Raw genomic sequence first — 54,016 nt, 5'->3', positions numbered from 1 at the left:
GGGGGGGGGGGGGCCCCCCCCCCCCCCCCCCCCCCCCCCCCCCCGCTACTGCCCATCAAAGCTTGGGCATCTGCCCGATCCGCGCCACCATTTCGCTCACCACCTGCAAGTCCAGCATGAACTGCTCCACGGTCTTGAACTCGTTGTCGTTGTGCCCGGTGTATTTCACGTCCGGCATAGCCAGGCCGAACTGAACGCCGTTGGGCAGGTCGTGGACCGACGTCGCACCGGCGGACGTGCCGAATTCATGCTTCATACCCAGGTTCTCGGTGGCCACCGCGAGCAGGGCCTTGACCCATTCGCCTTCGGGGTTGCGGTACATCGGCTCGTCCAGGCTGTAATCGAACGCCACCGAGGTGTTGCTTTGCCGGGTCCATTTGCCCAGTTTTTCGGTCAGTTCGTCCTTGATCGTGGCGATCGGCTTGCCCTTGGGAATGCGCAGATTCACCGCCAGTTTCAAGCCTTTGTCATCCACCCCGACAAAAGTCAGCGAGGTGGTCAGCGGGCCCATGAACGGGTCCTTGAAGGCCACGCCGAGCTTGTTGCCCAGGTAGTCCAGGCCCCAGTTGTCGGCGGCGTAGCGGGCCGCGTCGGTAAAGTGGTTGTGCTTGAGCGACACCTGCTGGCCGAGGCCATTGATGAAGTCGAGCATTCGCGCCACCGGGTTGATGCCGGATTCGGGCTCCGAAGAGTGTGCGGAAACACCGGTCACGGTGAGCAAGACTTGCTTGCCGTCGACCTTGGCGTCGATGCTGAAGTCGCTTCCATGCTGCTTCACATATCTGGTGCCGGCTTGCTGCAGGTGCTTGGCCAGCTGTGCCGGGTTGTCAGAAATCAGCGTTGCAACCGAAGTTGTCGGGATCTGGTTGGTGGCCAGGCCGCCGGTCAGGTTGACGATCTCGGCACCCTTGCCGCTGGCTGGGCGCTTGGTGAAGCTGGCCATGACCGTGCCGTAGCCTTTCTCGGCTATCACTACGGGATAGCTGCCGTCGAGGGCCAGGTTGTAATCGGGCGTAGGGTTGCGCTCAAAGTAGTAGGGGATGGCATCACCGCTGGTTTCTTCGGTGGTGTCGATCAGCAGCTTGAACTGCCGGGCGAGCGGCAGGTTCTCGTCCTTGGCCACTTTCAGCGCGTACATCGCCACCACGATGCCGTTCTTGTCATCCTCGGTGCCGCGACCGTACATGCGGTCCCCGACCAGGGTGACCTTGAACGGGTCCAGGCGCGTACCGTCGGCCAGCTTCCAGTTGTCCGGGTTGACCGGCACGACGTCAGCGTGAGCATGAAGGCCGATCACTTCCTTCCCGCTGCCCAGCGAGATCTCGTACACCCGGTTGTCAATGTTGCGGAAGGCGAGGCCGAAGCTGTCGGCCAAGGCCTTGATCTTGTCGGCGATCTTGAGGAATTCAGGGTTTTCGTGCTGCGGCGTACCCTCGACGTTGAAGGTGGGGATGGCTACCAGCTCACGCAGGGTTTCGGTAGCGGCCTTGCCATACTTGATGCGGGTATACAGGCCGAGCAGGCGGTTGATTTCGTCTTGTTGCCCGGCGGCCAATGGCTTGTTGGCCAGGAAGGCGTCGACGGTTGCCACAAGGTTGTCGACCTTGCCCTGGTCGCTGCCTTTGAGCTTGCCGAGGAATTGCCTGAAGTCGCTTGGGTCGCTGCCGTCGAAGGCTTTGACGATGGCTGCGGACTGCTGCTGGGTGAGGTTGGCTTGGGCCGGCAGGGTGAACAGGCCGATGCTGGCCAGCAGCAGGGTGGTGGCGGTGAGTTTTTTCAACTGCATGGTTGTGCGCATTCCTTCGCCAATCATTGTTTAGGGTGACCCGTTCGGAAAACGGGAAGACGCCCACGCTAACACCAATGACCCGTGGTACGGGAGTACCAGAAAGGTGACATGTCGCACAAACGAAAAAGCCCCGGGCTCAGGCCCAGGGCTTTCTTGATATGGCGCACTCGGCGGGATTCGAACCCACGACCCCTGCCTTCGGAGGGCAGTACTCTATCCAGCTGAGCTACGAGTGCAACGCGCACGCATGATACCCATCTGTGTCGTTGACGTCCATCGCCTTGATCTGTGGCCCTTTTCCTCTTTTGGCATAGGCGGCTTTTGCGGGCCACCGGGCTGCGCAAAGTTGTCTATTCATATGCGATATCAATATTTCCCACACCCTTCTTATGCCGTCTATCCTCTGGTCACAACTTGTTATAACAAGTCATCGATCAGCGAAGAGACCCCATGGCCGAACTGCTCCCCCTTTCCCCGGTACCGCTCTATACCCAGCTCAAGGCACTGCTGCGCGAGCGCATCCTCGACGGTACTTATCCACCGCATAGCCGCATGCCCTCGGAAAGCGAACTGGGCAAGGCCTTCGACGTCAGCCGTATCACCGTGCGCCAGGCGCTGGGCGACCTGCAGAAGGAAGGGCTGATCTTCAAGATCCACGGCAAAGGCACGTTCGTCGCCAAGCCCAAGGCGTTCCAGAACGTCAGTACCTTGCAGGGCCTGGGCGAGTCGATGACGCAGATGGGCTACGAAGTGATCAACCGCCTGCGCAGCTTTCGCCATGTGCCGGCCAACGCATTGGTTGCCGCCCGGCTGCAGGTCGAGGAGGGTAGCTTGGTCACCGAGATCCGCCGGGTGCGCCTGATCAACCGCGAGCCGGTGTCGCTGGAGCTGACCTGGCTGCCCAAGGCCGTCGGCGAAAAACTGGAGAAGGCCGACCTGGTCACCCGCGACATCTTCCTGCTGCTGGAAAACGACTGCGGCATCGCCCTTGGCCACGCCGACCTGGCCATCGATGCGGTACTGGCCGACAGCGACCTGACCCAGGCCCTGGAGGTTGAAGAAGGCTCGCCGATCATGCGCATCGAGCGCCTGACCCATGCTGCCGACGGCACGCCGCTGGACTTCGAACACCTTTACTACCGCGGCGATGCCTTCCAGTACCGCCTGCGCATTGATCGTCAGAAAGGGGGCAAGGCATGAGCATCCAGACCCAGGACTACGACATCATCATCATCGGTGGCGGCACGGCCGGGCCGATGGCGGCGATCAAGGCCAAGGAGCAGGACAAAAGCCTGCGCGTGCTGCTGCTGGACAAGGCCAATGTCAAGCGCAGCGGTGCCATTAGTATGGGCATGGACGGCTTGAACAACGCCATCATCCCCGGCCACGCCACCCCCGAGCAGTACACCAAGGAAATCACCGTGGCCAATGACGGCATCGTCAACCAGGCCACCGTGCATGCCTACGCAACCCACAGCTTTGAAACCATCGAGCAACTCGACCGCTGGGGCGTGAAGTTCGAGAAGGACGAGACCGGCGATTACGCGGTGAAGAAGGTTCACCACATGGGCGCCTACGTGCTGCCCATGCCCGAAGGCCACGACATCAAGAAGGTGTTGTACCGCCAGCTCAAGCGTGCCCGGGTGGAGATCAGCAACCGTCTGGTCTGCACCCGTGTGCTGCTCGATGGCGAAGGCGCCGCCGCGGGTGTACTGGGCTTTGACTGCCGCAGCGGCGAGTTTCGGGTGGTGCGGGCCAAGGCGGTGATCCTTGCCTGCGGCGCCGCCGGGCGCCTGGGCCTGCCGTCTTCGGGCTATTTGATGGGCACTTACGAGAACCCGACCAACGCCGGTGACGGCTACGCCATGGCCTACCACGCAGGCGCCGAGCTGGCCAACCTCGAGTGCTTCCAGATCAACCCGCTGATCAAGGACTACAACGGCCCGGCCTGTGCCTACGTCACCGGCCCGCTGGGTGGGTACACTGCCAACAGCAAAGGCGAGCGCTTCATCGAGTGCGACTACTGGAGCGGCCAGATGATGTGGGAGTTCCACCAGGAGCTCGAAGGCGGCAATGGCCCGGTGTTCCTCAAACTGGACCACTTGGCCGAAGAGACCATCCAGAACATCGAAGAGATCCTGCACAGCAACGAGCGCCCCAGCCGTGGCCAGTTTCACGCCGGGCGTGGCACCGACTACCGCCAGCACATGGTCGAGATGCATATCTCAGAGATCGGTTTCTGCTCCGGTCATTCGGCGTCGGGCGTGTGGGTCAATGAAAAGGCCGAGACCAGCGTCAAAGGGCTGTATGCCGCGGGCGACATGGCTGCGGTGCCGCACAACTACATGCTCGGCGCCTTTACCTATGGCTGGTTTGCCGGTGTGAACGCCGCGCATTACGTGGCCGGGCGCGAACTCGCCGAGGTCGATGCCGAGCAGGTCGAACGCGAACGCGCGCGGGTGTTTGCCCCGCTGCAGCGTGAGCATGGCCTGCCGCCAGCCCAGGTCGAGTACAAGCTCAGGCGCATGGTCAACGACTACCTGCAGCCGCCGAAGGTGACCAAGAAGATGGAAATCGGCCTGGCGCGCTTTGCCGAGATCGAGCGTGATCTGGAGCAGATGAAGGCCAGCAACCCTCATGAGCTGATGCGTGCGATGGAAGTGTCGGTGATTCGCGATTGCGCCGAGATGGCGGCGCGGGCCTCGCTGTTCCGCGAGGAAAGCCGCTGGGGCCTGTACCACCACCGGGTGGACTTCCCTGAGCGCAACGATGGCGAGTGGTTCTGCCATTGCCACCTGAAAAAGGGCGAGAACGGTGAAATGACCAGCTTCAAGAAGGCCGTCGAACCCTACCTGATCGCCCTGGACGCCGATGAGCAGACCGCCTATGACCGGCTGCGAGTGAAGGCTGATGCAGCGTGAATGGGGCCATCAGCCTCTGCAAAAAACAGAACGAGGGCCACCGGCCCCAAGGACTCCGTGAAATGGCCTACCAGCCGCAAGAAATCTTCTTCCGCAGCAGTGCCCCGGTCACCGTCGACGAAGACAAATGCATCGCCGAAAAAGGCTGCACCGTGTGCGTCGAGGTCTGCCCCATGGACCTGCTGGCGATCAACCCGGCTACGCAAAAGGCCTACATGGCTTTCGACGAATGCTGGTACTGCATGCCCTGCGAGAAGGACTGCCCCACCGGTGCGGTGAAGGTCGACATTCCGTACCTGCTGCGCTGATTCATCCCGCCATCCGGCGAACCACCGGACGCCCTCCTGCTGTGCCCCTCGTTTCCCACCACCCAAGCCGGGCGGCGGAGACGAAGCCAACTCTTATAACGATTCGAGGGGAAACACCCATGCGCCTTGTTGCAACCGTGGCCGGCCTCGCGCTGGCGCTCACTGGCCTGAACGCCAGCGCCGAAACCATACGCATCGCCATCGGCACCCAGGACACCACCATCAACTGCGCCACCGGTGGCCTGCTGATCCGTGAGCTGGGCCTGCTGGACAAGTACCTGCCGCACGATGGCAAGTACAAGGACGCCACCTACCAGGTCGAGTGGAAGAACTTCACCAGTGGTGCGCCGCTCACCAACGAAATGGTCGCCGGCAAGCTCGACTTCGGCGCCATGGCCGACTTCCCGGGGTCATTCAACGGCGTTGCCCACCTGGATGCCGGCAAGCGCAGCCTGTTCATCAGTGTGCTGTCTGGCAGCGTGCATGGCAGCGGTAACGGCATCGTCGTGCCCGCCGCCTCCAGCGTGCAGTCGCTGGCGGAGCTCAAGGGCAAGACCATTTCCGTGCCGTTCGCCTCCACTGCCCACGGCATGCTGTTGCGCGCCGTCGCCGCTCAGGGCTGGGACCCGCAGAAGGATGTGCGGATCATCGCCCAGGCGCCGGAAATCGCCGGCTCCGCCCTACGCAGCAACCGCATCGAAGCCCACGCCGATTTCGTGCCGTTCGCCGAGTTATTCCCCAACCGTGGCTTCGCCCGCAAGATCTACGATGGCGCCCAGGCCAACGCACCGACCTTCCATGGTGCCCTGGTCGATGCCGAGTACGCGAAGAAGTACCCGGAAGTGGTCACCGCCTACCTGCGCGCCAGCCTTGAAGCCGACCGCCTGATCGCTGCGCAGCCTGAGAAGTACAGCGAGTTGATCGAGAAGGTCACGGGTATCGAAGCCGAGGTCAATTACCTGTTCCACGGCCCGCTTGGCCTGCAGACCCGCGACCTGACCTGGAAGCCTGAATACCGCCAGGCAGTGGCTACATCCATCGATACGCTCAAGCTGCTGAAAAAGACCGACCGTGGCCTGGACACCGGCAAGTTCATCGACGACCAGTACATCCGTGCCGCCTTCAAAGAGGCAGGCCTTGACTACGACAAGGCGCTGAAAGACTACGACGTGCTGCCACTCAAGGCCAATGACGCGCTGACCGGCCAACCGATCACCGACTTCAGCCGCCTGGCGCAGATCTGGGTGCGCGGTGAAGACAAGGTCCGCCACTACACTTCGCCGGAGGCCGCCCTTGGTGCCTTGGCCCAACTGGAGCAGGAGGGCAAGGACATCCGCGCCATCTACGCCCAGGCCGCCGACAGTGGCATCAAGTTGCTCGCCAACCAGGCCTGGTTCGTGCGCAACGGTAAAGGCGAACTGGCGGCATTCCTGCTCAAGGACCAGGCCGAGCAGTATGCCAAGGCCCATGGTGGCGAGGCCCTGGACTTCGTCAGCGCCAACCAGAAGCTGGTCGCCCAGCGCTGACCGGGAGGCACCGACATGACCCGCAACCTCAAGCGCTGGCCGGTGCGCCTGGCGTCGCTGCTGGCCTGCCTGCTGTTCTGGCAAGTGGCGGCAAACGTGAAACTGGACCTTGGTCTGCTGACGTTCACCTATGTGCCCACACCCAAGGCGGTGCTGGACGCTGCCTGGCAGTTGCTGACCTCCAGCACCCTGCTGGCGCACCTGGGCAGCAGCCTGGCGCGGGTATTCGCCGGTTATGCCACTGCGGCACTGGTTGGCGTGGCCCTGGGGTTGCTGATCGGCCGCTCGAAATGGGCTGAAGATACCCTGCTGCCGCCGCTGGAAGTGCTGCGGCCGATTCCGGCGGTGGCGTGGATCCCGCTGGCGATCCTGATGTTCCCGTCGTCGGAACTGTCGATGGTGTTCATCACCTTCACCGGCGCGTTGTTCCCCATCCTGCTCAACACCGTGCATGGCGTCGAGGCCGTCGACCCGCGCCTGGTGGCATCGGCGCGCAGCCTCGGTGCCGGGCGCTGGGCGATCCTGCGTGAGGTGGTATTGCCTGGGGCGTTGCCGAGCATCGTCACGGGCCTTGCCATCGGCATGGGTACGTCATGGTTCTGCCTGGTCACTGCCGAGATGATTTCCGGGCAGTTCGGCATCGGCTACTACACCTGGGAGTCCTACACCTTGCAAAACTACCCGGACATCATCGTCGGCATGCTGCTGATCGGCGTGCTGGGCATGGGCAGCAGCGTCCTGGTCAAGCGCCTGGGGGCGCTGGCCACGCCGTGGTACCGCACGCGGAGGGCCAGTTGATGAACCATTATCAACAGGCGCCGGGGCGTATCGATGGTCGCGGCCTGTCGATTCGCCTGGGGCACGGCAGCGAAGCGTTCGAGGCGGTGCAGCGGCTGGACTTTGCCGTGGAGCCGGGCGAGTTCGTCTGCATCCTCGGCCCCTCTGGTTGTGGCAAGTCGACGTTGCTCGGCGCCCTGGCCGGCCACCTGGTGCCCAGCAGCGGCCAGCTGAATGTGGACGGCCAGCCCGTTGCCGGGCCGTCACCGCAGCGTGGCATGGTGTTCCAGCACCACACCTTGCTGCCCTGGCGTAGCGTGCTCGACAACGTGGCCTTCGGCCTGAAGATGCAGGGCCTGGAGCGCACCGAACGTCACCTGCAGGCTCGCGAAATGCTGCAACTGGTGGGGCTGGCCGACTTTGCCGGGCGCTGGCCCAACCAGCTGTCCGGCGGTATGCAGCAGCGGGCCGAAATTGCCAGGGTGCTGATCAACCGCCCACGGCTCTTGCTGATGGACGAACCTTTCGGCGCGCTGGATGCGCAAACCCGCGCCCGTATGCAGGAGCTGTTGCTCGATATCTGGGCCAGTATCCGCACCACCGTGCTGTTCGTCACCCACGATATCGACGAAGCGCTGTTCCTCGCCGACCGCATACTGGTGATGAGCCCGCGCCCCGGTCGCTTCATCGAAGACCTGCGCTTGGACTTTGCGCGCCCACGCCGCGCCAGCCTGCTGACCAGCCCTGAATTTACTCACCTCAAGCGTCACTGCCTGGCGTTGCTGCGCCACGAAGAAGGCCGCGAACTGCCGCGCCTGACTCCGCTGGGCCTGCCGGACACTGACCACCCACCGCTACGGATCGCGCTATGACTGACCGAACGACCGACAACCCCGACATTCTTGCCCTGTTGCCTCGCCTTGATGCCAGCGACGCTGGCGTGCGCCGCATCGCCCTGATCGAGCTGGCCGACCTGGAAGACGCGGATGGCTTGCCTTGGCTCACCGATGCCCTGCTGGCGGACGCCGCCGACGAGGTGCGTGCCGAGGCCGCGCGCCTGCTTGAGGCCTGGGAAGAACCCGAAGTTGTGCAAGCCCTGTGCGCTGCGCTGGCCGATGCCGCCGAGCCTGTACGTCTGGCCGCTGCACAGAGCCTCAGCGAACTTAAAAGCCTTGAAGCCGGCCAGCTGATCCTGCCATGGGTCAAGCACGCCGATGCCTTCGTCCGCGCCAGCGCCCTGCGTGCCTTGCGCGAGCTGCGCCTGGAGGATGCTGCCGACCCTGCGCTGCGGGCGCTGGCCGATGACGACGCCGCCGTACGGCGTGAGGCAGTGGGCATTCTCGGCTGGCTCAAGCACCAGCCGGCGTTGCTGGCGCTGGCAGCGCTAGCCGAGACCGAGCCGGACACAGAGGTGCGCCGCGCGGCCATCGGCGCGTTGGGCCTTGCCCGGGACAGCTCGGTGTTGCCTGCGTTGGTGGCGGCATTGACTGACCAGGCTTGGCAGGTGCGCGAGGAAGCCGCCACCACGTTAGGCAAAGTCGGCCAGGACCAAGCAGGCCCGGCGCTGGTGGATGCCCTTGCCGATGACTTCTGGCAGGTACGCCTGCGGGCAGCGCGCTCACTGGGTCGGCTGCGCTATGCCGCTGCACTGGATGCGCTTGGCGGCTTGCTTGGCCATGGCATCGCCAACCTGCGCAAGGAGGCGGCGCTGGCGCTGGGCGAGCTGGGCCAGGCGCGTGCTTTGTCGGTGCTGCAGGCCGCCGAGGCCGACAACGACCCCGAGGTGCGCAAGGCTGTGCGGATTGCCTTGGCGCAACTGCGCGGGGCTGCCTGATGAACGCCCCGCAAGCCATTCGCAATTTGCGCGGGGCAGGGCAACTGCTGCTGCAATGGGAAGACGGCGAGCACAGCCTCAGCCATACCCGTTTGCGGGGGGCTTGCCCTTGCTCACAATGCCGTGCGGCGCGCCTGTCCGGGGGGATCAGCCTGGTGCGCGACGATGTGCGCGTGGTGCAAATCGAGTCGCAAGGGTATGGCGTACAACTGGTGTTCAGCGATGGGCATGAGCGCGGGATCTACCCTTGGGCTTACTTGCGTGACCTGGTCAACAAGTGAAGCTGATCCCTTCAGTTGCCGGAAGGTGTGCAGAAGCAGGACGACCGCCTGGCCAACGAACTGGCCGAGGGTAACCTGCTCTTTGGCGACACCCCGGGTGTGGGTACAGGGCGCAACTGGGCAACGTGCCACCGATTACGACGCCGATGACAACAGCATCATCGTTTCAGCACGGAATCAGGGCGTGCTGAGCTGATCGACCTCGCCAAGGCGTTCTGAGTTATCCCCTCCGTGAGGGCCGTCGGTCCCCCCTTCACATTTCTTTCAGTTCATTCGTCTAACCTGTACTGGCCCTATCGCCGGCAAGCCAGCTCCCACAAGACAAAAAAGTGAAATTTCCGCCAGGGTGTTCAACCTTTTGTTCTTTTTTTCGAACAGCCTATTGTCCAACACCCCAGCAGCCGCTTAGCATTCGTTTGAGATTTCAAACGCTCGATGCCCTGCCTTGGGCGCTTTTCTACAATCAACAATTCGGGAAGCCGACATGCAGCTCAAAGACGCTCAGTTGTTCCGCCAGCAAGCCTATATCAATGGTGAGTGGCTGGATGCGGACAACGGCCAGACCATCAAGGTGACCAACCCGGCCACCGGCGAAGTCATCGGTACCGTGCCGAAGATGGGCACCGCGGAAACGCGCCGTGCCATCGAAGCCGCCGACAAGGCCCTGCCGGCCTGGCGTGCCCTGACGGCGAAAGAGCGCTCGGCCAAGCTGCGTCGCTGGTTCGAACTGATGATCGAGAACCAGGACGACCTGGCTCGCCTGATGACCACCGAACAGGGCAAGCCGCTGGCCGAAGCCAAGGGCGAAATCGCCTACGCTGCCTCGTTCATCGAGTGGTTCGCCGAAGAAGCCAAGCGCATCTACGGTGACACCATCCCGGGCCACCAGCCAGACAAGCGCCTGATTGTCATCAAGCAGCCAATCGGCGTTACCGCGGCCATCACCCCGTGGAACTTCCCGGCCGCCATGATCACCCGTAAAGCGGGCCCGGCCCTGGCCGCTGGCTGCACCATGGTCCTCAAGCCGGCTTCGCAAACCCCATACTCCGCTCTGGCCCTCGTCGAGCTGGCCCACCGTGCCGGCATCCCGGCTGGCGTGCTCAGTGTGGTAACCGGCAGCGCCGGCGAAGTTGGCGGCGAGCTGACCGGCAACTCCCTGGTACGCAAGCTGTCCTTCACCGGCTCGACCGAAATCGGTCGCCAGCTGATGGAAGAATGCGCCAAGGACATCAAGAAGGTTTCCCTGGAGCTGGGTGGCAACGCCCCGTTCATCGTGTTTGACGACGCCGACCTGGACAAGGCGGTCGAGGGCGCGATCATCTCCAAGTACCGTAACAATGGCCAGACCTGCGTCTGCGCCAACCGTATCTACGTGCAGGACGGCGTCTACGACGCGTTCGCCCAGAAGCTGGCCGCTGCAGTTGCCAAACTGAAGATCGGTAACGGCCTGGAAGAAGGCACCACCACTGGCCCGCTGATCGACGGCAAGGCTGTCGCCAAGGTCCAGGAGCACATTGAGGACGCCGTCAGTAAAGGCGCCAAAGTGCTGTCCGGTGGCAAGCTGATCGAAGGCAACTTCTTCGAGCCGACCATCCTGGTTGACGTACCGAAGTCCGCTGCTGTCGCCAAGGAAGAGACGTTCGGCCCACTGGCGCCGCTGTTCCGCTTCACAGACGAAGCCGAAGTCATCGCCATGTCCAACGACACCGAGTTCGGCCTGGCCTCGTACTTCTACGCCCGTGACATGAGCCGAGTGTTCCGTGTCGCCGAAGCCCTGGAGTACGGCATGGTGGGTATCAACACCGGCCTGATCTCCAACGAAGTGGCGCCGTTCGGTGGTATCAAGGCTTCGGGCCTGGGCCGCGAAGGTTCCAAGTACGGTATCGAGGACTACCTCGAAATCAAATACCTGTGCATCAGCGTCTGATAGCACGGTAAAGGCTTTACCTCTGCCAGCGGGGCGCGAGAGCGACGTCTCGCTGGCCTTTTTTACATTGCAGTACCTGGTGGCCAGGGCGTTCACGACAGTCGATCAACGAATACTGTTCGCGAGCACTCCCAGCCGCCCCCGAATAAAAGCGCCATTCCTGTCGGCGCAATGAGGGCATTATGAGCAAAACCAACGAATCCTTGATGCAACGTCGTGTAGCTGCCGTCCCACGTGGCGTCGGCCAGATCCACCCGATCTTCGTCGACACCGCGAAGAACTCGACCGTGATCGACGTTGAAGGCCGCGAACTGATCGACTTCGCCGGCGGCATCGCAGTACTGAACACCGGCCACCTGCACCCGAAAGTGGTTGCAGCCGTGCAAGAGCAGCTGACCAAGGTCAGCCACACCTGCTTCCAGGTGCTGGCTTACGAGCCCTACGTAGAGCTGTGCGAAAAGATCAACAAGCTGGTTCCAGGCGACTTCGACAAGAAGACCCTGCTGGTCACCACCGGCTCCGAAGCCGTTGAGAACGCCGTCAAGATCGCCCGTGCTGCCACTGGCCGCGCTGGCGTCATCGCCTTCACCGGCGGTTATCACGGCCGTACCATGATGACCCTGGGCCTGACCGGCAAGGTCGTGCCGTACTCCGCTGGCATGGGCCTGATGCCAGGCGGCATCTTCCGCGCCCTGTTCCCGAGCGAACTGCACGGTATCAGCGTTGACGACGCCATCGCCTCGGTCGAGCGCATCTTCAAGAACGATGCCGAGCCGCGCGACATCGCTGCAATCATCCTCGAGCCAGTACAAGGCGAAGGCGGCTTCCTGCCAGCGCCGAAAGAGCTGATGAAGCGCCTGCGCGCCCTGTGCGACCAGCACGGCATTCTGTTGATCGCCGACGAAGTACAAACTGGCGCTGGCCGTACCGGCACCTTCTTCGCCATGGAGCAGATGGGCGTTGCGCCTGACCTGACCACCTTCGCCAAATCCATCGCTGGCGGCTTCCCGCTGGCCGGTGTGTGCGGCAAGGCCGAATACATGGACGCCATTGCTCCTGGCGGCCTGGGCGGTACCTACGCAGGTTCGCCGATCGCTTGCGCCGCGGCCCTGGCCGTGATCGAAGTGTTCGAAGAAGAAAAACTGCTGGACCGCAGCAAGGCTGTGGGTGAGCGCCTGACCGCCGGCCTGCGCGAAATCCAGAAGAAGTACCCGATCATCGGCGATGTCCGTGGTCTGGGCTCGATGATTGCCGTCGAAGTCTTCGAGAAAGGCACTCACACCCCGAACGCCGCTGCTGTTGGCCAGGTTGTCGCCAAGGCTCGCGAAAAGGGTCTGATCCTGCTGTCTTGCGGCACCTACGGCAACGTCCTGCGTATCCTGGTTCCGCTGACCGCCGAAGACGCGCTGCTGGACAAGGGCCTGGCCATCATCGAAGAGTGCTTCGCTGAAATCGCCTGATGTGACGCGCTTCAGAAAAAACCCGCCTAGGCGGGTTTTTTTTATGCCTAGATAAGCCCTGGGGCGCTATGGTTATCGGAGGACTGGCTTTGGAAGCTGCGACGGACTGTGTGTCAGGTATTCAGGAGTAGTTGGCGATGAGCGCTGCAGCCCCCACCCCACCTAGCGTACTGATTGTCGAAGGCGATCCTTGGGTACGGGACATGCTCAGCGAGATGCTGCTCAGCGTGCGCTGTGATGCCCGCCTGCAGGTATGCGCCGACGGCTCGCAGGCGCTCAGTGCCTTGTCCAGCAAGCCGGACCTGATCATCGCTGCCCGCGAGCTGGCCGGTGTCGACGGCCTCGACCTGCTGCGCAAGGTGCGCGCCAAGGGGCCAGGGGTGCCGTTCATTCTCATGAGTAACCGCAATGACAGCGCCAGTGTGCGCGAAGCGCTGCCCTTGCACCCCACGGCTTACCTGAGCAAGCCGCTGAACCTGGAGAATCTGCGCAAACGCCTGCAAGAGTTGCTGTTGGCCGTTGGCGAGGAGATTGCCTGCCCGGCACCGGCGTTGCAGGCGGGGGCCAGCCTGCCTGCCTATCTTGAGCAGCGCCGCGCTACCGCCGATGGCGGCCCGCTGCTGGCGGATGTACAGGTAGCGATCAATCGAGCGCTAAACCCCCAGGGCCTGAACCTCAGGGTGCTTGAAGAGGAGGTGCGCAACGACCCGCAAGTCACGGCGGTGCTGATCGCTGCCGCCAACAGTGCCGCATTGCACCGTGAAGCCCCGGTGCAGACGTTGCTACAGGCCCTGAACAAGCTTGGCAGTACCCAAAGCATGAACCTGATTCTGGGCATGACCCTCAAGCGCAGCGCACGCCTCAGCGACCCACTGCTGGCAGAGCACGCGGCCCGTTACTGGGATCTGTCACTGCACACTGCCGAATATGGTCGCACCTTGGCGCGCATGCTCGAACTGGATGAGGGGCGTTGTTATTGCGCGGGCTTGCTGCATTGCCTGGGTGACCTGGCGGTGTTGCGCTGCCTGCAAGAGTGGCGGTTGGCCGGGGGGGATCTGGACGAGCACAATGTGCAGCAATCGCTGGAAGCGTTTGGTGCGGCGTTCGGCTCGGCGCTGCGTACGCGCTGGCGTTTGCCGCTGGCACTGCGCGAATTGATTGCCGCGATCTACCAGCTGGGCGGTGGCGTTTACTCGCGGGAGATCCTGGCCATGAACCTGGCTGGGCAGTTGTCGCGGCTGCCGGCTGGGCAGGGGCTGGAGAAGGTGGCCAGCGGCAAGACGGCGCGCCTGCTCAAGCTTGGCCTGCCGGAGCTGAGCCGGTTGCGCAAGGTGGAGAACCCGGATTTGAAGCCGCAGGAAGGACTATTGGAGGCTGGGGCCGAGGTTTCCAGCTGAGATTCGGAGGCCGCATTGCGGCCCTGCGCGGGTTTGCCGCCTGATCAGCCGCGGACTATCTGGTTCTTGCCCTGCCGCTTGGCCTGGTACATTGCCGCATCGGCCCGCGCATACAGGCTGTCCAGCGCCACATCCTCATCGGTCAGCTCGGTCAGCCCCTGGCTCACCGTCACCCCGTACGTCTGCTGGCCATGGTTGAAGCTCAAGTGCTGGATCTGCCGTTGCAAGCGCTCGGCAATCTGCTCCGCGATCTGGGCGGTACAGCCGGGAAACACTGCTGCAAATTCTTCGCCGCCAATGCGTCCGAACAGGTCGCCCCGGCGTAGCACGGCCTTGCCGCTGTCGGCGATGTGTTGCAGCACCTGGTCGCCCTCCTGGTGGCCGTAGTTGTCGTTGATGCGTTTGAAGTCGTCGATATCCAGCAGCAGGAAAGCCAGCGGTGTACCGTCCTCGCGGGCACTGTCGAAGGCTTGCTGAGCACATTCGAAAAAGTGCCTGCGGTTACTGCTCTGGGTCAGCACGTCGGTGGTGGCCAGGCGCTGCAGTTCACCTTCAAGCTGCTTCTTCTCGGTGATGTCTTCGGCGATACCGACAATGATTACCCGGTCGCTATCGTGCTGCTGGTTGATGTAGCACTTGTCGCTCAGCCAGCGCAGTTGCCCGTCGGCATTGAGGATGCGGTACTCGCGGTCTTCCACCGCGCCCTTGAGCAGCACCTGGGCCAGGCTACGTTCGGCGAACTCGAGGTCGTCGGGGTAGATGCTGTCACGCCATTCGTTGTAGTCAGCCAGCACGAGGCTGGCCGGGCGGCCGAAGATGCGCTCGTAGGCTGGGCTCACGTACAGCACCTGACGGGTTTCCCAGTCGAAGGCCCAGAGCACTGCGTTGACGCTTTCGAGCAATGAGCTGAACAGCTGATCGCGCTCACTCAGGCGGGCAACCTCACCTTGGGCGTGGAGTAACGCCAGTAAAGTCTGGGCGGCTTCGGGAGGAGGGGTGCCGGGGAAAACCGTTGGAATGTTCTTGGCCATGTGCACGGAGCAGGTCTCGACGTGAAAGCGTGCGGCCAGCATCCGGCGCGCCACGCAGGCGATATTCCGGATTCGAGTGGAGAGGTGGGGCGAAGTTCCGATCGGCACGCCCCGCTGTGGGGCGTGCCGATCAACGGCGGTCAGGCGCCGGTCGGGCGCAGCGAGTAAGTCTTGAGTTGGGCTGCGAAGTCGCGCAGTGCCTGGATGCCGCTGGTTTCGGCCTCGTGTACCCAGTCTTTCATGGCTGCCAGCATGTCGTGGCCGTTGGCACTGGTGCGCGCCCAGATCTGCTGCAGGGCCAGGCGCTTTTCGTAGATGGTTTTCAATGCCTGGCTGTGCGCGAGCATGGACTCGATGCGCACGTGGTGGCGGTCTTCCAGCAGGCTGGTTTCGCGCGAGAGTAGCCGTTTGGCGCGGCGGAAGCGGTGTCGCATCGAGGCGTCGACACGGGCCAGTTCCTGTTTCACCAGCGGGCCGATCACCAGCTTGCGGTACTGGGCCATGATCTGGAAGCGGTTGTTGAGGATGGCCATGGCGGTGTCCATGTCCAGGCTGGCCTTGCCGGCTACCCGGTGGGCGATGGGTGCCACGCGCTGCACCTTGGCCAGACGCAGCAGGCAGAACAGGCGGATCCACGCCCAGCCCATGTCGAACTCCCAGCGTTTGACCGAGAGCTTGGCCGAGTTGGGGTAGGTGTGGTGATTGTTGTGCAGTTCTTCACCGCCGATGATGATGCCCCAGGGCACCAGGTTGGTGGCGGCGTCGCGGCATTCGAAGTTGCGATAGCCAAGGGCATGGCCCAGGCCGTTGACCACACCGGCGGCCCAGAACGGAATCCACATCATCTGCACCGCCCATATGGTGATGCCCAGGGTGCCGAACAGCAGCAGGTCGATCACCGCCATCAATGCGATGCCGCCCAGTTTGTAACGTGAGTACAGGTTGCGCTCGATCCAGTCATCCGGGCAGTTCTTGCCATAGATGCGCAGGGTTTCGGGGTTGCGTGCTTCTTCACGGTACAGCTCGGCACCTTTGCGCAGCACTGTGCCCAGGCCCTTGTACACTGGGCTGTGCGGGTCGTCGGGGGTTTCGCACTTGGCGTGGTGCTTGCGGTGGACGGCGGTCCACTCACGGGTGTTCTGCGCCGTGGTCAGCCACAGCCAGAAGCGGAAGAAGTGCTTGAGCACGCCATTGAGCTCCAGGGCCCGGTGCGCGGAGTAGCGATGCAGGTAGACCGTGACGCTGACAATGGTCACGTGGGTCATCAACAGAGTGATGCCGACCAGTTGCCAGGCCGACAGGTCGAGCAGGCCGTTATACCACATAGGTGCAAATACCCTCGAAATGCGGGGGGAAGGGCTGATTATCCCTTGGCGGGGAAATAAAACCAGTCAACCGTTGAGATAGGAAGTCACGACATGTTTCAGCCTTTATAATGCCCACTCCTTTTTGACGGCCTTTCCCACCCGACATGTCTGTTTCCGTTCGCGACGCCTTGCGCATGGCTGCGCTGTATGTGGTGCTCTCGATCCTCTGGCTTGCGCTGGCGGAGGTGATGCTGCACAGCATGACTGATGACCCCTTGGCACAGACTGTGGGGCGGCAGATCAACGTGGTGGTCTGGGTGCTGCTCAGTGCCTTGCTGATCTACGTGTCGCGCGTGCGCCTGCTCAATTTCATCGGCCGTGGCGCGCGTTTGCGCTGTGAAGACCGTGAACGGCTGCGCATGGCTGCCGCGGTGTTCGACAGTACCCTCGAGGGTGTGCTGGTGACCGACCGCCAAGGGCTGATCGTGCACGTCAATCGTGCCTTCATGCGCATCACCGGCTACCAGCAGGATGAGGTCATCGGCCAGCGCCCGAGCAAGTTCAAGTCGGGTCATCATGGCCTGGCCTTCTACCAGCAGATTTTTGCCACCCTGGCCGAGAAGGGCGAGTGGAGCGGTGAAATCTGGAACCGGCGCAAAAGCGGGGAAATCTACCCGCAGTGGCAGACCATTTGCGCCATTCGCGATGACGAAGGTGAGCTCAGCCATTACGTGGCGGTGTTCAGTGACATCAGCGCCATCAAGCATTCGGAACAAGAACTTGCCTACCTCGCCCACCACGACCCGCTGACCGGCCTGCCCAACCGCCTGCTGTTTACCGACCGGGTGGAGCAGGCATTGGCGGCGGCGCAAGCCAACAAGCGTGGTTGCGCCCTCTTGCTGCTGGACCTGGATCATTTCCAGAGCATAAATGACGGCCTGGGCCATACCATTGGCGACCAGTTGCTGAAGCTGGTGGGCGAGCGTCTGGGTGAGGTGTTGGGTAACGGCATGACCCTGGCGCGTCTGGGCGGCGACGAATTCGGCGTGCTGGCCGAGAACTGCCAGCAGGTCGGCCAGGCGGGCAAGCTGGCGCAGTGCATCATCGAGCGCATGCGTGAGCCGTTTCAGTTCGAGGGCAATCGTCTGTTCATCAGCGCCAGTGTCGGAATCAGCCTGTTCCCCAGCGATGCCTTGAGTGCCGAGCAGTTGCTGCGCAATGCCGACTCGGCGTTGTACAAGGCCAAAAGCAACGGTCGGGCCTGTTATGCGCTGTACACCGAAGAGCTGACCGCCCACGCCCAGCACCGGGTCGAGACCGCCGCTGAATTGCGTCGAGCCCTGGAGCAGGATGAACTGCGGGTGTACTTCCAGCCGGTACACGACTTGGCGACCGGCCGGCAGGTCGGGGTCGAGACGTTGGTGCGCTGGCAGCACCCCAAGCGCGGCCTGGTGCCGCCGAGCGAGTTCATCCCGATTGCCGAACGCACCGGCCTGATTGCCGAGGTCGATACCTGGGTGCTGCAACAGGCCTGCCGGCAAATGGTGCATTGGCAGGCAGAAGGGCGGCAGCTGGCATTCGTGGGGGTGAACATCTCCAGTCGCCTGTTTGGCCAGCACGAGCTGTATCAGCAGGTAGCCCAAGTGCTGCACGACACCGGCCTGGCCCCGGCCTTGCTGGAGCTGGAAGTGACCGAAAGCGCGGTGATGGAAGATCCTGAGGTGGCGCTGGAGCAACTGCACCGCTTGCGCGAACTGGGGGTGACGCTGGCCATCGACGACTTTGGCACCGGGTATTCGTCACTGTTGCGGCTCAAGCGTTTGCCGGTGCAAAAGTTGAAAATCGACCAAGGGTTTGTGGCCGGGTTGCCGGTGGATGAGGACGACATCGCCATTGTGCGGGTGATCATCGCCTTGGCCCGTAGCATGGGTATGCAGGTGCATGCTGAGGGCATCGAGCAGGCGGAACAGGCCAGCTTCCTGTTGCAGGAGGAGTGCCAGTTGGGGCAGGGGTACTGGTTCGGGCGGCCGGTGCCGGCTGAGGATCTTCGCTGGGATTGAGACCGGGCTGCAAAGCAGCCCTCAGATTTCAACGCTTGTTCAAACCCTTCGCCAGGCGGTCCCCGCCCAGCTGGATCAACGCCACCAACGCTACCAGCATGGCGATCACGGTCAGCATGATCTGGCTGTCGAAACGCTGGTAGCCATACCGATAGGCGATATCCCCCAGCCCGCCGGCACCAATCGCCCCGGCCATCGCCGACGAGTTGATCAAGGTCACCAAGGTAATGGTGAAGCCCCCGACGATCCCCGGCAGCGCCTCGGGCAACAGTACATGCCAGACGATGTGCCAGCGCCGGCAGCCCATGGCCTGTGCGGCTTCCACCAGGCCATGGTCGACCTCACGCAGGCTGACCTCGGCAATTCGCGCAAAGAACGGTGTGGCGGCAATGGTCAGCGGCACCACTGCCGCCCACACACCGTAAGTGGTACCCACCACCAGGCGGGTGAAAGGAATCAACGCAACCATCAGGATCAGAAACGGAATCGAGCGGAACAGGTTGACGAAGGCGCCCAACACCCGGTTCAGCAGCCGCGCCTCGAAGATCCCGCCCTTGTCGCTGGTGACCAGCAGCACCGCCATTGGCACCCCCACCAGCAGGGCGATCAGTGACGAAACCCCAACCATCAGCAGCGTATCGAGTAAACCTTCCAGCAGGCGATCAAACCACATGGCCCAATACCTCCACGTCCTCGGCCCAACGGCGGGCACGTTCCAGCAATTGATGGGTGTCGTGTGGCGAGTGTTGCACCGAGAGGATGAGTTGCCCCAAGGCATGTTCGCCGATGGTTTCCACGCCGCCCTGCAGCAGACGCACACGCCCGCCCAGGTCGTTGAACAGGGCAGACAGCTCTGGCTCGCCGAGCACAGTCAGTTTCAGCACGACGGCGCTATTGCCGCTCGTCGGGCGGGCCTGGAGGCTGGCTTGCAGTGCGGCGGGTAGCTTGGCCTGCAAAGGGGCGAGCAGGGTGCGGGTAACCTCGTGACGCGGTGAACCAAACACCCGCCAGACTTCGCCCTGCTCGACCACTGCGCCGCGTTCCAGCACCACTACCCGGTGGCAGATGTCGCGAATCACCGCCATTTCGTGGGTAATCAGCACGATGGTCAGGCCCAGGCGCTGGTTGATATCGCGCAGCAGCTGCAGGATCGAGGCGGTGGTTTCCGGGTCCAGCGCCGAGGTGGCTTCGTCGCACAGCAGGATCTCGGGGGCGTGCACCAGTGCCCGGGCGATGCCCACGCGCTGTTTCTGCCCGCCGGACAGTTGCGCCGGGTACACGTGATGTTTCTCCTGCAGACCGACCAGTTCCAGCAACTCGCGCACCTTGCGCTGGCGTTCGGCCTTTGCCACGCCGGCAACTTTCAACGGCAATTCGACGTTCTGCCACACGGTCTTGGCCGACATCAGGTTGAAGTGCTGGAAGATCATGCCGATGCGCCGGCGCAGGGCCACAAGCTGGTCTTCATCGAAAGGCGCGATATCCACCTGGTCGATCAATACGCGGCCCTGGCTGGGTTGCTCCAGGCGGTTGATGATGCGCAGCAGTGATGACTTACCGGCGCCGCTGCGGCCTATGATGCCGAAGATCTCGCCATGGCGGATGTTCAGGTCGATGCCTTGCAAGGCCGGTTGCGCCTGGCCCGGGTAAGTCTTGCCCAAGCCGATGAAGCGCACATGGGCTTCATTGACCTCGGGGCGCAGGGCCTGCTCCCTGGCCATGGGCGGCAGTGCTTGGGGGGTGGGCGCCCTGAGCGCGCTGGCCTGGCTCATGTCAGCCCTCCCAGCCGGCTTGGTAGAGCTTGCCGTGAGCTTTGTTCAACGCAGCGCGCACTGCTGGCGAATGCTGGTAGATGTCGACGAACTTGGCCAGGCGTGGGTCGTCCTTGCTTTGCGGGCGAATGACGAACTGGATCACGTATTCCTTGTTTTCCAGCCCGTCGAACAGCAACGCCGAGGTGGCATCGAAGGTGTTGGCCAGGCGGATGTAGGCCGGGTAACCCTGCACCAGGTCGGCGTCATCGTAGGCGCGAACCAGTTGCACCGCCTCGACCTGAAGGATCTTCAGCTTTTTCGGATTGGCGAGGATGTCATCCTCGGTGGCCTTGTAGCCCACGCCGGGCTTCAGGGTGATCAACCCGGCCTTGGCCAGCAGCAGCAGGCCACGGCCGCTGTTGATCGGGTCGTTGGCGATGGCCACGCTGGCGCCTTCGGGCAGCTCGGCAAAACTTTTGTACTTTTTCGAGTACAGGCCAACGTTGTTGATGATGCCTGGGGCGTAAGGCACAAGGTTGAAGCCTGCAGCCGCCTTGGCGTTTTCCAGGAACGGGATGTGCTGGAAGTAGTTCACGTCGATGTCGCCGCTATTGAGGCTGACATTGGGCGCAATCCAGTCGCTGAACTCGATCAGCTTCACTTCCAGGCCTCGCTTGTGGGCTTCTTCCACCGCGGCTTCCAGCGGTATGGCAAAGGCTGAGGTGGTGCCGATCTTCAATGGCTCGGCAGCAAGGGCACCGGCGCACAGGCCGAGGGTGATGGCAATGGCCGCGACGGGCCGGAACAGTGTCTCAAGCATGGTGCAGGGCTCCAGTCGGGGCAGGGGTAAAGCGGTAAGCCGAGCCAGGGTGGTCGACGGGTAAGTGCGGGTGGTCGGTGTGGAACAGTTTTTCGCGCAGGGTGCCTTCGGTGTAGGCCGTCTTGTAGCGGCCACGCAGCTGAAGTTGCGGGATGACCAGCTCGACGAAGTCCTCGAAGCTTTCCGGGGTGACGGTGCGGGTCAGGTTGAAACCGTCCAGGCCGGTTTCATCGATCCACGCGATCAACTGCTCGGCCACCTGTTCAGGCGCGCCGACCAGGGTTACATAGCGGCCGCCCAGGGCGTGTTGCTGCAACAGGCGCCGACGGGTCCAGGCGTTGTCTTGCAACTGACGCGTGGCTGACTGGATGGCGTTGCCCTGGTGGAAGGCAATGGGTTCGTCCAGTTCATAGGCGGCGAAGTCGATGCCAGTGGACGCGGCGAAGTGCGCGACGCCCGCTTCGGCGCTGGCGTGGCGCAGGTACTCGGCATGTTTGGCCCGGGCCAGTTGCTCGGTGGCCGCAACGATCACCGTGATGCCCATGAACACCTTGACTGCCTGCGGGTTGCGGCCGGCGGCCTGGGCGGCCGCGCGAACCTTGTCGACCTGGGCGCGGGTGGCTGCCTTGTCCTGGCCGCTGATGAACACGCATTCGGCATGGTTACCGGCGAAGGCCAAGCCACGCTGCGAGCTGCCGGCCTGGAACAGCACCGGGGTGCGCTGCGGTGAGGGCTCGCACAGGTGGTAGCCTTCGACCTTGTAGAACTCGCCCTGGTGCTGAACCTTGCGCACCTTGTCGGGCGTGGCATAGACGCGACGCTCGCGGTCGGCGACCACTGCGTCATCGGCCCAGCTGCCTTCCAGCAGCTTGTACAGCACCTGCAGGTATTCATCGGCCTGGTCGTAGCGGCGATCATGCGCCGGTTGCTGCGCCAGGCCCATGGCCCGGGCGGCGCTGTCGAGGTAGCCGGTGACAATGTTCCAGCCCACCCGGCCTTTGCTCAGGTGGTCGAGTGTGGAAAGGCGCCGGGCGAACAGGTACGGCGCCTCGTAGGTGAGGTTGGCGGTAAGGCCGAAACCCAGGTGACGAGTGACCGCAGCCATGGCGGAGACCAGCAGCAGCGGGTCGTTGACTGGCAGCTGGATTGACTCCTTGAGGGTGACGTCCAGTGACTGGCCGTAGATGTCGTAGGTACCGACGATGTCGGCAATGAAAAGCCCGTCGAACAGGCCGCGCTCCAGCAGGCGTGCCAGGTTGGTCCAGTAGTCCAGGGTCTTGTACTGGGTCGAAGTGTCCCGTGGGTGGGTCCACAGACCGTGGTTGATGTGCCCGATGCAGTTCATGTTGAAGGCATTGAGCAGAATCTGCTTGGCCATCAGATGGTCCCCCGGCGTGGCGGGTTGGCATCGTTGAGGTAGTAGTTGCCGATGGCGTGGTACTTCCAGCGCACCGGGTCGTGCAGGGTGTGCACGCGAGCGTTGCGCCAGTGGCGGTCGAGGTTGTGTTCAGCCAATGTTGCCTGGCTGCCGCCCAGTTCGAACAGGGTGGTACCGGCAGTGAGGGAAATTTCGGTGCTGATGGCACGTGCTTCGGCCACGGCAATGGAGGCGGCGGCCACGTTGTCGGCAGTGCTGTCGTCGCGGGCGCGGTCGAGGTATTCGCCTGCGCGCTCCAGCAGGGCTTCGGCCGCATGCAGGCGGATTGCCAGTTGGCCGAAGCTTTTCAGCGTCAGCGGGTCATCCGTGGCCTTGTCCAGGCCGGAGTCGACCCACGGACGGCTGCGGGTGCGCACGAAGTGCAGGGCGTCTTCATAGGCGGCGCGGGCGATACCGGTGTCGATGGCGGCATGGAGGATCTGCGCCAGCGGGCCGACCGGTGTGGGGCGCTCGAAGGCGCTCTGGAACGGCACCACGTCGGCTGCGCTGACGTACACGTTATCGAACACCACCGAACCGCTGCCCGTGGTGCGCTGGCCGAAGCCGCTCCAGTCGTCGATCACCTGCAGCCCCTGGCTGTCGGCCGGGACGAAGGCCAACTGTTGTATGCCTTGTTCATCCACGACCGAGGTTGGAATGCGCTGGGCATAGATGGCGCCTGTGGAGTAGAACTTGCGCCCGTTGATGCGGAAACCGTCTCCGTCACGGCTCAGGCGAGTGGTGCGCTCGTGGGCGGTCTTGGTGCCCAGCTCGGCCAGTGCATTACCGAAACGGCGGCCGGCCAGTACCTCGGCGTACAGGCGCTGTTGCTGTTCGGGGCTGCCGTTTACCCGCAGCACTTCCAGGCCGTAGAAATGATTCTGCGGAATCTGCCCGAGCGAACCGTCGGCCTGCGCGATACGGGCGATGACCTTGGCCAGGGTGACGTTGGACACGCCGGCACCGCCGAAGGCTTTGGGCACGCTGATGGCCCATAGGCCGGAGCGGGTGAACAGTTCGAGTTCGGCGAGCGGCAGGCGGCGCTCGCGGTCGCGCAGGGCGCTGTCGCGGCGCAGTTGCTGGGCGATGTCTTCGGCGACGGCCAGGGCTTGGGCGTCGCTGGTGATGATATTTGTAGTCATGTTGTTCTCCGGGGCCATTGGGGCCGCTTTGCGGCCCATCGCGACACAAGGCCGCTCCCACAGGAAACTGCGCTCTACTTGTGGGAGCGGCCTTGTGTCGCGATGGGCTGCAAAGCAGCCCCCAGGGCCCGCAAATCAGATCCAGGAATGCCGCGCAGGCAGGGTGCCGTTAAGGTGGTAAGCGCCCACCGCGTGGTACTTCCAGCGCACCGGGTCGTGCAGGGTGTGCACCCGTGCATTGCGCCAGTGGCGGTCGAGGTTGAACTCGGCAAGGGTGGCGCGGCTGCCGGCCAGCTCGAACAGCTTTTCGCTGGCCTGCAGGGCAATTTCGGTAGTCAGCACCTTGGCCTCGGCCACTGCAATCGAGGCACGTGCCGCGCTGGCCGCGTCGATAGGCGCAACATTGACCTCGTCGAGTACCCGAGCAGCTTTGCGCAGCAGCGCTTCGGCGGCGTGCAGCTCGAGTTTCAGGCGGCCGATGTCGGCAATGACATAAGGGTCATCACTGGCACGGTCGACGTTGGCTTCAATCCACGGCCGGGACTTTTCGCGCACGAACGTGATCGCATCATCGATAGCTGCCTCGGCGATGCCGGCGTCGATCGCCGCCTGGATCAGCTGCGAAGCTGCGCCCTGAATGTTGGGGACATCGCGCTGGCGCCAGTTGTCGATGACCAGTTCCGCGTCTACCGGCACCTGGTCCAGCAGCACGGTACCGCTGGCGGTGGTGCGCTGGCCGAACCCGGACCAGTCATCGACAATGCGCAACCCCGGGCTGCCCCGGCGCACAAATGCCAGGCGCTGGCGGCCTTCGTCGTCGAGGGCTTTTACCGCCACCCAATGGGCGAACAAGGCACCGGTGGAGTAGAACTTTTCGCCACTTATGCGGTAACTGTCGCCGGCGCGCGTGATTCGGGCCTTGAGGGTGAGGGTGTCCTTGGTGCCACGCTCAGGCCCGGCATTGCCGATGCGCCAGCCGTCGAGCACGCTGCGGAAGATCAGCGCTTGCTGCGCCTCGCTGGCCGTCAGGCGCAGCAGTTGCAGCATGCCGAACTGGTTCTGCGGGATCTGCCCCAGGGCGGGGTCGGCGGCGCTGATCAGGCGGAACACTTCGGCGACGGTTGCGAACGACACGTCGGGGCCGCCGTAGGCCTTGGGTACGCTGATGCTGCCCAGACCGCTGCGGGTAAACAGTTCGATTTCGGCCCAGGGCAGTTTGCGTTGCTGGTCGCGCCGGGCAGCTTGCTCACGGGCGACCTCGGCCAGTTCGCGGGCCGCTTGCAGGGCTTCGGCATCGTTGCGCAGTACCTTGGCTGGCAGCAGCGGGGGCGAGCTGTCGAGATCGCTATGGAATTGGGTATTGGCTTGGCTGGGCATCAGTGCCGCTCCTTGGCTGCACTCAATGCCCTGGCGTTACGCACTGGGGTGATTGTGATCCTGACCATTCCTGACCTCACAAAATAGTTATGTCGCTACAGCTGATCGCGACAGATGTGTGCTGGTCCGGTGGTCCGGTTTATATACCCTAATGACTTATAAAAACTTTATGAACTAACTTTTTGGAATATTTATAGAAGGGAGGGATTTGTACAGGCGTGCCGGCTTCTTCGCGGGTAGACCCGCTCCTACGCACATGCCTCAAGTAGGAGCGGGTTTACCCGCGAAAGGGCCGGAACAGGTTTACTCGGAGGCAGCAGTCCCGAGGAACTTGCGCAGAAACTGCCGGGTACGCTCTTCCTTCGGCGCCGCAAACAGGGCCTTGGCCTCACCCTGCTCCACGATCACGCCCTTGTCGAAGAAGATCACCCGGTTCGCCACGTCCCGGGCAAAGCTCATCTCGTGGGTGACGATGATCATGGTGCGTTTTTCCTCGGCCAGGCCGCGGATGGTCGCCAATACTTCACCGACCAGCTCCGGGTCCAGCGCCGAGGTCGGTTCGTCGAACAGGATCACCTCTGGTTCCATGGCCAGGGCACGGGCGATGGCCACGCGTTGCTGCTGGCCGCCGGACAGGCGCCGTGGGTAGGCGTCTTCCTTGCCCGCCAGGCCTACTTTGGCCAGCAGACGCCGGCCAAGCTCGATGGCCTGTTCACGAGGCGTCTTCTTGACGATCACCGGCCCCTCGATCACGTTCTCCAGAGCGGTGCGGTGGGGGAACAGGTTGAAGTTCTGGAACACGAACCCGGCTTGCTGGCGCAAACGGCGAATCGCACTCTGCTGACCGCCCAAAGGGCGGTTGGCATCGATGCTGATGGCGCCGATCTGGATCTGCCCGGCATCGGGCGTTTCCAGCAGGTTAAGGCAGCGCAGGAAGGTGGTTTTGCCCGAGCCACTGGGGCCGATGATGGCCACCACTTCACCGGGCAGCACGGTCAGGTCGATACCGTTGAGCACGGTCTGGCCCTTGAACTGCTTGGTCAGGCCTTTGACTTCAATCATGCTCAATGCTCCTGGTCATGCTGGTTTACCCGCGCTTCCATGCGGTTCTGGAAGTGCGCAAGGATGCTGCACAGCACCCAGTAGATGACCGCGACCGCCACGTACATGGTGAACACTTCGAACGTGCGCGCGGTAATCAGCTGGGCTTGGCGGAACAGCTCGGGCACCTGGATGGTTGCCGCCAGGGCGGTGTCCTTTACCAGCGAGATGAAGCTGTTGCCCAGCGGTGGCAGCGCGGTGCGCAAGGCCTGTGGCAGGATCGCCCGGCGCATGGCTTGCACGCGGGTCATGCCAATGCTGGCGGCTGCTTCCCACTGGCCACGGTCGATCGAGGAAATGGCTGCGCGCAGGATCTCGCAGATGTAGGCCGCCATGTTCAGCGACAGGCCGATCAGCGAAGCGGGGATCGGGTCGAGCTCGATGCCGATTTGCGGCATGCCGAAATAGATCACGAACAGCTGCACCAGCAGCGGCGTGCCGCGGAAGAACGACACGTAGACCCGCGCCAGCCAGTTCAGCGGCAGAATCTTCGACAGCCGCATCAGCGCCAGGGCAAAGCCCAGCACCAGACCGAAGAACATGCCGCCGACACTGAGCAGCACTGTATAACCCGCGCCCTTCAGCAGGAAGGGCGCGGAGTCGACAACGAGTTGCAGGCTTTCAGCGATCATTTGGTGACATCGGCACCGAAGTACTTCTCGGACAGCTTGGCCAGCGTGCCATCAGCTTTGAGCTTGTCGATGGCCTTGTTGATGGCTGCCAACAGTTCCGGCTCACCTTTGCGCAGGGCCACGCCGCTTTCCAGGCGCGAGAACGCATCACCGGCAAGCTCGGTGTCCTTGGCTTTTTGCGCGTATTCCAGCGCGGCCAGGCGGTCGATCAGGATGGCGTCGATACGGCCGTTGCGCAGGTCGGCGAACTTGCTTGGGTCGTCTTCATAGGTGCGCACATCGGCTTGCGGCACGTCCTTTTTCACCCACTGTTCGTAGTTGGTGCCAAGGCCTACGCCGACCTTTTTGCCGGCCAGGTCCTGTGCGCCCTTGATGTTCAGCTGCTCGGCTTTCTTCTTCAGGATCAGTGCCTGGATGCCGGAGATAGTGTAGGGCTCAGAGAAGTCGTACTTCTTCTTGCGCTCTTCGGAAATGGTCACCTGATTGACCACTACATCCAGGCGTTTGGATTCCAGCGCGGCGAGGATGCCGTCCCACTTGGTCGGCTGGATCTTGGCCTTGACCCCCAGCTCCTTGGCCAGTAGCTCAGACAGCTCCACTTCGAAGCCGGTCAGTTTGCCGTTTTCGTCCTGGAAGCTGAATGGCGGGTAGGTGCCTTCGAGGCCGACGTTGATGACGCCTTTTTCCTGGATGGTCTTCAATTGCTCGCCGGCGAAAGCCTGGCTGAGCAGGCCGGCACCCAGCAGGAGGGCCAGGCTGGCGTTGAGTAGCGGTTTGGCGAATTTCGACATGTCAGAGCCCCGCGCTTGTTGTCTAGGTTGTGAGGTGGCGACTATAGGGTTGGCTGATTAGGCCGGGAAATACTAAAAAATAACTTTAATATTCCTTTTTTGATTTTTGCCAGGTGCTGGCTGCTTTGAGGGTAGGCGACGATACCCACTCCGTCATCGCGGCTTATGCCTGACTTAGTGCAGGATGGAATAAAGCGTTGTTTTTTCCAAGCCTCGGATTTGCCGTAAAGTGGATTGCATGCAGGCAGGTTCGGCCTTTTCGCGGGCCTGGCAACACAATCAGATGGCCTATACGGCAGGAGAAAACCGTGAGCGAACAACCTTCATCCGCGCATTGGCAGTTGCAGAGCATTGTCACTGGCCTGCGCGGGGCCCGTGAGCAATGGCGCACCCGTAATGGCCGCAGTATTGGTGAGCAGGGCGGGCGCGAGCTGCCGTCGCGCGAAGCGATGCGACAGATTCTGGAGCAACTGTGCGGGGCGCTGTTCCCCATGCGCCTGGGGCCAGTCGACCTGCGCGAAGAAAGTGAAGACTTCTACGTCGGCCATACCCTGGATGCCGCGCTGACCGCCTTGCTGGCCCAGGCTCGTCTTGAACTTCGCTACGCGGCACGGCAAAGCAAGGCTGAGCTGGCGGGCGTCGACGCCCATGCGCTGAGCCTGATCCAGGGCTTTGCAGCTGCGCTACCGGAACTGCGCGTTCTGCTCGACACCGATGTGCTGGCCGCCTACCACGGCGACCCGGCAGCGCGCAGCGTCGATGAAGTGCTGCTGTGCTACCCAGGCATCCTGGCGATCATCCACCACCGGCTGGCGCACCACCTGTACAAGGCCGGGCTGCCGCTGCTGGCGCGGATCAGTTCGGAGCTGGCGCATTCGGCGACCGGTATCGACATTCACCCCGGGGCGCAGATCGGCCCGAGCTTCTTCATCGATCACGGTACGGGGGTGGTCATTGGTGAAACCGCGATCATCGGCGAGCGCGTGCGCATCTACCAGGCGGTAACCCTGGGCGCCAAGCGTTTCCCCAGCGATGAGTCGGGTACGCTGCATAAAGGCCTGCCACGGCACCCTATCGTCGAGGACGATGTGGTGATCTATGCCGGGGCCACGGTGCTGGGGCGCATTACCATCGGCAAGGGTTCGACCATTGGCGGTAATGTGTGGCTGACCCGCAGTGTGCCGGCTGAAAGCAACATTACTCAGGCCAACCTGCAGCTGGATTGCCAGGACAAGAACTGATCCAGCAGGGCAAATGCCTGTGCCGGCCTCTTCGCGGGGCAGGCCCGCGCCTACACCTGACGTACCCAATGTAGGGGCGGGGTTACCCGCGAAGAGGCCGGAACAGGACGACACCAATTGGCGCCCCAATTCGCATTGAAATCCGATCCATGTTTAACTTGAACGCTTGTTCAATGAAAAACGCTGGTCCGCTGCCGGTGTTCAACAGGAGGATTCCTTTGCTGAACCCGTTCATTCCGAACCTCACGTCATTCGACGAGGTGCACGCCCTATGAGTGCACCGAACCCTTCCGCTGCCAACGGCAAAATCCGCATGAACCCCCCGGTGTTCTACTTTGCGGCGAGTTTCATCCTCATCTTTGGCCTGGTAGTCATCTCCAACCCGCAAGCCGCCGGTGACTGGTTGCTGGCGGCGCAGAACTGGGCGGCCAACACGGTCGGCTGGTACTACATGTTGGCGATGACGCTGTACCTGGTCTTCGTGGTGGTCACCGCCTTGTCTGGCTACGGCAAGATCAAGCTCGGTGCCGACCACGACGAACCCGAGTTCAGCTACCTGTCGTGGGCCGGCATGCTGTTCGCCGCCGGCATCAGCATCACCCTGTTCTTTTTCTGTGTCTCCGAACCGCTGACCCACATGCTGCAACCGCCCCAGGGCGAAGCCGGCACGGTCGAAGCCGGGCGCCAGGCGATGCAGATCCTGTTCCTGCACTGGGGCTTGCATGGCTGGGGCGTGTTCGCCTTTGTCGGCATGGCATTGGCCTACTTCGCTTACCGGCACAACCTGCCGCTGGCGTTGCGTTCGGCGCTGTACCCGCTGATCGGCAAGCGCATCAACGGCCCGATCGGCTATGCGGTGGATGGCTTCGGCATCATTGCCACGGTGTTCGGCCTGGGCGCCGACATGGGCTTTGGGGTGCTGCATCTGAACGCGGGCCTGGACTACCTGTTCGGCATCAGCCACAGCCAGTGGGTGCAGGTGATCCTCATCACCCTGATGATGGGCGCGGCTGTGGCCGTAGCCGTGGCCGGGGTGGAGAAGGGGGTGCGGGTGATGAGCGATATCAACCTGTTCCTCGCCTGTGCGCTGCTGCTGTTCGTGCTGTTCGCCGGGCCTACCCAGCACCTGTTCAACACGCTGATCCAGAACCTGGGCGACTACCTGGGTGCGTTGCCGCGCAAGAGCTTCGACGTGTATGCCTATGGTGAGAACCGTGGCTGGCTGGGCGGTTGGACCGTGTTCTACTGGGCCTGGTGGATTGCCTGGGCGCCGTTCGTGGGGCTGTTCATCGCCCGCATCTCCCGTGGCCGTACCATCCGCGAGTTCGTCTTTGGCGTGCTGCTGATTCCGCTTGGCTTCACCCTGGCGTGGATGTCGATCTTCGGCAACAGCGCCCTGGACCAGGTGATCAACCACGGCATGACCGCACTGGGCCAGTCGGCGCTGGACAACCCGTCGATGAGCCTGTACCTGCTGCTGGAAACCTACCCCTGGAGCAAGGCAGTCATCGCCACCACGGTGTTCATCAGCTTCGTGTTCTTCGTCACCTCGGCCGACTCGGGCACCGTTGTGCTGTCGACCTTGTCGGCCAAGGGGGGGGACGCTGATGAGGATGGGCCGAACTGGCTGCGTATCTTTTGGGGGGCGATGACAGCGCTGATCACCAGTGCGCTGTTGTTCGCTGGCAGCATCGATTCGCTGAAGTCGGCAGTGGTGCTGACGTCGCTGCCGTTCTCGCTCATTTTGCTGTGCATGATGTGGGGGCTGCACAAGGCGTTCTACCTGGAGTCGCAGCGGCAGATCGCGCAGATGCACTCGCTGGCCCCGTTCGCCCAGTCACGTCGGGGCCGTGGCGGCTGGCGCCAACGCCTGAGCCAGGCGGTGCACTTCCCGTCGCGTGATGAGGTGTACCGTTTCATGGATGATGTGGTGCGCCCGGCGATTGCCGATGTGCGTGAAGTGTTCGAGCAGAAAGGCCTGGTACTGATTACCCAGGACGACCCTAGCCATGACAACGTCAGCCTGAAGATTGGCCATGGCGAGGAACAGCCGTTCATCTACCAAGTGCAGATGCGTGGCTATTTCACGCCATCGTTCGCCTTGGGGGGGCTGGGTACGCAGGAGTTGAAGAACCGCCGCTATTACCGGGCGGAGGTGCACCTGAGCGAAGGCAGCCAGAACTATGACCTGGTGGGCTACAGCAAGGAGCAGATCATCAACGACATCCTCGACCAGTACGAGCGGCACATGCAGTACCTGCACCTGGTCCGCTGACCAAGCTCTTCTGTCCTGGCCGCTTCGCGGACAAACCCGCGAAGAGGCCAGGACAGCCAACCGCTAGAAGGGTGCATCCCCCAAGATGGTCGCCCGGTGCATCACCCGCCGGTTCGGCCGGTAATCATCCACCGCAAAATGCTGGGTCACGCGGTTGTCCCAGAACGCCACGTCATTTTCCTGCCAACGCCAGCGAATGCTGAACTCCGGTCGCGTCGCATGGGCGAACAGCAGCCTTAGCAGCGCATCGCTTTCCAGTTCGCTCAGTTCATTGATGCGCGTAGTGAACCCTTCATTGACGAACAACGCCTTGCGCCCGCTCACCGGATGCGTGCGCACCACCGGGTGCGACAGCGGTGGGTTGTTGCGCCGGGTGGCCTCCCAGCGCGCCAGGTCTTCCGGCGTGGTACCAAAGCGCTCCAGCGGGAACGACTTGGTGAAGTCGTGGGTAGCGGTCAGCCCGTCCAGCATTTCACGCAGCGGCGCCGACAAGGTCTCGAAGGCGGCAATGCCGCTGGCCCAAAGGGTATCGCCACCAAAAGCAGGCAATTGCTTGGCGCTGAGTACCGCGCCCAGTGCCGGGGTCGGCAAAAACGTTACGTCGGTGTGCCACACGGCGTTGTCGCGCACATCGGTCACCGCCGTGTCGAGCACCAGCACCTGCGGGGTGTCCGGCACGTTGGGGTAAATCGGGTGAATGTGCAGGTCGCCGAAGCGTGCGGCAAAGCGCGCCTGCTGTTCCGGGTTGATCGGCTGATCGCGGAAGAACAGCACCTGGTGCTGGAGCAGTGCCTGTTCGATGGCATCGCGCTCTTCTGCGCTGATATCGCGGCTGATGTCCACGCCGCTGATCTGGGCGCCGAGCGCTGGGCTTAGGGGAGTGATGGTCAGGCTCATATTGGTCTCTTCTATCGGGCGCCAGTGTGCTGGCGTGGACAACGGCATTCAGTGAATCTGCCCATGCCAGGGCACCAGCTTGCGTTGCAGGGCACGCAGGCTCATTTCCAGAGCGAAGGCAATCAGGGCGATCAGCAGGATGCCCAGCACCACCACGTCGGTGACCAGAAACTGCGCCGCCGATTGCACCATGAAGCCCAGGCCGCTGGTGGCGGCGATCAGTTCGGCGGCCACCAGGGTCGACCAGCCGACCCCCAGGCCAATGCGGATGCCGGTAAGGATGTCAGGCAACGCACTGGGCAAAATGACGTGGCGGATCAGTTGGGCCTTGGTTGCGCCCAGCGACTGCGCCGCCCGCAGCTTGGCCGGGTCTACCGTGCGCACACCGGTGGCTGTGGCAATGGCGATGGGGGCGAAGATTGCCAGGTAGATCAGCAGCACTTTCGACAACTCGCCGATACCGCACCAGATGACGATCAGCGGCAGGTAGGCCAGCGGCGGGATGGGCCGGTAGAACTCGATCAGCGGGTCGAGAATGCCGCGGGCCACGCGGTTGTAGCCGATGGCGATGCCGACGGGTATTGCGGTCAGGGCCGCCGCCACCAGCGCCAGGCCGATGCGGCCCAGGCTTGCGCCCAGGTGCTGCCACAGGCTGGCATCCATGTAGCCTTGGGTCAGCAAGGCCCATGCCTTGATCAGGATGTCGCCGGGCGAGGGCAGGAACAGGGGCTCCACCCAGCCGGCGGCCGTCACCAGCCACCAGACCAGCAGCAGGCTGGCCAGGGTCAGGGTGCTGATCCAGCGGGTGGACAGTGGGCGGCGTAGCGTGGCGGCTGGCCGGGTTTGGGCGTCGTGTTTGCCGGCAACCGGCAGGTCCAGGCTGCTCATGCGCGCTCCTGCAGGCTTTGGCGTTGGGAAAACACCCGCGCCAGCACATGCTCGCGGGTTTCGATGAAGGCTGGATCGGACTTGATGGCCCGGGCCGATTCGCCAGCGGCATAGCGTTGGCCGAAGTTCAGCTGCAGGCGTTCCACTACGCGTCCCGGGTTGGGCGCCAGCAGTACCAGTTCGCTGGCAAGGAACACCGCTTCTTCGATGTCGTGGGTAATCAGGAACACCGGCTTGGCGGTGCGTTGCCAGACTTGCAGCAGCAGTTCCTGCATCTGCTCACGGGTGAAGGCATCGAGGGCACCGAACGGTTCATCCATCAGCAGTACCCGAGGGTCGGCTGCCAGCGCCCGGGCAAGGCCCACGCGCTGCTTCTGGCCACCGGACAATTGCCAGATGCGCCGTTCGCCGAAGCCATCGAGGTCGACCAGGGTGAGCATTTCGCGGGCCTTGGCCTCACGCGCGGCGCGGGGTACGCCGGCCAGTTCGAGGCCGAAGGCGACATTGCCCAGCACGTTCTGCCATGGCAGCAGGGCATCGTCCTGGAACACCACGCCGCGTTCTGCACCGGGGCCCTGCACCGGCACACCATCGAGGGTGATGTGACCGCCACTGGGGGCGACGAAGCCGGCGATCAGGTTGAGCAGTGAGGTCTTGCCGCTGCCGGAAGGCCCCAGGGCCACCAGCAGTTGGCGTGGTCCCAGGCTCAGGTTGATGTCGGCCAGCACCGGGGTGCTGGCGCCTGGGTACTGTGCGCTGATGCGCTCCAGCTCGAGCAAGGCCATGACGGGCTCCGGATCAGTTTGGAAGGTACTTGGCGCTGACGTACGGCGAGTAGTCCGGCAGCACTGCTTCGACTTTGCCTTGCTGCTTGAGGAAGTTGGCGGTATCCGTCAGCGCTTGGGTGGTAGGGGCGCCCAGGGCGTTGGCCTGGTCAGCGGCCAGCGGGTAGACGTTACCCTCCAGCAGCACCGGGATATCGCTGGCCTTGGCACCGGACAGCTTCACCAGCTTGTCCACGTTGCCCTTGTCCGCCAGCCAGGCTTTCGGGTCCTTGCGGTAGTCGGCGTAGGCATCGAGGGTGACTTTGGCAAAGGCCTTGACCACGTCAGGGTGTTTCTCGGCGAAGTCCTTGCGCACGATCCAGGCGTCGAAGGTAGGCGCGCCTTTCTGGGCCAGTTCGCCGGAGGTGATCAGTACCTTGCCGTTTTCCTTGGCCACGCCCAGAGCCGGGTCCCACACGTAGGTTGCATCGATGTCGCCGCGCTTCCAGGCGGCAATGATGGCCGGCGGCGCCAGGTTGAGAATCTGTACCTTGGAAGGGTCGATATTCCAGCTTTTCAGTGCGGCAAGCAGGCTGTAATGGCCGGTGGAGACGAACGGGACGGCGACCTTCTTGCCGATCAGGTCTTGCGGCGACTTGATGCTGTCACGCGCCACCAGCGCTTCACCCGCGCCAATCTGGGTGGCGATGAGGAAGGTCTCAACCGGCAGTTTGCGGGTGGCGGCAGCGGCCAGCGGGCTGGAGCCCAGGTAGCCGATCTGCACGTCGCCGCTGGCCACGGCAGTGATCACGTCTGCGCCGTTATCGAATTTGCGCCAGTCGATGCTGGCCTTGCTGGCTTTTTCGTAGTCGCCATCGACCTGTGCCACTTTGGCCGGGTCGACAGTGGTCTGGTAGGCCACTGTCAGGTCGGCTGCCTGGGCCAACCAGCTGGTGCTGGCGAGGGTCAGGGCGGCGAACAGGCGCAGCGGAGTGTGCGGGATCATGGTGAACCTCTCGTCAGGCAAGTCGTGTTGGATGACGAGAAGGCTAAATGATCTAAGAAAATTAAAATAAATAACTTTTTTGCATTAGCTTAGGAGCCAAACGCTTTAAAGCCGACAGCTTTGCCGGTGCACAAGGGGTGAGTGGGTCATGGCCCTGGCGAAGCCAGAGCTGCCTGCAAAACCCTATAGAACGATTCGGCATTAGGTTATGAGCAAACGTTTGCAAATAACTAAAGGTTATTAAAATGTGCCTGAAATACAACGGATGGCAGTAAAGGTTCCTAATATATTCCGTAAAAGTCTTACAAATTCATAAAACAGTCATTTTGGATTTATAGGATTGTCATTATCCTGTAGCGCAGGTGGCGTCTTAGACCAAAGTCGCGAAACGTTTAGAAACGATTGACTTAACGGTCACGCTTTGGGACTAAATCGCCCATCCCGGTGAGAGGGGCATCAGACCCCTCCGCCAGCGATACACAAAAATTAGAACGTAGAGGAGCAAAACATGTACAAGTCCAGCCTGGCTCTGGCCGTGGCACTGGGGGTTCTCGCCCAACAAGCAGGCGCTGCCGGTTTCGTTGAGGACAGCAAACTGTCGCTCAGCTCGCGCACCATGTACTTCAACGATGACAACCGCGAAAGCGGTATCGACCAGAAAGAAAGTGGTCAGGGTTTCAAGCTCGACTACTTGTCTGGTTTCACCCAGGGCACCGTAGGCTTTGGTGTGGACGTTCAAGCGCTGTGGGGCATTCACCTGGATGGTGGCCGTGGTAGCCGTCCAGACGCCAACAACACGTTCTTCCCGAGCGACTCCGATGGTTCGGCAGTCCACGACTGGGCACGCATTGGTGGTAACGCCAAGGCTCGCTTCTCCAAAACCGAGGTCCACTACGGTAGCGCCCTGGCGCCTATGCTGCCGATCCTGGTCTCCAACGATGGTCGTCTGCTGCCACAGACCTTCGAAGGTGGCACCCTCCAGTCGAAGGAAATCGACAACCTGACCCTCAACGCGGGTCAACTGACCCACGCCATGGGGCGTGCTTCGAGCAACCGTACCGGTCTCTCCGTTTCGGGCGCCTTCCGGGACAGCAACAAGTTCCAGTTTGCTGGCGGTGATTACAAGCTCACTCCAGACCTGACCCTGCAGTACTACTACTCGAACCTGGAAGACTTCTACAAGCAGCACTTCCTGGGTGCGACTCACGTATTCAAGATTGCCGACAACCAGTCGTTCAAGACTGACCTGCGCTACTTCGACAGCAGCAGCGATGGCAAGAATGGCCAGACTGGTTATGCCTTCGACAACAACGGTGGCTATGCGAAGAACTCGGGCGAGGTCGACAACAAGACCTGGAGCGCCATGTTCACCTACACCCTGGGTGGCCACGCCCTGATGCTCGGTCACCAGCAAGTGGGTGATGATGGTGGTTTCGTCTGGCTGAACCAAGGTAGCGTTCGTAAAGACGGCTCCACTTCCTCTCTGGAAGGTAACGGCGGCGCAAGCTTCTACCTGTTCACCGACAGCATGATCAACCAGTTTGCCCGCGCGGGTGAGAATACGACCTTTGGTCAGTACTCCTATGATTTTGCGGCGCTGGGTGTTCCAGGCCTGAAGGCTTCGGTGGCCTACCTGCGTGGTGATGATGTTCGCAACCGGTCGGGTGACGGCACCTACAACGAATGGGAACGTGACGCCCGCGTCGATTACACCCTTCAGGAAGGCGCTCTCAAAGGCCTGGGCTTCAGCCTGCGTCAAGGCGTATACCGTGGTAGCGGCGAAAGCGCCCTGGACAAAGACCAGACGCGCTTCATCGTGAACTACACTTACAACTTCCTGTAAGCCGTAGCTCAACAAAAAGCCTCGCGTGATGCGAGGCTTTTTTGTGCCTATAGATTGGCATGCATTTTGGTTATAAATAAATCGTTATTTATTCTTTTTCTTTTTAACCGATTGCAGGCACATTAAAACCCATACGGTACAGAACCCTGCCAGGAGCCGCAGCCCATGAGCCTCAAACTCGGCGATATCGCCCCCGATTTCGAACAGGATTCCAGCGAAGGCAAGATCCGCTTCCACGAGTGGCTGGGCAACAGCTGGGGGGTATTGTTCTCCCACCCGGCCGACTTCACCCCGGTGTGCACCACCGAGTTGGGCCTGACCGCCAAGCTAAAGGACGAATTTGCCAAGCGCGGGGTCAAGGCCATCGCCCTGTCGGTGGACCCGGTCGACTCGCATCACAAGTGGATCGATGACATCAACGAAACACAGAATACCGTGGTCAACTTCCCGATCATTGCTGACGCTGACCGCAAGGTGTCCGACCTTTACGACCTGATCCACCCGAACGCCAGCGACACCCTCACGGTGCGCTCGCTGTTCATCATCGACCCGAATAAAAAAGTGCGCCTGACCATCACCTATCCGGCCAGTACCGGGCGCAACTTCAATGAAATTCTGCGGGTGATCGACTCGCTGCAGCTGACCGACAACCACAAGGTCGCCACACCAGGTAACTGGCAGGATGGCGACGAGGTGGTGATCGTGCCTTCGCTCAAAGATGAGGAGGAGATCAAGCAGCGCTTCCCCAAAGGTTACCGGGCGGTCAAACCCTATCTGCGGCTAACCCCTCAACCCAATCGTTAATGAATTCCTCGTTGCATTGCTCTTAGCCAAGCAGGGATTTTCGGGCCGTTTCGACGGCCCTTTTTTATGCCTGTAAAAAACCTGTGGGAGCGGGCCCGCCCGCGAAGAGGCCCTCATGGCTAAAGACAATAATGGAATAAACAAATAAAAAAATATGATTTCTAGATATATGTGGCAGCTGTTAATGTCACCTCCAACAGAACACAAGGAAGCGCAGCAATGCTGGTCGTCTCAATCGGTGGTAGCCCAAGTCTCCGTTCGCGCTCCGGCGTGCTGCTGGAGCGTTCGCGCCAGTGGCTGCAGGACCGCGGCGTTGAAGTGGTGACGTTCCAAGTGCGTGACTTTCCCGCCGAAGACCTGCTGCATGCCCGCTTCGACAGCCCGCATGTGCAACACTTTCAACAGCTGGTAGCCCAGGCCGATGGCCTGATCGTCTCCACCCCGGTGTACAAGGCTTCGTTTTCCGGTGCCCTGAAAACCTTGCTTGACCTGCTGCCCGAGCGCGCCCTGGCCCACAAGATCGTGCTGCCCATCGCCACTGGCGGCAGCATCGCCCACATGCTGGCGGTGGATTACGCATTGAAGCCGGTGCTGTCGGCACTCAAGGCACAAGAGACCCTGCAAGGGATCTTTGCCGACGACAGCCAGGTGGCTTATGCAGAAGGTACAAAGCCTGCGCAGTTGGTACAGGCGCTGGAAGAACGCCTGCACGACTCGCTGGAAACCTTCCACGTCGCCCTGGCCCGTCGGCCGCGCCCCGTGGCCCCCGGCGTACTGAACGAACGTCTGATCAGCGCTCGCTGGAGCATCTGAACGGCATTACCCGCTTCACCACCTTACTCGCCCGTTAACGAGGCAAGCAGGTGCAACCCGAACCCTATTCGCACAGGAGAGCGCTATGCGCACAGTCTTCTTGCGTCGTGGTCTGGTCGCCCTGTTTGCGGCGGCTGTGTCCTTCGGCGCCATTACCCAAGCCCAGGCCGAGAGCCTGCGTATCGGTTACCAGAAATACGGCACCTTGGTGCTGCTCAAGGCCAAGGGCACGCTGGAGAAGCGCCTGGCTGAGCAGGGCGTACAGGTGCAATGGACCGAATTCCCCGGCGGCCCGCAGCTGCTTGAAGGGCTGAATGTCGGCTCAATCGATTTCGGCGTGACCGGCGAGACCCCACCTGTGTTCGCTCAGGCCGCGGGCGCCGACCTGCTCTACGTGGCCTACGAGCCGCCAGCACCGCACAGCGAAGCGATCCTGGTGCCCAAGGGCTCGCCGGTCCAGTCGGTGAAGGACCTCAAGGGTAAAAAGGTCGCCCTCAACAAAGGCTCCAACGTGCACTACCTGCTGGTCCGCGCCCTGGAAGACGCCGGCCTCAAGTACAGCGACATCCAGCCTGTCTACCTGCCGCCGGCCGACGCCCGCGCCGCCTTCGAGCGCGGCAGCGTGGATGCCTGGGTGATCTGGGACCCTTACCAAGCCGCTGCCGAGCAGCAGCTGCAAGCGCGCACCCTGCGTGACGGCAAGGGCCTGGTCGACAACCACCAGTTCTACCTCGCCACCCGCAACTATGCGACACAGCACCCAGCGGTGATCAACACCGTGATCGAGGAAGTGCGCGCCGTGGGTGAATGGTCCCAGGCCAACCCACAGGAAGTGACCGACCAGGTTGCCCCGCTGCTTGGCCTGCCTGCCGACATCACCCTGACCTCTGTCAAACGCCAAGGCTACGGCGCTTCGGCGCTGACCCCTGACGTGGTGGCCGCGCAGCAGAAGATCGCCGACACGTTCCAGGCGCTGAAGCTTATTCCCAAGCCGCTGAGCATCAAGGACGTGATCTGGACACCCCCGGCCAAGGTCGCTAGCGCGCCTTGATTGACTGCCTGTGCCGGGGCGCCGCTCCGGCTAGAGCCACCCTTGAGGAGACGACTCCAATGAGCCTTAACATTTTCTGGTTCCTCCCCACCCACGGTGACGGCAAGTACCTGGGCACTTCCGAAGGTGCACGTGCGGTCGACCACGGTTACCTGCAGCAGATCGCGCAGGCCGCCGACCGCCTTGGTTTTGGTGGGGTGCTGATCCCGACCGGGCGCTCCTGCGAGGACTCCTGGCTGGTGGCCGCGTCGCTGATCCCCGTGACCCAGCGGCTGAAGTTCCTTGTAGCCCTGCGTCCGGGCATCATTTCGCCGACCGTGGCAGCACGCCAGGCGGCCACCCTCGATCGCTTGTCCAATGGCCGTGCGCTATTCAACCTGGTGACCGGTGGTGATCCGGACGAGCTGGCGGGTGACGGCCTGCACCTGAACCACCAGGAGCGCTACGAAGCTTCGGTCGAGTTCACCCGTATCTGGCGCAAGGTGCTGGAAGGCGAAACCGTCGATTACGACGGTAAGCACATCCAGGTAAAGGGCGCCAAGCTGCTCTACCCGCCGATTCAGCAACCACGCCCACCGCTGTATTTCGGCGGCTCGTCCGAGGCCGCTCAAGACCTGGCGGCCGAACAGGTCGAGCTGTACCTGACCTGGGGCGAGCCACCGGCAGCCGTTGCCGAGAAGATCGCACAGGTGCGCAAGAAAGCGGCTGCTCAAGGGCGCGAAGTACGCTTCGGTATTCGCCTGCATGTGATTGTGCGGGAAACCAACGAAGAGGCTTGGGCCGCCGCCGAGCGCCTGATCTCGCACCTGGACGATGACACCATCTCCCGCGCCCAGGCCTCGCTGGCGCGTTTCGATTCGGTGGGCCAGCAACGCATGGCTGCCCTGCACGGCGGCAACCGCGACAACCTGGAAGTCAGCCCCAACCTGTGGGCAGGCGTTGGACTGGTACGTGGTGGGGCGGGCACCGCACTGGTGGGCGATGGCCCGACCGTGGCGGCGCGGGTGAAGGAATACGCCGACTTGGGGATCGATACCTTCATCTTCTCGGGTTATCCACACCTGGAAGAGTCGTATCGCGTGGCTGAACTGCTGTTTCCGCACCTCGATGTGCAACGCCCCGAGCAACAGAAGGCCGGCGGCTACGTAAGCCCCTTTGGCGAGATGGTGGCCAACGACATCCTGCCCAAGTCTGTGTCGCAGAGCTGAGGGCCTGGCCATGAGTCGTGCAACTTCCTCCAACCTGACCCAGCGCCTGGCGCCGTGGGCGCTGCCGGTGCTGCTGTTGGCAATATGGCAACTGGCCGTCAGCGCTGGCTGGCTGTCGACGCGTATCCTGCCGGCACCTAGCGCAGTGGTAAGCGCTGGGGTCGAGCTGGTGCGCAGCGGCGAAATCTGGACCCACCTGGCCATCAGCGGCTGGCGTGCAGGCCTGGGCTTCGTTATCGGCGGTAGCATCGGCCTGGTTCTGGGCTTCATCACCGGCTTGTCGAATTGGGGCGAACGCCTGCTCGACAGCTCGGTACAGATGATTCGCAACGTGCCGCACCTCGCGCTCATCCCGCTGGTGATTCTGTGGTTCGGTATCGACGAGTCGGCAAAGATCTTTCTGGTCGCGCTGGGTACGTTGTTCCCGATCTACCTGAACACCTACCACGGGATTCGCAATGTTGACCCAGCGTTGGTGGAAATGGCGCGCAGTTACGGCTTGTCCGGCTTCGGCCTGTTCCGCCAGGTGATCCTGCCGGGGGCGCTGCCTTCGATTCTGGTGGGTGTGCGCTTCGCGCTGGGCTTCATGTGGCTGACGCTGATTGTTGCCGAAACCATTTCGGCCAACGCTGGCATCGGTTACCTGGCAATGAATGCTCGCGAATTTCTTCAGACCGACGTGGTGGTGCTGGCCATCGTCCTGTATGCCGTACTCGGCAAGCTTGCCGACCTTGCAGCCCGAGGCCTTGAGCGTGTGTGGCTGCGCTGGCACCCGGCCTATCAAGTTGCCAGGAAGGAGGGCGCATGACCGTGCTCAAGGAACAGCCACCACGCCTGCTGCGTGGCACCCCGCTGGCCGCCAAGGGCCTGCGCAAGACCTTTGGCCAACGCGAAGTGTTGAAGGGTATCGACCTGCACATCCCGGCCGGCCAGTTCGTGGCCATCGTCGGCCGCAGCGGCTGCGGCAAGAGCACTTTGCTGCGGCTGCTGGCCGGGCTGGACCAGCCCACAGCCGGGCAGCTGCTGGCCGGTGCCGCGCCGCTGGAAGAGGCCCGTGAAGAAACCCGCCTGATGTTCCAGGACGCGCGGCTGCTGCCGTGGAAGAAGGTGATCGACAACGTTGGCCTTGGGCTGTCGGGTGACTGGCGTCCGCGTGCGCTGGAGGCCTTGGATGCGGTTGGCCTGGCCGACCGCGCCAACGAATGGCCGGCAGCGCTCTCGGGAGGCCAGAAGCAGCGCGTGGCTTTGGCCCGAGCCTTGATTCACCAGCCCCGCCTGCTGCTGCTGGACGAGCCGCTGGGGGCGCTGGATGCATTGACCCGTATCGAGATGCAGCAACTGATCGAACGCCTGTGGCGTCAGCACGGCTTCACTGTACTGCTGGTCACCCACGACGTCAGCGAGGCGGTGGCCGTGGCTGACCGGGTGATCCTGATTGAGGACGGCGAGGTCGGGCTCGACCTCACTGTTGACCTGGCACGGCCTCGGGCGCGTGGTTCGCACCGTCTGGCCGCGCTGGAAAGCGAAGTGCTCAACCGTGTTCTGTCCACCCCGGGCACTGCGCCCGAGCCGGATCCTGTAGCCCCTCTGCCCACGCAACTGCGTTGGGCGCACTGAATCTCAGAAGCCATAAGGAAACAAACCATGACCATTAAAGCCATCAACGTTCGCAACCAGTTCAAAGGTACTGTGAAAGAAATCCTCGAAGGCCCGGTACTGTCGGAAATCGACGTGCAGACGGCTTCGGGTATCGTCACTTCGGTGATTACCACCCGTTCCGTGCGCGAGCTGGAGTTGCAGGTGGGCAGTGAAGTGATTGCCTTCGTGAAGTCGACTGAAGTGTCTATCGCCAAGCTGTGATGCGGCGGGTCGATATTGGGGCTGCTTTGCAGCCCTTCGCGGGTGAACCCGCTCCTACGTCGACCGCGCACCAGCAAACCTCAGGGTTAACGCGGGGAGTGTAGGAGCGGGTTCACCCGCGAAGGGCGCGCAACGCGGCCCCATGATTCAGCGAGAACGCTTGGCCAAAAACGGCGGCAGGTACAACCCCAGATACGCCTCGAACACACGTTTGCCTTCCTCGGCCATGCGCGGGGTGATCGCCTCGTGCAACTGCACCGAGCGCGCATACACCCGGTCGCTCAATTCCATGGCCAGGGCAAACACGTCCACATCCAATGGCATCACCGGCAGGTGAAAATGCTGGTCGAACAACTTGTGCATCAAGTCGCCCAGTTCCATGTCGTGCTGCCGGTCGGCCTGCACCACCTCGCTCAGGCCATGCTGCGCCAGGATCAACTGCCGCGCCGCTGCATCCTCGTTATAGATATCAAGCATGCGTTGTTCGATCAGCCGTGACAGTTCGTGCCAGGTGCTGAGCGCGCTGCTGTCGATCGGTGCGCTCAGGGCTTCGCGAAACGCCCGGTGCACATCTGCAGTAAGTGCCTCCAGCAAGGCTGGCACGCTGGCGAAGAAGTGATACACCGACGAGGGCGGAATCTGCGCCCGCTCGGCCACGCTGTAGATAGAAAGGGCTGCCACCCCTTGCTCGGCCAACAGCTCACGCGCAGCCGCCAGGATCGCCTCGATCCTGGCCTGGCTGCTGGCGCGCGGTTTGCGCGGGGTGGTGGTGCGGTTCATCAGTTGCTGATTGCCAGGATGCTGGCCTGGTAGGCGCCGACGAACTGGTCGAATTCACCGACTTCGTCTTTCTCCAGCTCGGACTGCCTGGCAAGCGACTCGCGGGCCAGCGTCTCGAATGCTTGCTGCTTTTCGTTGCTCAGCGGTTGCTCGCGGAAAGTCTCGGCGTGCACACGGCTCTGGCGCAGCGAGAACTGGACGAAGCTCTCGTTATGCTCGGTCATGCGTGCCAGCACCTGGGCCGATGGGGTCAGCGAGGTGTCGTCGACCTTGGCCTGCTGCGCATCCAGGGCCTTGGCGTGCTCATCAGCGCCTTGCGCCTGATCGAGCAGATTGGCCAATGGGCGGATACGCTCGATCAGTTCGCTGGCCCAGTCTTTCAGGCTGATCGGCTGGCCATTGCGGTGCAACTCCAGGCCCGGCCGACGACCTTCCTTGACCACGGTCAGGAAGTTGCTGGTGCACTGGCCGCACTCGCCGTTGTCCAGTTGCGGGCTGTCTTCCAAAGCGCAGAACAGCAGGAATGCGTCGAGGAAGCGCGCCTCGGTCAGGTCGATACCGACCGGCAGGAACGGGTTGATGTCCAGGCAACGTACTTCCACATACTGCACGCCACGCGAGGTCAGGGCCTGGATCGGCCGCTCGCCGGTGTAGGTGACGCGCTTGGGGCGGATGTTCGAGTAGTACTCGTTTTCGATCTGCAGAATGTTGGTGTTCAGCTGAACCCACTCGCCATCCACATGCGTGCCGATTTCAACGTAAGGCGGGTAGGGCGTGCCAACGGCCTTGCGCAGGCTGTCGGTGTAGCTGGCCAGGTTGTTGTAGCAGGGCGTCAGGCCGGCCTGGGCGTTGCTCTGGTAACCCAGGTCGCTCATGCGCAGGCTGGTCGCATAAGGCAGGAACAGGGTTTCGGCATCCAGCTCTTCGAGCTGGTGCGGGCGGCCCCGCAGGAAGCCTTTGTCCAGGGCCGGCGAGGCACCGAACAGGTACATCAGCAGCCAACTGTAGCGGCGGAAGTTACGAATCAGCGCGATGTAGGCCGACGACTGGTAGTCGCGGTCATTTTCCGTACTGCCTTCGGCTTTGCGCAGCAGTGGCCAAAGCGCTTCGGGCAGCGAGAAGTTGTAATGAATACCGGCGATGCACTGCATGGTGCGGCCGTAACGCAGGGCCAGGCCCTTGCGGTAGACGTGTTTGAGCTTGCCGATATTGGAGCTGCCGTACTCGGCGATCGGGATGTCCTCCTCGGCCGGCAGCGTGCAGGGCATCGACGGGCTCCACAGGTATTCGTCGCCCAGCTTGCTGTAGACGAAACGGTGGGTCTCTTCGAGGCTTTCGAGCACCTTGGCCGGGTCGGCCAGCGCTGGGGTGATGAACTCCAGCAGCGACTCGGAATAATCGGTGGTGATCTGCTCGTTGGTCAGCGCCGATCCCAGTGCTTCCGGATGCGGGGTCTGGGCCAGGCGACCTTCGTCGGTCACGCGCAGGCATTCGCGCTCAATACCGTGCAGGCACTGCTTGAGCAGGGGGAGATTGGCGCCGAGCAGGCTCAGGCGGCGGTTGAGGAGTTCGCTCAAGATGTATTCCTTCACGCGTCAGTCGCCCCAATATGGGGGTAGAGATAACGGTCTACAAGGGTAGGAAGAAAGGAACTGGCGTTGTCGCCTGGTTTACGCGGTTCCAGCAGTGCCAGCGCACTGCTGAAAATACCGCAGATACTGCTTGGTGAGCTAGAGAACCGCGAAGGTTCCTTGCGCTTTGGCCACCAGTTTGTCGCCCTGAACTACGTCGGCGTCGACCACCAGGGTGCGCCGCCCGGCGTGCAGCACGCGGGCGGTGCACAGTACTTCGCCGTCGCTGACGGCACGCATGTAGTTGATCTTGCACTCGATGGTGACGCTTTGCTGGTCAAAGCCATGGCTGGCCGAGCAGGCCAGGCCCATGGCGATATCCACCAGGCTGAAGATCGCCCCGCCGTGCAGCTTTTGGCCACGGTTGCGCAACTGTGGCTCGATCGCCAGGGCTACCTCGGCAACACCTGTCTCCAGGTGTTGCAGGCGGCAGCCCAGCAGTTGGCTGAAGGCGCTTTCGACGTATTCGCGTGGTACGTCCATTACTTCTTCTTCAATTGCTTGGCGTTGGCGAACAGCGATGCCATGGCATTGTTGGCCGGCGCAGCCGTGGCGGTTTCACGCTGGCGCGGTGCCTGCTGCTGGCGGCTACCGCCATTGCCGCGGTTACCGCCGCGGTTGCCTTCGACCTTTTCGCCCGGGGTGTCGCTCATGCGCATGGACAGGCCGACGCGTTTGCGCGGGATGTCCACTTCCATGACCTTGACCTTGACCACATCGCCAGCCTTGACCGCTTCACGCGGGTCTTTGACGAACTTCTCCGACAGCGCCGAGATGTGTACCAGGCCGTCCTGGTGCACACCGATATCGACGAAGGCACCGAAGTTGGTAACGTTGGTCACCACGCCTTCGAGGATCATGCCCGGTTCCAGGTCCTTGAGGTCTTCGACGCCGTCCTGGAAGGTGGCGGTCTTGAACTCCGGACGCGGGTCGCGGCCGGGCTTGTCCAGCTCCTGCAGGATGTCGGTGACAGTTGGCAGGCCGAAGGTTTCGTCGGTGAACTTTTTCGGGTCCAGGCGCTTGAGGAAGCTGCTGTCACCAATCAGCGAGCGGATGTCGCGGCCGGTATCGGCAGCAATGCGCTGCACCAGCGGGTAAGCCTCAGGGTGCACCGCAGAGGCGTCCAGCGGGTTGTCGCCGTTCATCACACGCAGGAAGCCGGCGGCCTGCTCGAAGGTTTTCTCACCCAGGCGGCTGACCTTTTTCAGCGCTGCACGGGTGGTGAACGGGCCATTGGCATCGCGGTGGGCGACGATGTTCTGTGCCAGGGTGGCATTGAGGCCGGAGATGCGTGTCAGCAGTGCCACCGAAGCGGTGTTCACGTCCACGCCCACGGCGTTCACACAGTCCTCGACCACCGCATCCAGGCCGCGTGCCAGTTTCATCTGGGACACGTCGTGCTGGTACTGGCCGACACCGATGGATTTAGGATCGATCTTCACCAGTTCGGCCAGCGGATCCTGCAGGCGGCGGGCGATCGACACGGCGCCGCGGATCGACACGTCCAGGTCCGGGAACTCGCGGGCGGCCAGTTCCGATGCCGAGTACACCGAAGCACCGGCTTCAGAGACCATGATCTTGGTGATTTTCAGGGCTGGATATTTCTTGACCAGTTCGGCCACCAGCTTGTCGCTTTCGCGGCTGGCGGTGCCGTTGCCGATGGCGATCAGTTCCACCGAGTGTTTGGCGCACAGTGCGGCCATGATGGAAATGGTGCGGTCCCAGTCGTTCTTCGGCGCGTGCGGGTAGACCGTGGTGTGGTCCAGCAGTTTGCCGGTTGCATCGACCACGGCGATTTTGCAGCCGGTGCGCAGGCCTGGGTCGAAGCCCAGGGTGGCGCGCGGGCCGGCCGGGGCGGCCAGCAGCAGGTCGTGCAGGTTGTGGGCGAACACGTTGATCGCCTCGCCTTCGGCATTGTCACGCAGCTCGCCGAACAGGTCGGTTTCCAGGTGGGTGTACAGCTTGACCTTCCAGGTCCAGCGCACCACTTCACCCAGCCACTTGTCGGCGGGACGGCTGCGGTTTTCGATGCCGACGTGGTTGCCGATCATCAGTTCGCATGGGTGCAGGGTGCCGGGCAGCTCTTCGCCGACCTTCAGCGAGACGCTCAACACGCCTTCGTTGCGCCCGCGGAAAATCGCCAGGGCACGGTGCGACGGCGCAGTACGCAGCAGCTCGTCATGAGCGAAATAGTCGCGGAACTTGGCGCCTTCTTCTTCCTTGCCAGCCACCACGCGGGCGCTGAGCACGGCTTCCTGCTTCAGGTAGCTGCGCAGCTTGTCGAGCAGGGCGGCGTCTTCGGCAAAGCGCTCCATCAGGATGTACTTGGCACCTTCCAGCGCCGCCTTGACGTCGGCCACGCCCTTTTCGGCGTTGACGAAGCGTGCAGCTTCGCTTTCCGGGGCCAGGGTCGGGTCGTTGAACAGGCCATCGGCCAGTTCGCCAAGGCCGGCTTCCAGGGCGATCTGGCCCTTGGTGCGACGCTTTTGCTTGTAGGGCAGGTACAGGTCTTCGAGGCGGGTCTTGGTGTCGGCCAGCTTGATCTCGCGGGCCAGTTCCGGGGTCAGCTTGCCCTGTTCCTCGATGCTGGAAAGGATGCTGGCGCGGCGCTCGTCGAGTTCGCGCAGGTAGCGCAGGCGCTCTTCCAGGTGGCGCAACTGAGTGTCGTCAAGGCTACCGGTCACTTCCTTGCGGTAGCGGGCGATGAAGGGCACGGTCGAGCCTTCGTCCAACAGGCTCACGGCCGCCTCGACCTGCTGCGGGCGTACGCCCAGTTCCTCGGCGATACGGCTGTTGATGCTGTCCATGTAAACCACCTGACATTTGTGAATACGGGGGTCGCCTGTGGGCTTTTTGCCCGGCGGCGCTGGATGAAAGCCGCGCATTATACCCATCGCAAACGGCTTGCGGTGATGGCGCCCGGCCAGCCGGAACTGGCGCCGGGGGAAAAATCTGCTAACAATGCTCACGCAACGTGCAGCAATGGCTACGCCATAATGCGCGGCGATATCAGAGGAGTTATTCATGACCGGCACGCCAAACACCGCTGAAGGTGACAAGATTCTCATCGTCGACGACGATCCGGGGCTTAGCAGCCTGCTGGAACGTTTCTTCACCAGCAAGGGCTACCGTGCCCGTGCAGTGCCCAACACCGAGCAGATGGACCGTTTGCTGCAGCGCGAGGTATTCAACCTGGTGGTGCTCGACCTGATGCTGCCAGGTGAGGATGGCCTGTCCGCCTGCAAGCGTCTGCGCCAGCAGAACAACCAGATCCCGATCATCATGCTGACCGCCAAGGGCGACGAGCTTAGCCGCATCAAGGGCCTGGAACTGGGCGCCGACGACTACCTGGGCAAACCGTTCAACCCGGACGAACTGATGGCCCGGGTCAAGGCGGTGCTGCGTCGCCAGGCGCCGAGCGTGCCGGGAGCGCCGGGCAGCGAAGACGAGTCGGTCACCTTCGGCGACTATGAGCTGTCGCTGGCCACCCGCGAGCTCAAGCGCGGCAACGAAGTGCACATGCTCACCACCGGCGAGTTCGCCGTGCTCAAGGCCCTGGTGATGCACGCCCGGGAGCCGTTGACCCGCGACAAGCTGATGAACCTGGCGCGCGGCCGCGAATGGGATGCACTGGAACGCTCCATCGACGTGCAGATCTCACGCCTGCGTCGCATGATCGAGCCGGACCCGTCCAAGCCGCGTTACATCCAGACCGTCTGGGGCGTCGGCTACGTGTTCGTACCGGACGGAAACGCCGGAAAATGATGCCCGAACGTCGATGAAAACACCGCTCTGGTTTCCGCAAAGTTTCTTCGCCCGCACCCTGTGGCTGGTGTTGATCGTCGTTCTGTTCTCCAAGGCGCTGACCCTGGTCTACCTGCTGATGAACGAGGACGTGCTGGTCGACCGTCAGTACAGCCATGGTGTAGCGCTGACCTTGCGCGCCTATTGGGCCGCCGACGAAGAAAACCGCGACAGGATCGCCGAGGCGGCGGGCCTTATCCGGGTGACCGGCTCGGGTGTGCCCGAAGGCGAGCAGCATTGGCCCTACAGTGAAATCTACCAACGGCAGATGCAGGCCGAGCTGGGGGAGGACACCGAAGTGCGGCTGCGCATTCATGCACCGCCCGCGTTGTGGGTCAATGCGCCAAGCCTCGGTCCGGGTTGGCTGAAAGTGCCGCTGTACCCGCACCCATTGCGTGGGCAGAAAATCTGGAACGTGCTGGGCTGGTTCCTGGCCATTGGCTTGTTGTCTACCGCATCGGCGTGGATTTTTGTGCGTCAGCTGAACCAGCCGCTCAAACGCTTGGTGTTCGCCGCCCGCCAGCTTGGCCAAGGGCGCAGTGTGCGCCTGCCGATCAGCGATACCCCCAGTGAGATGACCGAGGTGTACAAGGCTTTCAACCAGATGGCCGAGGATGTCGAGCAGGCCGGGCGCGAGCGCGAGTTGATGCTGGCCGGGGTTTCCCACGACTTGCGCACGCCACTGACGCGCCTGCGTTTGTCGCTGTCCTTGCTGAACAGCGACAACGAGCTGAGCGATGACATGGTTCGCGATATCGAGGATATGGACGCGATTCTGGATCAGTTCCTGGCCTTCATCCGCGATGGCCGTGACGAGCCGGTGGAAGAGGTCGACCTTGCTGACCTGGTGCGTGAGGTGGTGGCTCCATACAACCAGCCGGAAGAGCGTGTACGCCTGTGCCTGGAGCCGATTCCACCGTTCCCGCTGCGCCGTGTTTCGCTCAAGCGCATGCTGGGCAACCTTATCGGCAACGCCCTGCACCATGCTGGCAAGGGGGTCGAGGTGGCTGCCTATGTGTCAGGTGATGAGAGTGCGCCGTATGTGGTGCTCAGTGTGCTGGACCGGGGCACCGGTATTGACGAGTCGGAGCTGGAAACCATTTTCAACCCGTTCATTCGCGGTGACCGGGCGCGGGGCGGTAAAGGCACCGGGTTGGGGCTGGCGATCGTGAAGCGGATTGCTGCGCAACATGGCGGGAATGTGGAGTTGCGCAACAGGTCTGGCGGCGGGATCGAGGCGCGGGTCAGGTTGCCGCTGGGGCTGCTGTTGCCGCGTAATGCTGTGTGAGGCTCACTGGCCTCTTCGCGGCTAAAGCCGCTCCTACAGGGATTGTGCAGTACCTGTGGCAGCGGCTTAGCCGCGAAGAGGCCGGTACAGGCTTGAATCAACCTTTGCCCTTGGTCCGGGTCTGATTGGGCCCGCCATTCTTCTCCAGGTGCTCGATGATCATCCCGGCGACGTTCTTGCCGGTGGTGACTTCAATGCCTTCGAGCCCTGGCGACGAGTTTACCTCCATCACCAACGGCCCGTGGTTGGAGCGCAGGATATCCACACCCGCCACGCTCAGCCCCATCACCTTGGCCGCCCGAATTGCGGTAATGCGCTCTTCTGGGGTGATTTTTATCAGGCTGGCGACACCACCCCGGTGCAGGTTGGAACGGAACTCGCCCGGTTTGGCCTGACGCTTCATCGAGGCAATTACTTTGTCGCCTACCACGAAGCATCGGATATCTGCGCCACCGGCCTCCTTGATGTACTCCTGAACCATGATGTTCTGCTTGAGGCCCATGAACGCTTCGATTACCGACTCGGCCGCTTGGGGGGTTTCGCATAGCACCACGCCAATGCCCTGGGTGCCTTCCAGTACCTTGATCACCAGCGGGGCACCGTTGACCATCTGGATCAGGTCGGGGATGTCGTCCGGCGAGTGGGCGAACCCGGTGATCGGCAGGCCGATGCCGCGCCGCGACAACAGCTGCAACGAGCGCAGCTTGTCGCGCGAGCGGGCAATGGCTACCGACTCGTTGAGCGGGTATACGCCCATCATTTCGAACTGGCGTAGCACCGCGCAGCCATAGAACGTAACCGAAGCACCTATGCGCGGGATCACGGCATCGAAGCCTTCCAGCGGCTTGCCGCGGTAGTGGATCTGCGGCTTGTGGCTGGCGATGTTCATGTATGCCCGCAGGGTATCGATCACCACCATTTCGTGGCCACGCTGAATACCGGCTTCGACCAGGCGGCGGGTGGAATACAGACGCGGATTGCGCGACAGCACAGCGATCTTCATGCAGCACCTGTGACAGGGGAAAGGGTAGCCGGGAAGGCCGGTTTGTCTTGTACGTATTTCAGGCCTGGGTTTACTACCAGCTGGCCGTGTATCAGGGCCTTGGAGCCAAGCAACAGCCGGTAGCGCATGTTCTTGCGGCAGGCCAGGGTGAACTCCACCTCCCATACACCATCACCCAGCGCCAGTGACGTGCGGATGACGTAGCGGGTCTGGGCCTGGCCGTTGGAGCTCTTGATGGTCTTCATCGTCACCAACGGTGCCTCGCAGCGGCGGTGGCGCAATTGCACCACCGAGCCCAGGTGCGCAGTGAAGCGAACCCAGGGCTGCCCGTCGCGCTCGAAGGGTTCCACTTCGGTGGCATGCAGGCTCGACGTGCTGGCACCGGTGTCGATCTTGGCGCGCAGCCCGGCCACGCCGAGGTCAGGCAGGGCGACCCACTCGCGCAGGCCGATCACAGTCAAATGGTCAAATGTCTTCACGAAGCGCACCCTGCGAATGAGGTGGTGAACTTTAAGCACGGCGGGGACTTTTTGCATCCGTATGTGAAGGTAGTACAGTTCGATGAAAGACAGAATCCGAGGTAACGCGATGGCACAAAAAGCCGAAGACGACGACAAGGTTCGCCTGGACAAATGGCTGTGGGCGGCGCGCTTCTACAAGACGCGAGCGCTGGCCAAGGCGGCGATCGAGAGTGGCAAGGTGCATTGCCGGGGCGAGCGTTGCAAGCCGGGCAAGGAGCCGCGGGTAGGCGACGAGTTCGTACTGCGTACCGGCTTCGATGAGCGCACGGTGGTGGTGAGGGCGTTGTCGGTGGTGCGTCGTGGTGCCCCAGAGGCGCAGGCGCTGTACGAGGAAACCGAAGAAAGTGTGCGTCGCCGTGAACAGGCGGCTGAGATGCGTAAGGCCGGGGCCATGGGTGTGACCACCGATGGCCGGCCGACCAAGAAGCAGCGGCGGCAGATTCACCAACTGCATGGAAGTTACGATTGAATGGGGCTGCTGTGCAGCCCCAGGAATCTAGCGCAACACCGCCATTCGTCCGACCACCGGCAACGTGGACAGCAGCTTGAACAACGGCGCTGTCCAGCGCATCAACACCTCGCTGCCTTTGGCCGCCAGCGGCGTGTAGTAGCTCCAGCCCAACGCCAGTACGGCCATCAGCAAGCCGCCGATGTAGTCGTCCTGCCCCCAGTGGGCGCCGGCCACCAGGCGCGGCAGCATGAACACCGCTGCGAGCCCCCACACCACCAGGTATTGCACAAGGCGGCGGCTGAACACGCTCATGAACAACGCCCAGATCAGCAACACCGAGGCGTGATCACCTGGGAAACTTTTGCTGGAACGGTCCTTGAGTTCCCAGGTTGCCTCCAGGTTCGGGTAATAGTCACTCAGGTGCACGACGTCGTCGAAGATCATCGATGGGCTCTTGTGTTGCCACCCGGCGGCATCCACCCACTTGGAAAACAGCGCGCGAATCACCACTAAGAGGAGTAGCGTGACCAGAAAGCCGAAAAATGCCTGGCGAACCTGAGCGGCCTTGAACACCCAGTCACCACGAATGAGCACCGCGAGCAGGATCAGGCCGACGACGATGTCGAACGGGCGTAGGCTGCCGATGGTCCAGATGTAGCGCCAGGTGGTGCTCTCGGCCAGCGGCGCATTCAGGCTGCGGAACAGCCACTCGTCGAAAGTCAGGCACAGGATCTGGCCAAAAGGCCATAACCAGAAACACAGTAGAGCGATGGGAAGCAGCGTACAGGCTGCCAATGGCCCCCAGGACCACCTTGCTTGGAACAGTGGTCGATTGTCCATAAAATACCTCTATTGCAAACAGGAATCGGAGCGCCTTGTGAGCGCTCTGTCACGGGTTCTCGCTGATTCTCGACAACCCTTGTAACCATTTTGTCATCATTTTTTAGATAGCCGAAACCTATGAGCGATTTGCCTGATACCGATTTCACCCAACGTTTCATCTTCGACGAGCGCGATGTGCGCGGCGAGTGGGTGTCTCTCGATGACAGCTACGCCGCGGTGTTGGCGCGTCATGAATACCCCCAGCCGGTCAAGGTGCTGCTCGGTGAGTTGATGGCCGCCACCGCCTTGCTGGTGGGTGCGATGAAGTTCGATGGCTTGCTGATTCTGCAGGCGCGTTCGGCTGGGCCGATTCCGCTGCTGATGGTGGAATGCTCCAGCGACCGCGAGATCCGCGGCATGGCCCGCTATGAAGCGGACCAGATTTCGGCTGATGCCACCCTGTCGCAGCTGATGCCGGACGGTCACTTGACCCTGACCATCGACCCGGTCAAGGGCCAGCGCTACCAGGGGACAGTCGACCTCGACGGCGCCAACCTGTCGGAATGTTTCACCAACTACTTCGTCCAGTCGCAGCAGCTCAATACCCGTTTCTGGCTCAATGCCGCAGGCGGCAAAGCCCGTGGGCTGTTGCTGCAGCAACTGCCGCGTGATCGCCAGCCGGATGACGAAGAGCGCGAAGACAGCTGGCAGCACGTGGTGGCCCTGGCCAAGACGCTCAAGCCTGAAGAGTGGGCAGAGGGCAACGAAACCCTGCTGCACCGCCTGTACCACGAAGACGCCGTGCGCCTGTTCGATATCCAGCCACTGCGCTTCAATTGCAGCTGCTCGCGGGAACGCTCCGGCAATGCGCTGGTCAGTCTGGGCGAGCACGACGCCAAGGCGCTGGTGGAAGAATGTGGCGGGACGGTAGAGATCGATTGCCAGTTCTGCAACGAGCGCTACTTCTTCGATGCCAGCGATGTGGCGCAATTGTTTGCGGGTGGCGGTACGGACGTGGCCTCAGAAACTCGTCACTGAAACGTTAAAGCACAGGATAATTTCCTGTCGAATTGCGCAAAAGCGCAGTTCTGACAGGAGGGGCCTACTTTTTTTGGGCTTTTCTGGCATAATCCGGCCACTTTTTTCGCTGTAGTAGTTTTTTCAAGACAACTACAAAACGTTTGGAGCACTCGGCCTCGGGCCGGATGGGGTATCTCATGACGCAAGCCAACAACACCGTGTACACCGACCTGAGCGTCGATGAGCTGGTAAAAGAAGCGCTGCAACGCGGTGAAGGCGTACTAGCCGATACTGGCGCACTGGTCGTGGAGACTGGTCACCGTACTGGCCGCTCGCCGGCTGACCGTTTCATCGTCGAAGAACCTTCCACCCAGGACGCCATTTCCTGGGGCCC

The 54,016-nt window shown here is 62.4% G+C and carries 50 protein-coding genes, 1 tRNA gene and 1 pseudogene (1 of these 52 running past the window's edge); 28 read left to right on the top strand and 24 right to left on the bottom strand.

What is annotated here, in order from left to right:
• Positions 1 to 55: 55 nt before the first annotated feature.
• Both LVS58_RS15810 and LVS58_RS15805 read right to left on the bottom strand, forming a co-directional pair.
• Positions 56 to 1,786, bottom strand: coding sequence for a dipeptidase (locus LVS58_RS15810; protein WP_233691849.1), 1,731 nt, complete (start codon positions 1,784 to 1,786; stop codon positions 56 to 58).
• 162 nt (positions 1,787 to 1,948) lie between these two features.
• A tRNA-Arg gene (locus LVS58_RS15805) sits at positions 1,949 to 2,025 on the bottom strand.
• A 214-nt stretch (positions 2,026 to 2,239) separates the two neighbouring features.
• On the opposite strand from LVS58_RS15805, the gene LVS58_RS15800 reads away from it, so the two are divergent.
• From LVS58_RS15800 to LVS58_RS15750, 12 genes and pseudogenes are all read left to right on the top strand, one after another.
• Positions 2,240 to 2,989, top strand: a complete 750-nt coding sequence (locus tag LVS58_RS15800; RefSeq protein WP_233691848.1) for a GntR family transcriptional regulator — start codon at positions 2,240 to 2,242, stop codon at positions 2,987 to 2,989.
• Positions 2,986 to 4,710 carry a fumarate reductase/succinate dehydrogenase flavoprotein subunit gene (locus LVS58_RS15795; RefSeq protein ID WP_233691847.1) on the top strand — a complete coding sequence of 575 codons (1,725 nt, stop codon included), beginning with the start codon at positions 2,986 to 2,988 and terminating at the stop codon, positions 4,708 to 4,710. Before LVS58_RS15800 ends, LVS58_RS15795 begins: the two co-directional genes overlap by 4 nt.
• A 62-nt stretch (positions 4,711 to 4,772) precedes the next feature.
• Positions 4,773 to 5,018 (top strand): 4Fe-4S dicluster domain-containing protein, encoded by a 246-nt coding sequence (locus LVS58_RS15790; protein ID WP_079230394.1) that lies wholly within the window; start codon positions 4,773 to 4,775, stop codon positions 5,016 to 5,018.
• A gap of 119 nt (positions 5,019 to 5,137) precedes the next feature.
• On the top strand, positions 5,138 to 6,544 hold the full coding sequence (locus LVS58_RS15785) for an ABC transporter substrate-binding protein (RefSeq protein ID WP_233691846.1): 1,407 nt from the start codon (positions 5,138 to 5,140) through the stop codon (positions 6,542 to 6,544).
• A gap of 15 nt (positions 6,545 to 6,559) precedes the next feature.
• On the top strand, positions 6,560 to 7,342 hold the full coding sequence (locus LVS58_RS15780) for an ABC transporter permease (RefSeq protein WP_233691845.1): 783 nt from the start codon (positions 6,560 to 6,562) through the stop codon (positions 7,340 to 7,342).
• The gene (locus LVS58_RS15775; RefSeq protein ID WP_233691844.1) at positions 7,342 to 8,193 is read left to right on the top strand and encodes an ABC transporter ATP-binding protein; all 852 of its coding nucleotides are present in this window, start codon (positions 7,342 to 7,344) and stop codon (positions 8,191 to 8,193) included. Before LVS58_RS15780 ends, LVS58_RS15775 begins: the two co-directional genes overlap by 1 nt.
• Positions 8,190 to 9,155 carry a HEAT repeat domain-containing protein gene (locus LVS58_RS15770; RefSeq protein WP_233691843.1) on the top strand — a complete coding sequence of 322 codons (966 nt, stop codon included), beginning with the start codon at positions 8,190 to 8,192 and terminating at the stop codon, positions 9,153 to 9,155. Before LVS58_RS15775 ends, LVS58_RS15770 begins: the two co-directional genes overlap by 4 nt.
• A complete protein-coding gene (locus LVS58_RS15765) occupies positions 9,155 to 9,436 on the top strand; it encodes a DUF971 domain-containing protein (RefSeq protein WP_233691842.1) in 282 nt (93 codons plus the stop codon). The genes LVS58_RS15770 and LVS58_RS15765 overlap by 1 nt, the downstream gene beginning before the upstream one ends.
• Positions 9,437 to 9,442: 6 nt before the next feature.
• A pseudogene (locus LVS58_RS25130) lies at positions 9,443 to 9,623 on the top strand (aryl-sulfate sulfotransferase); the annotation flags it as partial.
• A 297-nt stretch (positions 9,624 to 9,920) separates the two neighbouring features.
• Positions 9,921 to 11,363: an NADP-dependent succinate-semialdehyde dehydrogenase gene (gabD, locus tag LVS58_RS15760; protein ID WP_233691841.1), complete on the top strand. Its 1,443-nt coding sequence runs from the start codon at positions 9,921 to 9,923 to the stop codon at positions 11,361 to 11,363.
• A gap of 182 nt (positions 11,364 to 11,545) precedes the next feature.
• Entirely contained in the window at positions 11,546 to 12,823 is a 1,278-nt protein-coding gene (gene gabT / locus LVS58_RS15755) for a 4-aminobutyrate--2-oxoglutarate transaminase (protein ID WP_003255866.1), read from the top strand.
• Positions 12,824 to 12,960: 137 nt separating this feature from the next.
• The gene (locus LVS58_RS15750) at positions 12,961 to 14,220 is read left to right on the top strand and encodes a response regulator (RefSeq protein WP_233691840.1); all 1,260 of its coding nucleotides are present in this window, start codon (positions 12,961 to 12,963) and stop codon (positions 14,218 to 14,220) included.
• Positions 14,221 to 14,264: 44 nt separating this feature from the next.
• On the opposite strand, the gene LVS58_RS15745 is transcribed toward LVS58_RS15750, so the two are convergent.
• Both LVS58_RS15745 and desA read right to left on the bottom strand, forming a co-directional pair.
• The gene (locus LVS58_RS15745; protein ID WP_233691856.1) at positions 14,265 to 15,293 is read right to left on the bottom strand and encodes a GGDEF domain-containing protein; all 1,029 of its coding nucleotides are present in this window, start codon (positions 15,291 to 15,293) and stop codon (positions 14,265 to 14,267) included.
• Positions 15,294 to 15,391: 98 nt separating this feature from the next.
• The gene (gene desA / locus LVS58_RS15740) at positions 15,392 to 16,576 is read right to left on the bottom strand and encodes a delta-9 fatty acid desaturase DesA (RefSeq protein WP_233691839.1); all 1,185 of its coding nucleotides are present in this window, start codon (positions 16,574 to 16,576) and stop codon (positions 15,392 to 15,394) included.
• Between the two features lie 146 nt (positions 16,577 to 16,722).
• Here desA and dibA point away from each other — a divergent pair, with 146 nt between their 5' ends.
• Positions 16,723 to 18,618: a phosphodiesterase DibA gene (gene dibA, locus LVS58_RS15735; protein WP_233691838.1), complete on the top strand. Its 1,896-nt coding sequence runs from the start codon at positions 16,723 to 16,725 to the stop codon at positions 18,616 to 18,618.
• A 28-nt stretch (positions 18,619 to 18,646) separates the two neighbouring features.
• Here dibA and LVS58_RS15730 read toward each other — a convergent pair whose 3' ends face one another.
• The 9 genes from LVS58_RS15730 to tcyJ form a co-directional block, all read right to left on the bottom strand.
• On the bottom strand, positions 18,647 to 19,291 hold the full coding sequence (locus LVS58_RS15730) for a methionine ABC transporter permease (RefSeq protein WP_003255861.1): 645 nt from the start codon (positions 19,289 to 19,291) through the stop codon (positions 18,647 to 18,649).
• Positions 19,281 to 20,390: a methionine ABC transporter ATP-binding protein gene (locus LVS58_RS15725; protein ID WP_233691837.1), complete on the bottom strand. Its 1,110-nt coding sequence runs from the start codon at positions 20,388 to 20,390 to the stop codon at positions 19,281 to 19,283. Before LVS58_RS15725 ends, LVS58_RS15730 begins: the two co-directional genes overlap by 11 nt.
• A 1-nt stretch (position 20,391) precedes the next feature.
• Complete coding sequence (locus tag LVS58_RS15720) at positions 20,392 to 21,192, bottom strand: MetQ/NlpA family ABC transporter substrate-binding protein (protein ID WP_233691836.1); 801 nt, start codon at positions 21,190 to 21,192, stop codon at positions 20,392 to 20,394.
• Positions 21,185 to 22,570 carry an LLM class flavin-dependent oxidoreductase gene (locus tag LVS58_RS15715; protein ID WP_233691835.1) on the bottom strand — a complete coding sequence of 462 codons (1,386 nt, stop codon included), beginning with the start codon at positions 22,568 to 22,570 and terminating at the stop codon, positions 21,185 to 21,187. Before LVS58_RS15715 ends, LVS58_RS15720 begins: the two co-directional genes overlap by 8 nt.
• Entirely contained in the window at positions 22,570 to 23,751 is a 1,182-nt protein-coding gene (locus LVS58_RS15710; protein ID WP_233691834.1) for an SfnB family sulfur acquisition oxidoreductase, read from the bottom strand. The genes LVS58_RS15715 and LVS58_RS15710 overlap by 1 nt, the downstream gene beginning before the upstream one ends.
• A 135-nt stretch (positions 23,752 to 23,886) precedes the next feature.
• Entirely contained in the window at positions 23,887 to 25,128 is a 1,242-nt protein-coding gene (locus LVS58_RS15705; RefSeq protein ID WP_233691833.1) for an SfnB family sulfur acquisition oxidoreductase, read from the bottom strand.
• A 303-nt stretch (positions 25,129 to 25,431) separates the two neighbouring features.
• Positions 25,432 to 26,190 (bottom strand): L-cystine ABC transporter ATP-binding protein TcyN, encoded by a 759-nt coding sequence (gene tcyN, locus LVS58_RS15700; RefSeq protein WP_233691832.1) that lies wholly within the window; start codon positions 26,188 to 26,190, stop codon positions 25,432 to 25,434.
• Between the two features lie 2 nt (positions 26,191 to 26,192).
• Entirely contained in the window at positions 26,193 to 26,861 is a 669-nt protein-coding gene (gene tcyL, locus LVS58_RS15695; RefSeq protein WP_003255849.1) for a cystine ABC transporter permease, read from the bottom strand.
• A complete protein-coding gene (tcyJ, locus tag LVS58_RS15690) occupies positions 26,858 to 27,652 on the bottom strand; it encodes a cystine ABC transporter substrate-binding protein (RefSeq protein WP_233691831.1) in 795 nt (264 codons plus the stop codon). Before tcyJ ends, tcyL begins: the two co-directional genes overlap by 4 nt.
• Before the next feature lie 308 nt (positions 27,653 to 27,960).
• Here tcyJ and epsC point away from each other — a divergent pair, with 308 nt between their 5' ends.
• Together epsC and betT are read left to right on the top strand one after the other, a co-directional pair.
• Positions 27,961 to 28,893: a serine O-acetyltransferase EpsC gene (epsC, locus tag LVS58_RS15685; protein WP_233691830.1), complete on the top strand. Its 933-nt coding sequence runs from the start codon at positions 27,961 to 27,963 to the stop codon at positions 28,891 to 28,893.
• A gap of 271 nt (positions 28,894 to 29,164) precedes the next feature.
• Positions 29,165 to 31,168 (top strand): choline transporter BetT, encoded by a 2,004-nt coding sequence (betT, locus tag LVS58_RS15680; RefSeq protein ID WP_003255844.1) that lies wholly within the window; start codon positions 29,165 to 29,167, stop codon positions 31,166 to 31,168.
• 63 nt (positions 31,169 to 31,231) lie between these two features.
• Here betT and tauD read toward each other — a convergent pair whose 3' ends face one another.
• The 4 genes from tauD to tauA are packed head-to-tail and all read right to left on the bottom strand — an operon-like array spanning position 31,232 to position 34,723.
• A complete protein-coding gene (gene tauD, locus LVS58_RS15675) occupies positions 31,232 to 32,065 on the bottom strand; it encodes a taurine dioxygenase (RefSeq protein WP_233691829.1) in 834 nt (277 codons plus the stop codon).
• A 48-nt stretch (positions 32,066 to 32,113) separates the two neighbouring features.
• Positions 32,114 to 32,953 carry a taurine ABC transporter permease TauC gene (gene tauC / locus LVS58_RS15670; protein WP_233691828.1) on the bottom strand — a complete coding sequence of 280 codons (840 nt, stop codon included), beginning with the start codon at positions 32,951 to 32,953 and terminating at the stop codon, positions 32,114 to 32,116.
• Complete coding sequence (gene tauB / locus LVS58_RS15665) at positions 32,950 to 33,738, bottom strand: taurine ABC transporter ATP-binding subunit (protein WP_233691827.1); 789 nt, start codon at positions 33,736 to 33,738, stop codon at positions 32,950 to 32,952. The genes tauC and tauB overlap by 4 nt, the downstream gene beginning before the upstream one ends.
• Before the next feature lie 13 nt (positions 33,739 to 33,751).
• Positions 33,752 to 34,723 carry a taurine ABC transporter substrate-binding protein gene (gene tauA / locus LVS58_RS15660; RefSeq protein WP_233691826.1) on the bottom strand — a complete coding sequence of 324 codons (972 nt, stop codon included), beginning with the start codon at positions 34,721 to 34,723 and terminating at the stop codon, positions 33,752 to 33,754.
• A 508-nt stretch (positions 34,724 to 35,231) separates the two neighbouring features.
• Between tauA and LVS58_RS15655 the strand changes: the two genes are divergently transcribed.
• The 8 genes from LVS58_RS15655 (at position 35,232) to LVS58_RS15620 (ending at position 42,302) form a co-directional block, all read left to right on the top strand.
• Positions 35,232 to 36,566: an OprD family porin gene (locus LVS58_RS15655; protein ID WP_233691825.1), complete on the top strand. Its 1,335-nt coding sequence runs from the start codon at positions 35,232 to 35,234 to the stop codon at positions 36,564 to 36,566.
• A 165-nt stretch (positions 36,567 to 36,731) separates the two neighbouring features.
• Positions 36,732 to 37,370 carry a peroxiredoxin gene (locus tag LVS58_RS15650; protein ID WP_003255836.1) on the top strand — a complete coding sequence of 213 codons (639 nt, stop codon included), beginning with the start codon at positions 36,732 to 36,734 and terminating at the stop codon, positions 37,368 to 37,370.
• 219 nt (positions 37,371 to 37,589) lie between these two features.
• Entirely contained in the window at positions 37,590 to 38,183 is a 594-nt protein-coding gene (ssuE, locus tag LVS58_RS15645; RefSeq protein ID WP_003255835.1) for an NADPH-dependent FMN reductase, read from the top strand.
• 85 nt (positions 38,184 to 38,268) lie between these two features.
• Positions 38,269 to 39,234: a sulfonate ABC transporter substrate-binding protein gene (locus LVS58_RS15640; protein ID WP_233691824.1), complete on the top strand. Its 966-nt coding sequence runs from the start codon at positions 38,269 to 38,271 to the stop codon at positions 39,232 to 39,234.
• 59 nt (positions 39,235 to 39,293) lie between these two features.
• Positions 39,294 to 40,442, top strand: coding sequence for an FMNH2-dependent alkanesulfonate monooxygenase (gene ssuD, locus LVS58_RS15635; protein WP_233691823.1), 1,149 nt, complete (start codon positions 39,294 to 39,296; stop codon positions 40,440 to 40,442).
• 10 nt (positions 40,443 to 40,452) lie between these two features.
• The gene (gene ssuC, locus LVS58_RS15630) at positions 40,453 to 41,250 is read left to right on the top strand and encodes an aliphatic sulfonate ABC transporter permease SsuC (RefSeq protein WP_003255831.1); all 798 of its coding nucleotides are present in this window, start codon (positions 40,453 to 40,455) and stop codon (positions 41,248 to 41,250) included.
• Complete coding sequence (gene ssuB / locus LVS58_RS15625; protein ID WP_233691822.1) at positions 41,247 to 42,059, top strand: aliphatic sulfonates ABC transporter ATP-binding protein; 813 nt, start codon at positions 41,247 to 41,249, stop codon at positions 42,057 to 42,059. Before ssuC ends, ssuB begins: the two co-directional genes overlap by 4 nt.
• A gap of 27 nt (positions 42,060 to 42,086) precedes the next feature.
• On the top strand, positions 42,087 to 42,302 hold the full coding sequence (locus LVS58_RS15620) for a TOBE domain-containing protein (protein ID WP_003255829.1): 216 nt from the start codon (positions 42,087 to 42,089) through the stop codon (positions 42,300 to 42,302).
• 147 nt (positions 42,303 to 42,449) lie between these two features.
• Here LVS58_RS15620 and LVS58_RS15615 read toward each other — a convergent pair whose 3' ends face one another.
• The 4 genes from LVS58_RS15615 to LVS58_RS15600 form a co-directional block, all read right to left on the bottom strand.
• Positions 42,450 to 43,082 (bottom strand): TetR/AcrR family transcriptional regulator, encoded by a 633-nt coding sequence (locus LVS58_RS15615; protein WP_233691821.1) that lies wholly within the window; start codon positions 43,080 to 43,082, stop codon positions 42,450 to 42,452.
• Positions 43,082 to 44,659 (bottom strand): glutamate--cysteine ligase, encoded by a 1,578-nt coding sequence (gene gshA, locus LVS58_RS15610; protein WP_267954503.1) that lies wholly within the window; start codon positions 44,657 to 44,659, stop codon positions 43,082 to 43,084. The genes LVS58_RS15615 and gshA overlap by 1 nt, the downstream gene beginning before the upstream one ends.
• A gap of 153 nt (positions 44,660 to 44,812) precedes the next feature.
• Entirely contained in the window at positions 44,813 to 45,196 is a 384-nt protein-coding gene (locus LVS58_RS15605; protein ID WP_233691819.1) for a PaaI family thioesterase, read from the bottom strand.
• Entirely contained in the window at positions 45,196 to 47,520 is a 2,325-nt protein-coding gene (locus LVS58_RS15600) for a Tex family protein (RefSeq protein WP_233691818.1), read from the bottom strand. Before LVS58_RS15600 ends, LVS58_RS15605 begins: the two co-directional genes overlap by 1 nt.
• A 217-nt stretch (positions 47,521 to 47,737) precedes the next feature.
• Here LVS58_RS15600 and ompR point away from each other — a divergent pair, with 217 nt between their 5' ends.
• Together ompR and LVS58_RS15590 are read left to right on the top strand one after the other, a co-directional pair.
• The gene (ompR, locus tag LVS58_RS15595) at positions 47,738 to 48,478 is read left to right on the top strand and encodes an osmolarity response regulator transcription factor OmpR (protein ID WP_003255821.1); all 741 of its coding nucleotides are present in this window, start codon (positions 47,738 to 47,740) and stop codon (positions 48,476 to 48,478) included.
• A 13-nt stretch (positions 48,479 to 48,491) separates the two neighbouring features.
• The gene (locus LVS58_RS15590; RefSeq protein ID WP_144170158.1) at positions 48,492 to 49,805 is read left to right on the top strand and encodes an ATP-binding protein; all 1,314 of its coding nucleotides are present in this window, start codon (positions 48,492 to 48,494) and stop codon (positions 49,803 to 49,805) included.
• A 97-nt stretch (positions 49,806 to 49,902) separates the two neighbouring features.
• Here LVS58_RS15590 and rimK read toward each other — a convergent pair whose 3' ends face one another.
• Both rimK and rimB read right to left on the bottom strand, forming a co-directional pair.
• Complete coding sequence (gene rimK, locus LVS58_RS15585; protein WP_233691817.1) at positions 49,903 to 50,808, bottom strand: 30S ribosomal protein S6--L-glutamate ligase; 906 nt, start codon at positions 50,806 to 50,808, stop codon at positions 49,903 to 49,905.
• Positions 50,805 to 51,287 (bottom strand): retropepsin-like aspartic endopeptidase RimB, encoded by a 483-nt coding sequence (gene rimB / locus LVS58_RS15580; protein ID WP_041166351.1) that lies wholly within the window; start codon positions 51,285 to 51,287, stop codon positions 50,805 to 50,807. Before rimB ends, rimK begins: the two co-directional genes overlap by 4 nt.
• Positions 51,288 to 51,396: 109 nt before the next feature.
• Here rimB and LVS58_RS15575 point away from each other — a divergent pair, with 109 nt between their 5' ends.
• Positions 51,397 to 51,798, top strand: a complete 402-nt coding sequence (locus tag LVS58_RS15575) for an RNA-binding S4 domain-containing protein (RefSeq protein WP_233691855.1) — start codon at positions 51,397 to 51,399, stop codon at positions 51,796 to 51,798.
• 27 nt (positions 51,799 to 51,825) lie between these two features.
• Here LVS58_RS15575 and LVS58_RS15570 read toward each other — a convergent pair whose 3' ends face one another.
• Positions 51,826 to 52,620: a phosphatase PAP2 family protein gene (locus tag LVS58_RS15570; RefSeq protein WP_233691816.1), complete on the bottom strand. Its 795-nt coding sequence runs from the start codon at positions 52,618 to 52,620 to the stop codon at positions 51,826 to 51,828.
• Between the two features lie 120 nt (positions 52,621 to 52,740).
• Here LVS58_RS15570 and hslO point away from each other — a divergent pair, with 120 nt between their 5' ends.
• Together hslO and LVS58_RS15560 are read left to right on the top strand one after the other, a co-directional pair.
• Positions 52,741 to 53,640, top strand: a complete 900-nt coding sequence (gene hslO, locus LVS58_RS15565) for an Hsp33 family molecular chaperone HslO (protein ID WP_233691815.1) — start codon at positions 52,741 to 52,743, stop codon at positions 53,638 to 53,640.
• A 179-nt stretch (positions 53,641 to 53,819) separates the two neighbouring features.
• On the top strand, positions 53,820 to 54,016 hold the 5' portion of the coding sequence (locus LVS58_RS15560; protein WP_233691814.1) for a phosphoenolpyruvate carboxykinase. 1,345 nt of this gene lie beyond the right edge of the window; the window shows 197 of its 1,542 coding nt (coding positions 1-197); its start codon is at positions 53,820 to 53,822; the stop codon falls past the right edge of the window.

The sequence above is a fragment of the Pseudomonas sp. JR33AA genome (genome assembly GCF_021378985.1).
Classification (GTDB): Bacteria; Pseudomonadota; Gammaproteobacteria; order Pseudomonadales; family Pseudomonadaceae; genus Aquipseudomonas; species Aquipseudomonas alloputida.
The sequence above is the reverse complement of the archived record's forward strand: the minus strand, read 5'-3'. Positions and strand labels throughout refer to the sequence as shown.

Coding starts and splice junctions, on each gene's coding strand:
- LVS58_RS15810 (WP_233691849.1), bottom strand. CDS start 1,786: ATGCAGTTGAAAAAACTCACCGCCACCACCCTGCTGCTGGCCAGCATC.
- LVS58_RS15800 (WP_233691848.1), top strand. CDS start 2,240: ATGGCCGAACTGCTCCCCCTTTCCCCGGTACCGCTCTATACCCAGCTC.
- LVS58_RS15795 (WP_233691847.1), top strand. CDS start 2,986: ATGAGCATCCAGACCCAGGACTACGACATCATCATCATCGGTGGCGGC.
- LVS58_RS15790 (WP_079230394.1), top strand. CDS start 4,773: ATGGCCTACCAGCCGCAAGAAATCTTCTTCCGCAGCAGTGCCCCGGTC.
- LVS58_RS15785 (WP_233691846.1), top strand. CDS start 5,138: ATGCGCCTTGTTGCAACCGTGGCCGGCCTCGCGCTGGCGCTCACTGGC.
- LVS58_RS15780 (WP_233691845.1), top strand. CDS start 6,560: ATGACCCGCAACCTCAAGCGCTGGCCGGTGCGCCTGGCGTCGCTGCTG.
- LVS58_RS15775 (WP_233691844.1), top strand. CDS start 7,342: ATGAACCATTATCAACAGGCGCCGGGGCGTATCGATGGTCGCGGCCTG.
- LVS58_RS15770 (WP_233691843.1), top strand. CDS start 8,190: ATGACTGACCGAACGACCGACAACCCCGACATTCTTGCCCTGTTGCCT.
- LVS58_RS15765 (WP_233691842.1), top strand. CDS start 9,155: ATGAACGCCCCGCAAGCCATTCGCAATTTGCGCGGGGCAGGGCAACTG.
- gabD (WP_233691841.1), top strand. CDS start 9,921: ATGCAGCTCAAAGACGCTCAGTTGTTCCGCCAGCAAGCCTATATCAAT.
- gabT (WP_003255866.1), top strand. CDS start 11,546: ATGAGCAAAACCAACGAATCCTTGATGCAACGTCGTGTAGCTGCCGTC.
- LVS58_RS15750 (WP_233691840.1), top strand. CDS start 12,961: ATGAGCGCTGCAGCCCCCACCCCACCTAGCGTACTGATTGTCGAAGGC.
- LVS58_RS15745 (WP_233691856.1), bottom strand. CDS start 15,293: ATGCTGGCCGCACGCTTTCACGTCGAGACCTGCTCCGTGCACATGGCC.
- desA (WP_233691839.1), bottom strand. CDS start 16,576: ATGTGGTATAACGGCCTGCTCGACCTGTCGGCCTGGCAACTGGTCGGC.
- dibA (WP_233691838.1), top strand. CDS start 16,723: ATGTCTGTTTCCGTTCGCGACGCCTTGCGCATGGCTGCGCTGTATGTG.
- LVS58_RS15730 (WP_003255861.1), bottom strand. CDS start 19,291: ATGTGGTTTGATCGCCTGCTGGAAGGTTTACTCGATACGCTGCTGATG.
- LVS58_RS15725 (WP_233691837.1), bottom strand. CDS start 20,390: ATGAGCCAGGCCAGCGCGCTCAGGGCGCCCACCCCCCAAGCACTGCCG.
- LVS58_RS15720 (WP_233691836.1), bottom strand. CDS start 21,192: ATGCTTGAGACACTGTTCCGGCCCGTCGCGGCCATTGCCATCACCCTC.
- LVS58_RS15715 (WP_233691835.1), bottom strand. CDS start 22,570: ATGGCCAAGCAGATTCTGCTCAATGCCTTCAACATGAACTGCATCGGG.
- LVS58_RS15710 (WP_233691834.1), bottom strand. CDS start 23,751: ATGACTACAAATATCATCACCAGCGACGCCCAAGCCCTGGCCGTCGCC.
- LVS58_RS15705 (WP_233691833.1), bottom strand. CDS start 25,128: ATGCCCAGCCAAGCCAATACCCAATTCCATAGCGATCTCGACAGCTCG.
- tcyN (WP_233691832.1), bottom strand. CDS start 26,190: ATGATTGAAGTCAAAGGCCTGACCAAGCAGTTCAAGGGCCAGACCGTG.
- tcyL (WP_003255849.1), bottom strand. CDS start 26,861: ATGATCGCTGAAAGCCTGCAACTCGTTGTCGACTCCGCGCCCTTCCTG.
- tcyJ (WP_233691831.1), bottom strand. CDS start 27,652: ATGTCGAAATTCGCCAAACCGCTACTCAACGCCAGCCTGGCCCTCCTG.
- betT (WP_003255844.1), top strand. CDS start 29,165: ATGAGTGCACCGAACCCTTCCGCTGCCAACGGCAAAATCCGCATGAAC.
- tauD (WP_233691829.1), bottom strand. CDS start 32,065: ATGAGCCTGACCATCACTCCCCTAAGCCCAGCGCTCGGCGCCCAGATC.
- tauC (WP_233691828.1), bottom strand. CDS start 32,953: ATGAGCAGCCTGGACCTGCCGGTTGCCGGCAAACACGACGCCCAAACC.
- tauB (WP_233691827.1), bottom strand. CDS start 33,738: ATGGCCTTGCTCGAGCTGGAGCGCATCAGCGCACAGTACCCAGGCGCC.
- tauA (WP_233691826.1), bottom strand. CDS start 34,723: ATGATCCCGCACACTCCGCTGCGCCTGTTCGCCGCCCTGACCCTCGCC.
- LVS58_RS15655 (WP_233691825.1), top strand. CDS start 35,232: ATGTACAAGTCCAGCCTGGCTCTGGCCGTGGCACTGGGGGTTCTCGCC.
- LVS58_RS15650 (WP_003255836.1), top strand. CDS start 36,732: ATGAGCCTCAAACTCGGCGATATCGCCCCCGATTTCGAACAGGATTCC.
- ssuE (WP_003255835.1), top strand. CDS start 37,590: ATGCTGGTCGTCTCAATCGGTGGTAGCCCAAGTCTCCGTTCGCGCTCC.
- LVS58_RS15640 (WP_233691824.1), top strand. CDS start 38,269: ATGCGCACAGTCTTCTTGCGTCGTGGTCTGGTCGCCCTGTTTGCGGCG.
- ssuD (WP_233691823.1), top strand. CDS start 39,294: ATGAGCCTTAACATTTTCTGGTTCCTCCCCACCCACGGTGACGGCAAG.
- ssuC (WP_003255831.1), top strand. CDS start 40,453: ATGAGTCGTGCAACTTCCTCCAACCTGACCCAGCGCCTGGCGCCGTGG.
- ssuB (WP_233691822.1), top strand. CDS start 41,247: ATGACCGTGCTCAAGGAACAGCCACCACGCCTGCTGCGTGGCACCCCG.
- LVS58_RS15620 (WP_003255829.1), top strand. CDS start 42,087: ATGACCATTAAAGCCATCAACGTTCGCAACCAGTTCAAAGGTACTGTG.
- LVS58_RS15615 (WP_233691821.1), bottom strand. CDS start 43,082: ATGAACCGCACCACCACCCCGCGCAAACCGCGCGCCAGCAGCCAGGCC.
- LVS58_RS15605 (WP_233691819.1), bottom strand. CDS start 45,196: ATGGACGTACCACGCGAATACGTCGAAAGCGCCTTCAGCCAACTGCTG.
- LVS58_RS15600 (WP_233691818.1), bottom strand. CDS start 47,520: ATGGACAGCATCAACAGCCGTATCGCCGAGGAACTGGGCGTACGCCCG.
- ompR (WP_003255821.1), top strand. CDS start 47,738: ATGACCGGCACGCCAAACACCGCTGAAGGTGACAAGATTCTCATCGTC.
- LVS58_RS15590 (WP_144170158.1), top strand. CDS start 48,492: ATGAAAACACCGCTCTGGTTTCCGCAAAGTTTCTTCGCCCGCACCCTG.
- rimK (WP_233691817.1), bottom strand. CDS start 50,808: ATGAAGATCGCTGTGCTGTCGCGCAATCCGCGTCTGTATTCCACCCGC.
- LVS58_RS15575 (WP_233691855.1), top strand. CDS start 51,397: ATGGCACAAAAAGCCGAAGACGACGACAAGGTTCGCCTGGACAAATGG.
- LVS58_RS15570 (WP_233691816.1), bottom strand. CDS start 52,620: ATGGACAATCGACCACTGTTCCAAGCAAGGTGGTCCTGGGGGCCATTG.
- hslO (WP_233691815.1), top strand. CDS start 52,741: ATGAGCGATTTGCCTGATACCGATTTCACCCAACGTTTCATCTTCGAC.